Annotated in this window: 52 protein-coding genes, 2 tRNA genes and 3 rRNA genes (1 of these 57 running past the window's edge); 1 reads left to right on the top strand and 56 read right to left on the bottom strand. The window is 45.1% G+C overall.

What is annotated here, in order from left to right; all coding sequences use genetic code 11:
* The 36 genes from PHV77_01725 to recG form a co-directional block, all read right to left on the bottom strand.
* Nucleotides 1-1,038, bottom strand: partial view of an FAD-dependent oxidoreductase gene (locus PHV77_01725; GenBank protein ID MDD5504014.1) — the 5' portion only. 240 nt of this gene lie to the left of the window's left edge; the window shows 1,038 of its 1,278 coding nt (coding positions 1-1,038); the start codon lies at nt 1,036-1,038; the stop codon falls past the left edge of the window.
* A gap of 3 nt (nt 1,039-1,041) precedes the next feature.
* Complete coding sequence (locus PHV77_01720) at nt 1,042-2,235, bottom strand: hydroxymethylglutaryl-CoA reductase (protein MDD5504013.1); 1,194 nt, start codon at nt 2,233-2,235, stop codon at nt 1,042-1,044.
* A gap of 93 nt (nt 2,236-2,328) precedes the next feature.
* On the bottom strand, nt 2,329-2,592 hold the full coding sequence (locus PHV77_01715) for a phosphopantetheine-binding protein (protein MDD5504012.1): 264 nt from the start codon (nt 2,590-2,592) through the stop codon (nt 2,329-2,331).
* A gap of 20 nt (nt 2,593-2,612) precedes the next feature.
* Nucleotides 2,613-3,845 carry a beta-ketoacyl-ACP synthase II gene (fabF, locus tag PHV77_01710; protein ID MDD5504011.1) on the bottom strand — a complete coding sequence of 411 codons (1,233 nt, stop codon included), beginning with the start codon at nt 3,843-3,845 and terminating at the stop codon, nt 2,613-2,615.
* A 3-nt stretch (nt 3,846-3,848) separates the two neighbouring features.
* Nucleotides 3,849-4,556 carry an ABC transporter ATP-binding protein gene (locus PHV77_01705; GenBank protein MDD5504010.1) on the bottom strand — a complete coding sequence of 236 codons (708 nt, stop codon included), beginning with the start codon at nt 4,554-4,556 and terminating at the stop codon, nt 3,849-3,851.
* Nucleotides 4,556-5,779, bottom strand: a complete 1,224-nt coding sequence (locus PHV77_01700; GenBank protein MDD5504009.1) for a hypothetical protein — start codon at nt 5,777-5,779, stop codon at nt 4,556-4,558. The genes PHV77_01705 and PHV77_01700 overlap by 1 nt, the downstream gene beginning before the upstream one ends.
* A 166-nt stretch (nt 5,780-5,945) precedes the next feature.
* Nucleotides 5,946-6,530 (bottom strand): nicotinate-nucleotide adenylyltransferase, encoded by a 585-nt coding sequence (gene nadD, locus PHV77_01695; protein ID MDD5504008.1) that lies wholly within the window; start codon nt 6,528-6,530, stop codon nt 5,946-5,948.
* Between the two features lie 6 nt (nt 6,531-6,536).
* Nucleotides 6,537-7,793 (bottom strand): glutamate-5-semialdehyde dehydrogenase, encoded by a 1,257-nt coding sequence (locus PHV77_01690; GenBank protein MDD5504007.1) that lies wholly within the window; start codon nt 7,791-7,793, stop codon nt 6,537-6,539.
* Nucleotides 7,794-7,804: 11 nt separating this feature from the next.
* A complete protein-coding gene (gene proB / locus PHV77_01685) occupies nt 7,805-8,593 on the bottom strand; it encodes a glutamate 5-kinase (protein ID MDD5504006.1) in 789 nt (262 codons plus the stop codon).
* Nucleotides 8,590-9,612 (bottom strand): GTPase ObgE, encoded by a 1,023-nt coding sequence (gene obgE, locus PHV77_01680; GenBank protein ID MDD5504005.1) that lies wholly within the window; start codon nt 9,610-9,612, stop codon nt 8,590-8,592. Before obgE ends, proB begins: the two co-directional genes overlap by 4 nt.
* A gap of 11 nt (nt 9,613-9,623) precedes the next feature.
* Nucleotides 9,624-9,863, bottom strand: coding sequence for a 50S ribosomal protein L27 (gene rpmA / locus PHV77_01675; GenBank protein MDD5504004.1), 240 nt, complete (start codon nt 9,861-9,863; stop codon nt 9,624-9,626).
* 22 nt (nt 9,864-9,885) lie between these two features.
* Nucleotides 9,886-10,194: a 50S ribosomal protein L21 gene (gene rplU, locus PHV77_01670; protein ID MDD5504003.1), complete on the bottom strand. Its 309-nt coding sequence runs from the start codon at nt 10,192-10,194 to the stop codon at nt 9,886-9,888.
* 180 nt (nt 10,195-10,374) lie between these two features.
* Complete coding sequence (locus tag PHV77_01665) at nt 10,375-11,865, bottom strand: Rne/Rng family ribonuclease (GenBank protein ID MDD5504002.1); 1,491 nt, start codon at nt 11,863-11,865, stop codon at nt 10,375-10,377.
* A 131-nt stretch (nt 11,866-11,996) separates the two neighbouring features.
* Nucleotides 11,997-12,293: a TIGR03936 family radical SAM-associated protein gene (locus PHV77_01660; GenBank protein MDD5504001.1), complete on the bottom strand. Its 297-nt coding sequence runs from the start codon at nt 12,291-12,293 to the stop codon at nt 11,997-11,999.
* 271 nt (nt 12,294-12,564) lie between these two features.
* Entirely contained in the window at nt 12,565-13,020 is a 456-nt protein-coding gene (locus PHV77_01655; GenBank protein MDD5504000.1) for a hypothetical protein, read from the bottom strand.
* 214 nt (nt 13,021-13,234) lie between these two features.
* Nucleotides 13,235-14,896 carry a TIGR03960 family B12-binding radical SAM protein gene (locus tag PHV77_01650; GenBank protein ID MDD5503999.1) on the bottom strand — a complete coding sequence of 554 codons (1,662 nt, stop codon included), beginning with the start codon at nt 14,894-14,896 and terminating at the stop codon, nt 13,235-13,237.
* A 46-nt stretch (nt 14,897-14,942) separates the two neighbouring features.
* Nucleotides 14,943-16,031, bottom strand: coding sequence for a rod shape-determining protein RodA (gene rodA, locus PHV77_01645; GenBank protein MDD5503998.1), 1,089 nt, complete (start codon nt 16,029-16,031; stop codon nt 14,943-14,945).
* A gap of 13 nt (nt 16,032-16,044) precedes the next feature.
* Nucleotides 16,045-17,778, bottom strand: coding sequence for a penicillin-binding protein 2 (mrdA, locus tag PHV77_01640; GenBank protein MDD5503997.1), 1,734 nt, complete (start codon nt 17,776-17,778; stop codon nt 16,045-16,047).
* Between the two features lie 33 nt (nt 17,779-17,811).
* On the bottom strand, nt 17,812-18,315 hold the full coding sequence (gene mreD / locus PHV77_01635; GenBank protein MDD5503996.1) for a rod shape-determining protein MreD: 504 nt from the start codon (nt 18,313-18,315) through the stop codon (nt 17,812-17,814).
* A complete protein-coding gene (gene mreC / locus PHV77_01630; GenBank protein ID MDD5503995.1) occupies nt 18,303-19,076 on the bottom strand; it encodes a rod shape-determining protein MreC in 774 nt (257 codons plus the stop codon). The genes mreD and mreC overlap by 13 nt, the downstream gene beginning before the upstream one ends.
* A 16-nt stretch (nt 19,077-19,092) precedes the next feature.
* Nucleotides 19,093-20,115, bottom strand: a complete 1,023-nt coding sequence (locus PHV77_01625) for a rod shape-determining protein (GenBank protein ID MDD5503994.1) — start codon at nt 20,113-20,115, stop codon at nt 19,093-19,095.
* 213 nt (nt 20,116-20,328) lie between these two features.
* Entirely contained in the window at nt 20,329-21,615 is a 1,287-nt protein-coding gene (aroA, locus tag PHV77_01620; GenBank protein MDD5503993.1) for a 3-phosphoshikimate 1-carboxyvinyltransferase, read from the bottom strand.
* Nucleotides 21,616-21,638: 23 nt separating this feature from the next.
* Nucleotides 21,639-22,403, bottom strand: coding sequence for a hypothetical protein (locus tag PHV77_01615; GenBank protein MDD5503992.1), 765 nt, complete (start codon nt 22,401-22,403; stop codon nt 21,639-21,641).
* A gap of 2 nt (nt 22,404-22,405) precedes the next feature.
* Complete coding sequence (locus tag PHV77_01610; protein ID MDD5503991.1) at nt 22,406-23,206, bottom strand: hypothetical protein; 801 nt, start codon at nt 23,204-23,206, stop codon at nt 22,406-22,408.
* A 182-nt stretch (nt 23,207-23,388) separates the two neighbouring features.
* Entirely contained in the window at nt 23,389-24,282 is an 894-nt protein-coding gene (locus PHV77_01605; GenBank protein ID MDD5503990.1) for an RluA family pseudouridine synthase, read from the bottom strand.
* Nucleotides 24,263-25,009: a prolipoprotein diacylglyceryl transferase gene (locus PHV77_01600; GenBank protein MDD5503989.1), complete on the bottom strand. Its 747-nt coding sequence runs from the start codon at nt 25,007-25,009 to the stop codon at nt 24,263-24,265. Before PHV77_01600 ends, PHV77_01605 begins: the two co-directional genes overlap by 20 nt.
* A 9-nt stretch (nt 25,010-25,018) precedes the next feature.
* Nucleotides 25,019-25,468: a signal peptidase II gene (gene lspA / locus PHV77_01595; protein MDD5503988.1), complete on the bottom strand. Its 450-nt coding sequence runs from the start codon at nt 25,466-25,468 to the stop codon at nt 25,019-25,021.
* 4 nt (nt 25,469-25,472) lie between these two features.
* Nucleotides 25,473-25,856 carry a TraR/DksA family transcriptional regulator gene (locus tag PHV77_01590; GenBank protein ID MDD5503987.1) on the bottom strand — a complete coding sequence of 128 codons (384 nt, stop codon included), beginning with the start codon at nt 25,854-25,856 and terminating at the stop codon, nt 25,473-25,475.
* Nucleotides 25,828-28,668 carry an isoleucine--tRNA ligase gene (ileS, locus tag PHV77_01585; protein MDD5503986.1) on the bottom strand — a complete coding sequence of 947 codons (2,841 nt, stop codon included), beginning with the start codon at nt 28,666-28,668 and terminating at the stop codon, nt 25,828-25,830. Before ileS ends, PHV77_01590 begins: the two co-directional genes overlap by 29 nt.
* 58 nt (nt 28,669-28,726) lie before the next feature.
* Nucleotides 28,727-29,581, bottom strand: a complete 855-nt coding sequence (gene mtnP, locus PHV77_01580) for an S-methyl-5'-thioadenosine phosphorylase (GenBank protein ID MDD5503985.1) — start codon at nt 29,579-29,581, stop codon at nt 28,727-28,729.
* Nucleotides 29,582-29,591: 10 nt separating this feature from the next.
* Nucleotides 29,592-30,002 carry a DUF177 domain-containing protein gene (locus PHV77_01575; protein MDD5503984.1) on the bottom strand — a complete coding sequence of 137 codons (411 nt, stop codon included), beginning with the start codon at nt 30,000-30,002 and terminating at the stop codon, nt 29,592-29,594.
* Nucleotides 29,999-31,147: an acetate kinase gene (locus tag PHV77_01570; GenBank protein MDD5503983.1), complete on the bottom strand. Its 1,149-nt coding sequence runs from the start codon at nt 31,145-31,147 to the stop codon at nt 29,999-30,001. Before PHV77_01570 ends, PHV77_01575 begins: the two co-directional genes overlap by 4 nt.
* A 14-nt stretch (nt 31,148-31,161) precedes the next feature.
* Nucleotides 31,162-32,166: a phosphate acetyltransferase gene (pta, locus tag PHV77_01565; protein MDD5503982.1), complete on the bottom strand. Its 1,005-nt coding sequence runs from the start codon at nt 32,164-32,166 to the stop codon at nt 31,162-31,164.
* Nucleotides 32,159-32,656, bottom strand: coding sequence for a pantetheine-phosphate adenylyltransferase (coaD, locus tag PHV77_01560; protein MDD5503981.1), 498 nt, complete (start codon nt 32,654-32,656; stop codon nt 32,159-32,161). The genes pta and coaD overlap by 8 nt, the downstream gene beginning before the upstream one ends.
* Entirely contained in the window at nt 32,653-33,243 is a 591-nt protein-coding gene (rsmD, locus tag PHV77_01555; protein ID MDD5503980.1) for a 16S rRNA (guanine(966)-N(2))-methyltransferase RsmD, read from the bottom strand. Before rsmD ends, coaD begins: the two co-directional genes overlap by 4 nt.
* Before the next feature lies 1 nt (nt 33,244).
* On the bottom strand, nt 33,245-35,314 hold the full coding sequence (gene recG / locus PHV77_01550) for an ATP-dependent DNA helicase RecG (GenBank protein ID MDD5503979.1): 2,070 nt from the start codon (nt 35,312-35,314) through the stop codon (nt 33,245-33,247).
* A 185-nt stretch (nt 35,315-35,499) separates the two neighbouring features.
* Here recG and rpmB point away from each other — a divergent pair, with 185 nt between their 5' ends.
* A complete protein-coding gene (rpmB, locus tag PHV77_01545; protein MDD5503978.1) occupies nt 35,500-35,730 on the top strand; it encodes a 50S ribosomal protein L28 in 231 nt (76 codons plus the stop codon).
* On the opposite strand, the gene otsB is transcribed toward rpmB, so the two are convergent.
* From otsB to PHV77_01445, 20 genes are all read right to left on the bottom strand, one after another.
* On the bottom strand, nt 35,727-36,524 hold the full coding sequence (gene otsB / locus PHV77_01540) for a trehalose-phosphatase (GenBank protein MDD5503977.1): 798 nt from the start codon (nt 36,522-36,524) through the stop codon (nt 35,727-35,729). The two genes, rpmB and otsB, sit on opposite strands and share 4 nt — an antisense overlap.
* A 1-nt stretch (nt 36,525) precedes the next feature.
* On the bottom strand, nt 36,526-38,031 hold the full coding sequence (locus PHV77_01535; protein ID MDD5503976.1) for a trehalose-6-phosphate synthase: 1,506 nt from the start codon (nt 38,029-38,031) through the stop codon (nt 36,526-36,528).
* A 168-nt stretch (nt 38,032-38,199) separates the two neighbouring features.
* Nucleotides 38,200-39,945 (bottom strand): single-stranded-DNA-specific exonuclease RecJ, encoded by a 1,746-nt coding sequence (gene recJ, locus PHV77_01530; protein MDD5503975.1) that lies wholly within the window; start codon nt 39,943-39,945, stop codon nt 38,200-38,202.
* Nucleotides 39,946-39,996: 51 nt separating this feature from the next.
* Complete coding sequence (locus PHV77_01525) at nt 39,997-40,857, bottom strand: cation diffusion facilitator family transporter (protein ID MDD5503974.1); 861 nt, start codon at nt 40,855-40,857, stop codon at nt 39,997-39,999.
* 50 nt (nt 40,858-40,907) lie between these two features.
* A complete protein-coding gene (gene secD / locus PHV77_01520; GenBank protein ID MDD5503973.1) occupies nt 40,908-43,121 on the bottom strand; it encodes a protein translocase subunit SecD in 2,214 nt (737 codons plus the stop codon).
* 69 nt (nt 43,122-43,190) lie between these two features.
* Nucleotides 43,191-43,523: a preprotein translocase subunit YajC gene (yajC, locus tag PHV77_01515; protein MDD5503972.1), complete on the bottom strand. Its 333-nt coding sequence runs from the start codon at nt 43,521-43,523 to the stop codon at nt 43,191-43,193.
* Nucleotides 43,524-43,636: 113 nt separating this feature from the next.
* Nucleotides 43,637-44,767, bottom strand: a complete 1,131-nt coding sequence (gene tgt, locus PHV77_01510) for a tRNA guanosine(34) transglycosylase Tgt (protein MDD5503971.1) — start codon at nt 44,765-44,767, stop codon at nt 43,637-43,639.
* Nucleotides 44,768-44,793: 26 nt separating this feature from the next.
* Nucleotides 44,794-45,846 (bottom strand): tRNA preQ1(34) S-adenosylmethionine ribosyltransferase-isomerase QueA, encoded by a 1,053-nt coding sequence (queA, locus tag PHV77_01505; protein MDD5503970.1) that lies wholly within the window; start codon nt 45,844-45,846, stop codon nt 44,794-44,796.
* A 1-nt stretch (nt 45,847) separates the two neighbouring features.
* Nucleotides 45,848-46,912: a SpoIID/LytB domain-containing protein gene (locus PHV77_01500; protein ID MDD5503969.1), complete on the bottom strand. Its 1,065-nt coding sequence runs from the start codon at nt 46,910-46,912 to the stop codon at nt 45,848-45,850.
* Nucleotides 46,913-47,129: 217 nt separating this feature from the next.
* Nucleotides 47,130-47,672, bottom strand: a complete 543-nt coding sequence (locus tag PHV77_01495; GenBank protein MDD5503968.1) for an epoxyqueuosine reductase QueH — start codon at nt 47,670-47,672, stop codon at nt 47,130-47,132.
* A 31-nt stretch (nt 47,673-47,703) separates the two neighbouring features.
* Nucleotides 47,704-48,756: a Holliday junction branch migration DNA helicase RuvB gene (ruvB, locus tag PHV77_01490; GenBank protein ID MDD5503967.1), complete on the bottom strand. Its 1,053-nt coding sequence runs from the start codon at nt 48,754-48,756 to the stop codon at nt 47,704-47,706.
* Entirely contained in the window at nt 48,756-49,379 is a 624-nt protein-coding gene (locus PHV77_01485; protein ID MDD5503966.1) for a helix-hairpin-helix domain-containing protein, read from the bottom strand. The genes ruvB and PHV77_01485 overlap by 1 nt, the downstream gene beginning before the upstream one ends.
* The gene (gene ruvC, locus PHV77_01480) at nt 49,376-49,978 is read right to left on the bottom strand and encodes a crossover junction endodeoxyribonuclease RuvC (GenBank protein ID MDD5503965.1); all 603 of its coding nucleotides are present in this window, start codon (nt 49,976-49,978) and stop codon (nt 49,376-49,378) included. Before ruvC ends, PHV77_01485 begins: the two co-directional genes overlap by 4 nt.
* 4 nt (nt 49,979-49,982) lie before the next feature.
* Nucleotides 49,983-50,723, bottom strand: coding sequence for a YebC/PmpR family DNA-binding transcriptional regulator (locus tag PHV77_01475; GenBank protein MDD5503964.1), 741 nt, complete (start codon nt 50,721-50,723; stop codon nt 49,983-49,985).
* A 95-nt stretch (nt 50,724-50,818) separates the two neighbouring features.
* On the bottom strand, nt 50,819-52,873 hold the full coding sequence (gene fusA, locus PHV77_01470; GenBank protein ID MDD5503963.1) for an elongation factor G: 2,055 nt from the start codon (nt 52,871-52,873) through the stop codon (nt 50,819-50,821).
* 160 nt (nt 52,874-53,033) lie between these two features.
* Nucleotides 53,034-53,150 (bottom strand): 5S ribosomal RNA (gene rrf / locus PHV77_01465).
* Nucleotides 53,151-53,315: 165 nt separating this feature from the next.
* A 23S ribosomal RNA gene (locus PHV77_01460) occupies nt 53,316-56,285 on the bottom strand.
* Nucleotides 56,286-56,540: 255 nt separating this feature from the next.
* A tRNA-Ala gene (locus tag PHV77_01455) sits at nt 56,541-56,616 on the bottom strand.
* Nucleotides 56,617-56,676: 60 nt separating this feature from the next.
* Nucleotides 56,677-56,752, bottom strand: a tRNA-Ile gene (locus PHV77_01450).
* A 285-nt stretch (nt 56,753-57,037) separates the two neighbouring features.
* Nucleotides 57,038-57,671 (bottom strand): 16S ribosomal RNA (locus tag PHV77_01445); the annotation flags it as partial.

Below are 57,671 nucleotides of genomic sequence, written 5' to 3'. Positions count from 1 at the left end.
TTCTACACCCTTACTAATTTTTTTTGAATCATCGGCAGTAACTATTTTTTGGATTCGCCCATCCGATGAAACCGATCCAATCATATCATCCTTAATCTTAACTTCTATGCCAACAACATTTTTATACTTCAATAAATAAAATGGCAAAAACTTATTAAAAATGATAAGAAATAAAATAATAGGATCCATAAATGGAGATATTATAAAACCATCATTTTTAAAAAATTCCATATCAACTAAAGACATACTTAAATCACGAAACATTCCATCTTTCAATGACACAGCATATGTTACATTGAACAAATCACAAAACAATTTCTTACCAGCAGATAAGCCAGACTTTTGTAGTATCACGGGTGAATTAAGCCCTCCTGCCGCAAGCACGATTTTATCAGCATAAATAGTTACCTGTTTTTTTCCCTGTTTAGCTAAAACACCAATGGCTTTATTATTTTTTATAATAACCTTTTCTACAACGGCGTGCTCAACAAGAGCACCTTTCCCAATAGCAAAATCAACATAATCAACAGCAGTCCATCTAGCATTATTTGGACACCCTAGCACGCATTTGCCACACAGAGAACACATCCCTTTTTTCATAAATTTCGGCATATAATCAATCTTATAACCCAAATTAATAGCTGCATCATAAAAATCTTTGGTACCTTTCTGGCCAATTAATTTTTTATCTACAGGCATTACCGATAATTCCTCTTCAGTCTCCGCAAGCTCGCGACGTAAATCTATACCAAACCGTAAAAATATATCTAGTGAACCTCTAACAGCATTTCCACAACTAAAAACTGTGCTACCACCAAGATTTTTTGTATAATGGAACATCACACCGCTCTTAGACCTAACGAGCAAAGGAGAACCTTCGTAGTACGCGCTGGCCCTAATCTCGTTGCCAAGATAACCTGCAAATTTACCTTTTTCAATTATAATAATTTTTCTACCGCGACCGGCCAGTTCCTTAGCAATAGTTGAGCCGGCTGCTCCAGAACCAACAATTATAACTTCAGCACTAGATTTAATCACGTCTTATTTTCCCTTTTTTAACCTAGCATTGATATGTGCCGAAGCAAAATTTCCAGTCGCAATTGCTGAAACAATAGAAATCTCTCCTGCAACTAAAGTAGCTGATATAATCTCAGCCAAACGATTAGTTTTTCCGTTACCAAAACAATCCATAATTTGCAAACATTCTTTTTGTGTGCCTAAATCGGTAGCACCACCTACAGTACCTATAGGTAATGACGATATGCGCCCAGAAATATACAAATCTCCATTATCTTCAATTTCAATAGTTCCAATGCCTAAGCAAGCATTAACAACACTGGCAATGTCTTGTCCGCAAGCTAAAAAAATAGCAGATAGACCATTAGCAAAATGAGCGTTCAAACCCATCAATCCAGATTGAATACCGCAGATAACACTTGTAATCCAAAAATCATAAAGTTCTTTTGCGGATGTCTGTAGATAACCTTCTATAATTTGTTTTGCTATAGTAGCTTCGACAACAACTGTTTTTCCATAACCTTCAATAAAATTCAAATATGACGGTTTCTTGTCGGCTGAATAATTTGAACGTAAATAATACTTTCTGACTTGTATATTTTTAGAAATATAGCGGCACAACTTATCCGCTGCTATAACAATCATATTCAACCCCATAGCATCCTGCGTTGAAAAATATAACGTTAATATAACCTTTCTTCCTAATATTACAGGTTTTATACGTAATAACTTGCCATGGGTAGTAACACTTTCCGCTTCTTTTTTAAGCAGTTCAAAATTCTCAATTGACCAATTATAGAAATTTTTTGCTTCTTTCAGATTCGAAAAGCAGAAAACTGGTGAAATGTGAATTTCATCTTTAATGATCTTTGTATTGACTCCACCTGATGCAGTAAGAACCTTCATACCTCTATCATAAGAACGTATTAGAGTTGATTGTGTAGTTGCAAATGGAACATAGAATTTACCATTAGCAAAATCTCCATTTATTTGTATCGGACCCGCTACTCCTAAAGGAACATTGCATACACCTATCATGTTTTCAATATAATTGCTAACATGTGATAAATCAAAATGTGTTTTTGTAATCTCTGATAAAACCATATTTGTATTTTTCTGTAGCTGGTCACGTCTTACTTGAATTTTTTTCAATTCAGAAAAATTACTCAACATATTATCATTACAACTTTTTTTATTATTATCTATTGCAGCGTTCATTGGTACCTCCAATATAAATTAAAAACAAAATACCAGGGCCTCACCCTGGCATCTTATGGTTGCCTCACATTGACTAATAATATTCTATACCCCTCAACCATTTAAAATCTTATCCAACGTTTCTACAAGACTATTAAAAGTATCTACTTTAAGTATATCTTCTTGAGCTATGGTGACTCCGAATTTTTCTTGGATTAAAAACATAGTCTCGGCTACAGCAAAAGAATCCATTCCAAGATCTTCCAACAATTTTGTTGTAAAATCAATCGCTTCTTTTTCTACATTTACTATATCTGCAATAATTTTTTTTAATTCTTCGGCTATTTCGCATTTTGAAAATTTCTTACTATTATCCATTAAAAATAGTGTCCTTTCTCTTATACTTTTGAAAAAAGCAGGCACGCGTTATTGTTGCCAAACCCAAATGAATTTGAAAGAGCAATGCTTACATCGTGCTTAAAATGTTTCTTCGTAACATGATTAAGCTTGCAATCCTCGTCGGGTGTTTCAAGATTCACCGTAGGGTGTATTTTACCAGACGATATCGTCAACGCGCACACGGCCGCTTCAATAGCCCCTGCCGCCCCTAAGGTATGGCCTATCATGGATTTGGTAGAACTTACCGGTATGCGCTGGGCATGTTCTCCAAAGATCTTGGCTATCGCTTTGGCTTCCGCCTTGTCATTGGCAATAGTAGCCGTGCCGTGGGCGTTTATATAATCAACGTCTTTTGGCATAACAAGCGACTCATTTAAGCATATTCTCATGGCCCTTGCTATATCGCTGGCATCAGGACGCGGCATAACAATATGATAGGCGCCTGACGTCATGGAATAACCTTTGATCTCGGCATATATATCGGCCTTTCGTGCGAGCGCATGGTCTAAAGATTCAAGTATCAGGACAGCGGCCCCTTCTCCCATGACAAAACCGTCTCTGTCTTTATCAAAAGGCCTTGAGGCGGATTCCGGGCTGTCATTTCTTCTGCTCATAACGCTTAATTTATCAAAACCTAAAAAATTATATCTCATCACAGGCGAATCCGCTCCTCCTGAAATCATAATCTTGGCTCTGCCCTGACGGATAATATCAAACGCCTGGCCTATGCTATGCGTGCCTGACGAACATGCTGTGCAAACAGTAAGATTCGGGCCCTGGGCATTATGAACAATGGCAATCTGGTTTGCCACAGAGTTAGGCATAATCTTAGGGATAGAAACAGGATTGACCGCGCCATTTCCGTCTTTTATGATATTAACAATCTGCGTTTCCGCGAACACCATGCCCCCCAGCCCTGTGCCTATGCAAACACCTGTGTATTTTGGGTCCGGATTGCTTAAACGGCTGTCTTCCATGGCCATAGAAGCGGCGGCAATGGCGAACTGCGCGAATTTATCGGAGCGCCTTGCGATTATTTTATCCATATATCGGGCAGGGTCAAAACTATCTATCGTGGAGGCTATCTTGCAGTTATATTCGCTGACATCAAAAGCGGTTATTTTTTTAACATTGGATTTTCCGGACAAGCAATTTTCCCAAAAAATATCCTTGCCTATGCCAATTGGGGTAACTAATCCGATTCCGGTAATTACAACCCTCTTATCATCCAAAGCCTATTCCCCTTTTTGCACCATCCCGTCGGCGATGTGTATCACCTTATCACCGTATTTGAGCTGGCGGTCATCGTGAGTAACAAGAAATACGGTAGCAGAACTTTCTTTGTTTATCTTTGCCAAAAGGTCAAGTATCACCCTCCCGTTATCAGCGTCAAGGCTGGCGGTAGGCTCATCGCAGAGAAGTATGGCGGGGCTGTTAATGAGGCTTCTGGCAACCGCTACCCTCTGTTTTTCGCCTTCTGAAAGATAGGCGGGCCTGTGCCTCATCCTTTCCTTCAATCCGACAAGTTCAAGCATGCTCTTTGCCTTTGCCAAAAGCTGGGATGAATACCCTTCCTTGGCAATAGCGGGCAAAAATACATTTTCAAGCGCCGTGAGTTCATCAAGGAGATAATATTTCTGAAAAATAAAGCCTATATTATTCAGCCTGAATTCCGCCCGCCGGATACGATTAAGCGAAACGGTGTCGTGGCCGTCCAGCACAATCGTGCCGCAGGTAGGCACATCTATAAGGCCTAACAAGTTTAAAAGCGTGGTTTTGCCGCTGCCCGAGGGGCCGAATAATATTGAAAACTCGCCGCTTTTTATCTCAAGATTAACGTCTTTTAACGCCTGGACAACGGTATTACCGAGATGATAGTCTTTCTTCAGATTCTTTATGCTTATTATAACCTTGTTTTTGGAATTGGGCCCTTTTTTAACCATTAATCGCCTCTTATTACTTTTATTATATTTTCTTTACCGCTTTTTACCGCGTAATAAACGCTGGCCATAAAAGACACAACTAAAAAAAGCGCGGTAGCATAAATATAGCTGTTTATCTCAAACATAGGATACAGATCTCCAAAAGGCATTATTATGGGATGCGCCTTAAGATACGTTTGCAGTAAATAATAAAGGGCCGTCCCCGTGACAACTCCTATCACAGCGAAAAGAACGCCTTCTATAATAAAGAACGTTAAAAATATCCTTCCCTTTATGCCTATGGCCCGGAGTATGCCTGTTGTCCTTCGTTTTTTTTGCGTATTATAGAAAACTATAAACGCGACTAATATAGCCGCGCAAATGATACTCACGCCAAAGGTTATAATGCTTATAAGGTTAAAGCCGTAGACAAGGTCGTCAGTTCCGTAGTCATCACGGTCTTTCCAGTGTTTTAACTCCACGTCAAGATTATAAGGCTTATACTGTTTGACCCCTGCTTCGTCAATTTTCATATCATCTTTGAGCCGTATGAACACGCTTGATGAACGGTTTTGAAGCGTAGTAACGTTTCTTAAAGTCTGCAAGGGTATGAAAATGCTGTTATTGGCTATATAATCTCTGAAATCGGCAACTCCTGTTATCTTCACGTACTTATCTTTATAGACCTCTTTATTGAATTTATCTATATTATATTCCTTGATAAATATACCTTTGGCGGAATCTCCAAGCGTTATTTCTTCAGTAACGGGTATTTTTAATTTGAAACGCCTTTTCAGTATCTTACCCAATATTATCTCTTCTGAATCAGGGCCTGAAAAATAACTGCCTTCAACGATATGTTTTTGTAAATCCATGACCTGCTCGCCGAATTCAAGCCCCCAGGCCATGGTAACTATCCTGGAACCCTTATATTCCAAAACACAAGGCATCTCAAGCACAGGGCTCATCTCGCCTATCGTAGTATTTAAGCCTATTGAAGACAGGACCCTCTGCGTGTCAAATATATAGGATTGCCCTCTCAAGGGCGTGGCATACATATTACCGCTAACCTTCGGTATAAGGCTTCCTATGCTCTTTTCAAAGCCATAGAGCATAAACCTTGAAAATAATACATTGGCAAATAAGAAACCCAGCGCCGCTGATACAAATACAAGCGAGCCAAGATTATTGAGCATGTCTTTGGCCGCGAGAAATATACTTAATTTTAAATTACGCAATGTCATGCGGTCTCCAGCGTTATAATGTTATATTTTATCATTATTAATAAATATGATAAAGAGTAATTGTTGTTTTTTTAAAAAAAGTTAATAAACCGCGCGAAATCTTAAAACTTAAAAAAGTTGATAATATTGGGCAGGCAACGATAAAATGGGAGTTATTATAATACGTTTACAGGGCGGAGGCCTTCCTATATAAACCTTTACGAATAATATAATCCTCCACAAGCCTTGGAACAAGGCCTGTGACAGGCTTGTTTTCTTGAAGCAGGCCGCGAACCATAGTTGATGACACATCCAATGTTTTAGCATCCAACATCTTAAACCCCGCCCCTTTTGCTTCAAGCCCGAATCCGCTCCTGCTAAGAATAATAAAATCACAAAGCGCGAATAGTTTTTTAGATTCCTTCCAGGATGTAACATTATTGATAATGTCAGCTCCGGCTAAAAAATATAGCCTGGTTTTTTTAGGCAATATTTTCCTGAAATGCCTGACTGTATCAACTGAATACGCTTTGCCTTTCTTGCCAAGCTCGTAACGAGAAATCTTGAATCCGCTTTTGCCGACGATGGCAAGTTTTATCATATGGAATCTCTTTGCGGAATCTATTATACCTGCAGAGGCCTTGTGGGGCGGGACACGCGCGGGAACGAAGATCACCTTATCCAGTTTCAGTATCTTTTTTGCCTGTTGGGCCAAAAGAATATGGCCTTTATGCACAGGGTTGAATGTGCCTCCGAATATTCCTACGCGCATTATCGGCTATTTCCTTATCTGGCCGTCGCCTATTATAATGTATTTATATATGGTCAGTTCCTGCAATGCCATCGGGCCGCGGGCGTGTATCCTATCAGTGCTGATACCGATCTCGGAGCCAAACCCGAACTGGAAGCCGTCCGTAAAACGCGTGGACGCGTTTGAATAAACGCAGGCGGAATCAACATGTTTCAGGAATTCAAGCGATACCGCGTAATTACTGGTGACAATCGCGTCAGAATGGCCGGAACCGTATTTGGCAATATGGGCCATGGCCTGCCGGGCGCTGTCAACTATTCTTACGGCAAGGACAAGCCCAAGATATTCTTTATACCAATCAGCTTCTGATGCCTTTTTTATGCGCGGGGAATATCCCATGGCCCTAAGGCATCCTCTGATCTCAACGCCTTGTTTGAGCAAGGCTTCAACAGCCCTGGGCATAAACTTGCCCGCTATGTCCTTATGAACAAGCATTGTCTCCATGGCATTACAAACACCAGGACGTTGGGTTTTAGCGTTTAAGCATATTTTAAGCGCTTTTTTTATATCAGCATCTTTATCAACATACACATGGCAGACACCTTTATAATGCTTGATAACGGGGATACGCGATATTTCGGCTATTGCTTTTATAAGGCCCTCTCCTCCCCGCGGAATTACAAGGTCAATATATTTATCTTGTTTAAGCAGTAATGGCACGGCCTTTCTGTCCGTAGATTCTATCAGACTGATACAGCCCGCGGGCAAACCTGCTTTTATAACAGCTTTCTTAAGCACCTCGCATATAGCCATGTTTGAACGGATAGATTCCTTGCCGCCTTTTAATATTACGGAATTACCGCTTTTAAGGCACAGGCTGGCGCAGTCCGAAGTTACATTAGGCCTTGACTCATATACAATAGCTATCACACCTATTGGGATTCTCATCTTCCCGATGATAAGCCTGCTGGGAGTTTTCCACATCCTGTCAATAGACCCGCAGGGGTCGGACAGCCTGGCAACCGCCCTTATAGATACCGCCATATCATTAAGCCGGCGGGCGTCTAACATAAGCCTGTCTATCATTGCCTTTGAGAGGCCTTCTCTTCTCGCGGCCGAAACATCTTTCCTGTTTTCCGACAGGATAAAATCACGCTCCTTGCCAAGGCCGTCCGCCATGCGCATAAGGGCTTTATTTTTATCGGCTGACGAGGCATTGGCAAGCTCTTTTGATGCTATTCTCGCGTTTTGGGTTTTTTCTATAATATCGCGGGCTGTATCCATATCATACTCTCTTAAGTTTTCAATGGGACAAAAACCGTGCCGCTAATCCTATTATTGGCAATGCCGATAAGCACATCCCTGGCCCTGCCATTAGCGATTACGGTTGTTATGCCTGAAGATACCGCTATATTCGCGGCCTGGATCTTACTTGCCATACCGCCCCTGCCCAGACAGCTGACAGAAGGCTGGGCCATTCTTTCAATTCTTTTATCTATCCTTTTAACAATACGTATCAGCTTATGACTGCCGGATTCATATAAACCATCCACATTGGTAAGCATTATAAGCGCGTAAGCTGATATTGCTTTTGCCACAAAAGCCGAAAGCCTGTCATTATCGCCAAATTTAATCTCCTCAACCGCTATCGTATCATTTTCATTTATGACAGGTACCGCGTTATAATCATCCAACAGGCTCATTATGGTCTTCTTCGCGTTTGAAATCCGCTTAACACTTGAAAAATCTTCACGCGTAAGGAGTATCTGCGCGGCGTGCTTTTTATGAAAACGAAAATTCTCCTCATAAAGCTTCATAAGCTTGCCCTGGCCAATGGCCGCGCAGGCCTGAAGCTTGTTTAAATCCTGGGGCCGCTTGTCAAGGCCAAGGGCCTCCATGCCGGCACCTATAGCCCCTGACGAAACTATTATTACCCGAAAACCCATATCTTTGAGAACGCATGTCTGACGGGCAAGCTCCCTAATAAAAGCGGAGTCAAGCTTGCCCGGCCTCGCGCGCCTGTTTAGTAACTGTCTTCCCAGGACAGCGGTTCCAACCTTTACGACAATAATATTTCTCTTCATATCGCGCCTTCGGTATATGCCTGTTTCGCCATGCCAATATCCGTTTCAAGGCTATCAGCAATCCGTAATTGTCTGATTATAACCTTTATCAGCCTATCAATGCCGGTTGATTCCTTTGCGGATATAGGAATAATATTTTTGCCAATGGACTTTTTGACAGAATTAAAATTATGCTTCGCCTGGCAGGTATCCATTTTATTCCCAACTATAATCTGGGTTTTTGAAGCAAGATTTTGGCTGTAAAGCCTGAGTTCTTTATTGATATTGTTATAATCAGCCACAACCTCTTCAGGGGCCGGCTTTGAAAAGTCAACCAGGTGCACAAAAAGTTTAGTCCTTTCGGCATGACGCAGAAATTTGTCCCCGAGCCCGCGGCCTTTATGAGAATCTTCTATAAGTCCCGGTATCTCCGCGATCTTGAAGGCCTTGCCGTCATCGTATCGGACAACACCAAGAACAGGGTTCTTTGTCGTAAAAGCAAAGGCCGCTATCTTAGGATGCGCGTTTGACATCTTTGACATAAGGGTTGATTTGCCTGCGTTTGGAAGGCCCACTATGCCGATATCCGCTATAAGCTTAAGCTCCAGGAAAAGTTTTTTTTCCTCGCCCTTTTCTCCGGGTATCGCATTTTTATGGCTCCTATTGCCCTTCCCGCCGCGGCCGCCTTTGGCAACAATTATCTCATCGCCTTTTTTCAGCATATCCCTTATAAGGCAGTTCTTTCCCGCGTCATAGACCAATGTGCCTTCAGGTACATCTATTACCAGCCTTGGGCCGTTTTTACCGTGTTGTTGCTGGGGGCCGCCCCGGAGGCCGTCTTTGGCCTGAAAAAGCTGACGGTACCTAAAATCAATAAGGGTGTGCACATTAGTGCTCACCCTTAATACAATATCCCCGCCGTCTCCGCCATCACCGCCGTCAGGAAAGCCCTTCATATTAAACTTATCCCGATAGAAAGTGTCTACACCGCGTCCGCCTGAACCGGCTTTGACCGTTATATTAGCAGTGTCTATAAACATAGCAAACCGCCTTAAGCGGCAGTAATGTCTACTTTCCTGCCTCTAAAACTCACCTTGCCGTCAATCTTGGCAAAAAGCGTGTCGTCCTTGCCAATACCTGTATTGAGCCCAGGCAGGAACCTTGTGCCGCGCTGGCGTACAATTATAGAGCCTGCGCTGACAAGCTGTCCGCCGTATCTCTTTATGCCAAGGCGTTGAGACGCGCTGTCTCTGCCGTTCCTTGAACTACCTTGCGATTTTGTATGTGCCATTGTTTCACCTCTTATACACCGGCTATGCCGTTTTGATCTCCTTGACCTTAACGCGAGTTAAAAGGTCTCTGTGGCCTACCTTTCTGTGGTAGCTTTTCCTTCTTTTGTATTTGTATGCTATCTTCTTTTCTCCCTTTATATCTCCGATAATATCACATACGACCTTGGCGCCTTTGATATAAGGAGAACCCACTTCAATATCATTGCCTGATATTACCATAAGTACCTTGTCAAGGATAACTTCTTTTTTATTCTGTGTACGCGGGATATCCAGAATATCGCCCGCGCTGACCTTCTCCTGGCCAGGGCCTATCTCTACTATCGCTAACATTACAATACTCCTCCGCTTTATTTTTTGTAAATCAGATTAGTGAGTATAACATATAATATTATAAATGGCAAGCAAAATTAACCCTTCGGCTATGCCCCCCGCGCTCTCCCTGGCCTGATACTGGAATGGTGTCAGGATGCCCATGGCCCGGTTTACACCGCACGTGAAAACAATGTATCGTTACCTGATATTTATTTCTTCAATATGCAAAGCTTCATCAGAGACTACCGATACGCGCCTTCTGAAAAGGCGTTTTAAGTTGTCTATGGCCGGCGCGTCCTGGTTTACAAGCCTGCGGGCAATATTCGGATGAACGCATATCTCTATGTCTTTTTTTCTGCTGTTGGTTTTGATAAAACTCTTCAATTTTCTAAGCACCAGCGTGGCCATCGCCTCATCGGATTTTACCATGCCCTTTCCCCGGCAATAAGGGCAATTTTCATAAGAGACGCTTTCTAAGCTTTTCCTGACTCTTTGACGCGTCATTTCAACAACGTTTAATTCCGAAAAGGATATAATATTAGTCCTTGCTTTGTCTTTTTTTAGCGCGTCCTGCAGTATAGAAAGGATCTCTTTGCGTTGGGCGGCTGACTCCATATCAATAAAATCTATTATAACAATACCTCCTATGTCCCTTAAGCGCAATTGGCGCGCAACTTCGTCGGCAGCCTCGCGGTTAACTTTAAATATGGTATCACCCAAATTTTTTTTACCTGTAAAGCGGCCGCTGTTTACATCTATGGCTATCATGCCTTCGGTCTGTTCAATCGTGATATAGCCGCCGCATTTTAAAAATATCTTCCTTTCAAAGAGCCTGTCAATTTCGGACTCAATATTGAATTTTTCAAAGAGCGGCAAATTGGCGTTATGAAAACCAACCCTGTTCCGGTATTTAGGGGCTATGCGCTGGGTAAAAGCCTTTAAGCGCTTAAACTCCTGCTTCTCATCAACTATCACTGATGCTGTATCCTTATTCAGAAAATCCCTTATCATCTTAAGGCCGATATCATACTCTTCAAACAAGAGCGCCGGGGCCTTCTGTTCTTTAAAGGCCTTGTTTATCTTATGATACGTATCAAGCAGATAATTAATGTCACGCAGGATATCTCTTTTGTCACAGCCTTCCGCCGCTGTCCTTGCCACAAGTCCTATGCCTTCGGGAAGTTTTATCTCATTAAGTATGGATTTTATCCTCAACCGTTCCTTGTCGTCTTTGATTCTGCGAGAGACGCCGTTACGGCCTAACGCGGGCATTAATACAAGATATCTGCCCGGCAGAGAAAGATGCGTCGTAAGCCTTGCCCCTTTCGTGCCCAATGATTCTTTTTCCGCCTGGACAATGACCTCCTGGCCCTTTTGAACTATATCGCTGATACGCGTGCTGTGCTTATGCCGATTGTTCTTTTTCTTTGGCATAGGCTCGGCATCGTCCTCATCAATATCCTGCGGTATGATATCATCAACATATAAAAACCCATTTTTCCCCAGGCCAAAATCCACAAACGCCGCGCCCATACCGTTTAATACGGATGTAACTATACCCTTATAAATATTACCCACTATCCGTTTTTCAGAAACGCGTTCAACGAAATACCATTCAAGCTTTTTATCCCTTAATATGGCTACACGCCTTTCCCCTGCCTCAATGTTTATCAATATATCCTGTTGCATATTCTTATCTTTCCCTTTCTAAAAAATAGTTTAAAAAATAAATACCGCCTATATAAAAAATTAAAAACATTCTGGAAAGAGCGCGGGAGGCGGCAAATCTCATCGCCAGCCCGGACACTTGATTCCGGAAATCAACTTAACCGTATGCCGTCAGGAAGCAGGCTGTTCATCCTGGCAATAAATACGTCCCTGTTAACACATTCCGCTAAGACAAACTCCGCCTCTTGATCGTGGGCTTCAATTCCAAGCTTCAGGGCGTTCTTTAGCCTGATAATGGGCCTTGGATTAAAACCTTTGGTAAGATACAGCTTAAACCCCGCCCTCCTTAAAGCCCTGTGGAATAACCTCATCAGGTCTAGATGGGAGATATAACGCATAAAAGCTGTTTTACTAAATAGCACAACTACGGTATTTTTTACTTCATCCATCACGGTAATTGTTCCACCTTATTTACAGACATTTTGATTTCTGTCCGCGATACTGTCTTTTCTCAAGAAGCGCAGTATATCGTTTGAGAGATAAAATGATACTTAAGCTTCAAAACTGGTGCGATATTCCAATGCTCTCTATTCAAGGCGCTGTTTTTATCTCTAAAATTCTTATTACGCCATCAGGGTATGCTGCCACGCTTGGATCGGGTAAAGCGCGGCGCTTAAAACTCAAAAAAGTCTCTAATGTTGTATATGGGCAGTTCGCCTACTATTTAATAATCTCACCTTGGCCTTTTTTAAGCCAATCGGACTGCTGCCTGGCCCTTAGCAGGCCTGTCTCATCAAGGACAAAAGACCTGCCGCCCGTAACCCTTGGCATGACAGGCCTTGCCTGGATAGTATAAGCATAAGCCGTAACATCGGCTAAACGAAAATTATATCCCTGTTTTGTCCCGCTACCAAGCGCGGTACCAATATAGGGTGGATTGGCTGTTGACAAAACGTTTAGATTAACGGCATTTGTATATAGCCGGGGTGTCTGCCCGGCGCGAAAACTCTCCATGGCTGAACGTATCAGCGCTAATGACGCTATGGCATTTTTTTCATTAATACTCTGCTTTGACTTCATAATACCCAAAAGAACTGCGGCTGACAACAGGGCCGCAATACCGGCAATTACCATAATTTTAACAAACCTAAAACCTTTTTTACCGGATACTGCCATGGCTTACCTCCCTAATACGGGCTAAGGTATTATCTACGCGGATTTTTATTTAAAGCATAACATAGAGAAATTCTTGTGTCAATATAAACAACAAGGTATAGAAATTTCAGCCCGTGTCAGCAGGAATTCAAGGCTTTGGAAAATAGCAGGCCCTCCTGCAGTGTTCAATGGGCACTGTCCGCGGCAGGCCAAAAGCGATATTTCGCCTGAACGTTCAGTGCCCGGTTACAATGTGAGACCACGGCAGTGCTTCATCATTATCTTTTCGCCCAAGATAGCGTTTCTTATCAATGCCGCATATCTCAAATGCCTTATCCCATATAGCGGGATTAAAGGTTTCAGACCACGCGTCAAACCGTGCCCCCTGTTCCCAGGCAGACCGGATAATCCGCCCAAGGCCCTTATCACCCCTTGAAAATACCGCTTCTAAAACGCTGGTATTAACATCGGAAAATTTAAGCTTAAGGCACTTTGTCTTTTTGGAAGCGGACAGAAGCATGGCCTGCTTTCTCAATAATTCAGACGGATCGGCCATCGCCTGCCTCTGGAAAAAGGTATGGGGTTTCGGTATAAACGATGAAACGCTTACCACGATATCAACAGGCCTTGGCGAGACTTCCCTTCTTAGAGAATCAATTGCCCTTGCAAAATCAATGATGCCCCGCACGTCTTCATCCGTCTCATCAGGAAGGCCGATCATGAAATAGAGCTTGACTCTGCGCCAGCCTCTGGAAAATGCCTGCTTCAAAACGGCAAAGAGCTTTTCTTTTTCTATATTCTTATTTATCTTTTTAAGCATCCTGTCGGTAGCCGCTTCCGGCGCGAAAGTAAGCCCGCTTTTTTTTACGGCGCTAACAAGAGACGGTATATTTAACGTGGATTCCTCTATCCTAAGGGATGGCAAAGAGATGCCCACGCCCAACGGCAAAAACATGCTTGTAAGTTCGGTTATAAGGCCTTCAATACCCGGATAGCTCGCGCTTGAAAGTGATAAAAGCGAGACTTCGTCAAGACCTGTATTCCTGTACGACTCTTTGGCAAGGTCGCGTATCTGGCCCTTGTCACGGAGCCTCACGGGCCCATAAACCGACCTCGCCTGGCAGAAATAACAATTATTGGGGCATCCTCTCATAATCTCAACCGTTATCCTGTCGTGAACAGGTTCTATGTAAGCGACTATTGGTTTTGTAGGAAAATCCGCTTTTTCCAATGTTCGCGTGACTCTCTTTACCACCTTGGCTGCGGGTGAACGGACAGCCGGAACATATACGCCTTCTATTTGTGACAAATGGCGCAGTATAAGGCTCTTATCGGAATTATATTTATCATAAGCATTCGCTATTTCAACCGCGGCGTCTTCACCGTCTCCGATAACAAAAATATCCACGAATTCAGACAGAGGTTCGGGATTTACGACACAAGAGCCCCCCGCAATTATAAGCGGGTAAGCGCCGTTTTTTCTTTGAGCGGATAAAAAAGGTATGCCGGACAGATCAAGCATGGTAAGCATATTAGTGTAAGATAATTCATATGAAAAAGAAAAACCCAGGATGTCAAAATACTTCAGAGGCATTTTATTCTCCAGCGAGAATAACGGGATACTGTTATCCCTCAAGACTTTTTCCATGTCAATCCAGGGAGTAAAACAACGTTCGCACAATATACTCTCTTGCCTGTTTAGAATATGATAAAGGATCTTTATACCGAGATTACTCATCCCTATTTCATACAAGTCAGGAAAACACAGGCAGAACCTCACCCTTGCCTTATCCCAATCCTTTGTTATGGAATTAATTTCACAACCTATATAACGGGCAGGCTTTCTGACGCTTAGCAATAATTCTTCCGGAATCCGGACCTCATTTATGTTTGCCATGTCAAAATTATGTTAATACCCTTTCCCTCTAATAAACATCTCCGCGTTAAAACATCTTATGCTTCATATTAATACTTACTGCCAGGCCAACCATAATCATGGTCGTAAGCAGATTTGAGCCGCCGTAGCTGATAAAAGGCAGAGGCAGGCCCACAACGGGCATAAGCCCTATGGTCATTGCTATATTAATAAATACCTGCATCCATATCAGGACAGCGATGCCCGATAAAAGCGTTTTAGCCCTGATATCGTTAGCGGCATCGGCAATAGAAAGAAACCTGCTTATTAAAAACAAAAAAAGGCTTAATAAGATCGCGGCCCCTAAAAAACCCCATTCTTCGCCTATAACTGAAAATATAAAATCCGTGTGCCTTTCAGGAAGAAAATTCAACTGGTTCTGGGTGCCTGACAGCCACCCCTTACCGAACAAGCCTCCTGAACCAACGGCTATGCGTGATTGTATAATAGTATAACCGGCCCCGAGAGGATCAATGTTCGGGTTCATGAATACAAGCAGACGCTTTTTTTGATAAAGCTTAAGCATACTCCACAAGACGGGCGAACCTGCGGCTGCCAGGAATACAATCATCATAAGGTGTTTTATTCTCACTCCGGCTACCAGCAGGATGGTAAAAAATACGGGCAAAAAGATAAGCGCGGTTCCCAGGTCAGGCTGTTTCATTATCAACCCCATAGGAAGCAGGCAAAGAATCACAGCGCCCAATATTGTCTTAGGGTCTGTAATGTTTTCATTATTGTCCGAAACGTATTTGGTCAGGGCAAGCAAAAAACTTATCTTGCAAAATTCGGAAGGCTGAAGGCTGAATACGCCCAGCCCTATCCATCTCCTGGCTCCGTAACGAACGTCTCCAAGAACAAAAACAGACACAAGCATTAAAAGGTTGGCGGCAAAAATAATATAACCAAAGTCAATACAGCGCTCGTAACCAAACTTCACGCATAATAACAAGGCAATAACGGCAATCCCCATCCACATCAACTGCTGTGTTGAATAATCCCTGACCGCGGCGCCTTCGGGTCCATATGAGGCGCTATACAATGCCAGGAAAGCGATAAAAAGTATCACGCCTATTATTAACAAGAAACTGTCCGCTTTTTTAAAAATATTATCCATTTTTCAAACCCTTTCAGGGGCCGATTATCCCGTTTTCTTTTATATATGTGGTTATAAGCCTGGCTATAGAGGCGGCGTCTTCTCCGCCTTTGCCTCCATGCTCAACACAAACAACCATGCTTACTATGGGCTCTTCCGACGGGCAATAACCGACAAACCACGCGTGGCAGGGCCTCAAAGGCCCGGACTGGGCTGTCCCGGTTTTACCCGAGACAGCCATTGCCTCTACCGCGGCATTCTGGCCTGTTCCTGTCCGGTCGTTTATGCATTTATAAAGCCCGCGCCTGATCATCTGCAAGGACTCCGGCTTAAATATAGTATTATGCTCTTTTCTGCGCGTAACCTTGATCCCGCCTATGCTGTCCACAATAAAAGGCTGGTGGTAAAAACCGTTATTGGCGACTATTGTTATGGCCTTCAACATCTGTATGGGTGTCACTTCAAGATAGCCCTGGCCTATAGAATAATTAATCGTGTCTCCTTCATACCATGGCGCCTTGACATGCAGGCGTTTCCATAAAGCATTCGGCAAAGTGCCTTTTGCTTCCTGCGGCAGGTCTATACCGGTCAGACTGCCGAGCCCAAAATATAAACCGTATTTATATATCTGTTCCACGCCAAGCGCTTTGCCAAGATTATAAAAAAATACATTGCAGGAATGTGACAAGGCCTCCACCACATTCTGGTATCCATGCCCTGCCTCTTTCCAGCAACGGAAACTGGTATTGCCGAGTTCAAAAATGCCGTCGCAAAAAAAACTTGTCTTTTCTTTTACAGCGCCCGTAACAATACCCGCGGCGGCTACAATTATCTTAAAAGTAGACCCCGGGGGATAACTGCCTGTTATCGCGCGGTTTAATAAGGGGTGCCCTTTGTCGTTTAAGACCCTGACCCTGTCATGGCTTTTCCCTGAAACAAAAATATTAGGGTCAAATTCCGGACTGCTGACAAGGCCTAATATAGCGCCTGTCTTTGCCTCCATAACAATACAGGCCCCTTTTTTTTCTTCAAAAACCGAATTCATAAATCTCTGCAAACCTAAATCCAGGCTTAAAACAATATCCTTGCCCTTTATGGGTTCCTTAAAACCTATTCTTGACACCTCTCTGGAACGCGAATCCACTTCTATCTGCATGCCGCCGTCATCGCCTTTCAGATACGCGTCATAATACTGCTCCACTCCGCTTTTACCTACAAGATCGCGGGTGGTATAACCGTAATCTTTAAGCCTTTTAAACTCCGTATCCCCTATCTTGCCGATATACCCGATCACATGAGAACCTATCTTGCCGTTAGGATACCATCTTTTGGGCACAGCCCATATAAAAGCGCCGGGCACATCAATAAGCCTTTCCTCTATCGCAAATGCCCTCTCCGGCGGAATATCGGTTATAATATCAGAAGGCACGAACGGCAGTTTATAATTCTTCTTATACCTTGCCTTTAATTCCGGGGCGGGTTTTCCGGTGATAACAGCGAGCCTGCCTATTACGTTATCCAGGTTGGGTATTTCCTGCGGGATAAGCACCAGGTTAAACGATATATCGTCCTTTGCCAGTATCAAGCCTTTTCTGTCACAGATAGAACCCCTTGACGCCTTAAGGGGTATTGTGCGCACGGAATTTTTCAGGCTCAACGACTTAAAGTGGCTATACCTTATTATCTGGAAATAAAAAAGCGCCGCTAATAAAGACGCGAACGATAAGAAAACAAAGATTTTTATCAGTCTGATTCTGTTATTTAACATCGGATTACTCCGCCGATATCTCCGACAGGGCCGTCAATAGGCCCTGGAGAGGTCAATTCGCAGGACCTTTGAGGCAACAACAAATACTACAGGCGATACAATACAGGTATACGCCGCCGCCTTCAAAATAGGCATAACCGGAAAACAAAGAACGCCTGAACGCCTATACGCTATGGCGTTTAGGATAAAAACACAGGTATCCATGAAAATATACGATACAAAACTTAAGCCTATCTGCACCAGGGGTTTTTGACTGTAAAACTTTTTTTTCTGGGTGTTTAAAACCAGCGCGAGAAGAATAAACGCGGCCACATGACTGCCGGCAATTAATGATGAGCTCATATCCTTAAATATGCCCGCTATTACGGCGCATTTTATAACATCACGGCCTTCAAGCAATAATGAGGCAAATATGATTAAAATAAGCAGGATATCAGGCTTCGCCCCGGAAAATATTATATAATCAAAAGACGACGCCTGTGCCAGCCCTGCCGCTATAATCATAAAAATCAGCGGCTTATATCCTATTCTATGCATAGGACCTCTTCAAGCCTGTTAAAATCCGTTGCCGGTTTTACAACAGCCGAAAGGCTTAAACCCCTGGGCTCTCTAACCACCTTCAATACCGTGCCTATCATAAGGCCCTTGGGATAGACATCACTGAAGCCTGATGTCAGGACTTCATCCCCTTCTTTTATATCAGCGTCAAGCGGTATATACCGCATTATGCACATGCCCGAATGCCCGCCGTAAATAATACCTATCTGCCGGGACCTTGATATAATACAACCGGCGCGAAAAACAGGGTCAACTATAAGGCTTACCCTGCTCATATTAGAAGAACTGTCTATGACCCGGCCGGCCAAACCGGCCTGTGATATCACCACCGTGTCCCTCTTAACACCGCTGGACGCGCCCTTGTCTATAACTATCGTCCTGGAAAGGTTGGAAGAATCGGCGGCGGTTACTGCGGCGGGGACAAGTTTAAATCCGGTTTTCTGCTTAAACTCCAGCATGGACCTAAGCCGCGCGTTTTCAGCCTCTGTATCCCTGTAAAAACTCAACCGGGATGTCAGCTTGGAGACGGCATCATAAAGCGAAGCATTCTCTCTGATAATATCGCGGGATTTAACGATAAACCTGGCCTCTTTAATGAGGCTTCTGGTAAGATTAAGGGGCAGGCTTGAAATTTTCAGAAATAGAAATTTAGGCCTGTCCGTGTATAAGGGCGGGGATAAATAGATTACCGTCAAGTATAAACCGATAATCAAAAAGATTAGGGGTGTTTTTATTTTCACTCAATGTTTTTGTCTGCTAAGTGCGGTATTCGGGTTTTTGAGAAACAACAACACGTTTAAGATATTTTAATTCATTCAAAACATTACCGGTACCAAGCGCTACTGCCGTCAAAGGGTCTTCAGCTATATGGACAGGCAGTCCTGTCTCATCGCCGATCATCTTATCAAGGCCTTTCAGTAAAGCTCCGCCTCCGGCAAGCATTATACCCCGTTCTATAAGGTCCGCTGAAAGTTCCGGAGGAGTTCTCTCAAGGGCTATTCTGGCGGATTCAACTATCTGGTGTATCGGTTCTGAAAGCGCTTCCCGTATCTCTTCGGAAGTAACCGTTATCATTTTCGGAAGGCCTGCTATAAGATCGCGGCCTTTGACATCCATTTTCAATTCTTCGTCAATAGGATAAGCCGAACCTATCTTTATCTTGATGTCTTCCGCGGTCCTTTCACCGATCATCAAATTATAGGTCTTCTTAAGATATTCTATAATAGCCTGGTCCATCTCATCGCCGCCTATCCTTATAGACCTGGAAAACACTATACCGGCAAGAGATACAACGGCGATCTCTGTCGTTCCGCCGCCAATATCAATTATCATGTTTCCGCCCGGTTCGGCAATAGGCATGCCTACGCCTATGGCCGCGGCCATAGGCTCTTCAACCATATACACTTCTCTTGCTCCGGCGCGTTCTGCCGAATCCCTCACCGCCCTCTTTTCCACCTCGGTTATGCCAGACGGTATACCTATAACTATACGGGGCCTTACAAAGACACGCCTATTATGGACCCTCTTAATGAAATAACGTATCATTGACTCGGTCATTTCAAAATCCGCGATAACACCGTCTTTCATCGGCCGAACAGCCACTATATTGCCCGGTGTTCTTCCAAGCATGCGTTTGGCTTCTGCCCCGACAGCCAATACCCTGGATGTCCCTTTCTGTATTGCCACAACAGAAGGCTCGCAGAGAACTATACCCTGGCCTTTGACATATACCAATGTATTGGCGGTCCCAAGGTCTATGCCTATATCATTGGAAAACATGCCTAAAAAACGGTCAAACAATTTTATCAGTAGATCCAAAACCCTTTTAACTCCGCTGGAATGCGAACTGACCATGTTATTCTCCTTAACCGTCTTTAATAACAGACCGGTACTCTCCTTGCCTGCCGCAAACAGATATCTGCCGGGCCAATTATAAGAGTGAAAAAATTATAACAGAACAGCTTAACCTTGTCAAATATAAATATAATATAACTACTTGGCCAGGCCTGACAGGGCCTGCATAAAGCCGGGAAAAGAAACGCTAATACAGTCTGCATGCGAAACATAGCTTTCGCCTCGCGATATTGCGCCGGCAATAACAGCCATCATGGCCATACGATGATCATTATAACTTTGGACAGAAGCGCCTTTAAGAACTGTGGGGCCTTTTATTACCAGATTATCGCCGGCCATTTTCAGGTCAGCCCCAAAACTTTTCAGAATTGTAATAACAGCTTGCACCCTGTCCGTCTCCTTTACCCGCAATTCGGATACATCCTCTATAACGCTTTCGCCTTTTGCCTGTGTCGCGCACAAGGCAATAAGCGGTATCTCATCTATCATTAAGGGTAAGTCGTGTTTATTTATATGAACGCGATTAAGCTGTGAATAATGTATAATAACACTGCCGCGAGGCTCAAAGCCGTTCGGGCCATGGATAATCTCCAAATCAGCTCCCATGGCCTTCAAAACATTTATCATGCCAATACGGGTAGGATTGAGCCCGCAATTATCTATCCTTATACAAGCTCCTTCGGACAAGGCCCCTAACGCAATGAAAAATGCCGCCGAGGATATATCGCCCGGAATATCAATATCACGCGGGCTAAGTTCTTTATCCCGCGCGCCTCTTACGGAAACGGAAAGGCCTTCTTTTTCCACATCAATACCGAAAAACTCAAACATTCTCTCCGTATGGTCTCTTGACGCGAAAGGCTCTGTGATAGTCGTCCTGCCTTCAGCATATAGGGCGGCGAACATTATGGCGGACTTGACCTGGGCGCTGGCTACTTCGGTGCAGTAATTAATAGATTTTAGAGCATCGCGGCCTTTTATCGTTAGGGGGGCATAATCCCCGCCGGCGGCGCCTTTGATATCAACGCCCATCAGCGTTAAAGGTTTGATTACCCTCTTCATCGGCCTTCGCGACAAAGAGGGATCTCCTGTCAAAATAGTTTCAAACCTCTGGCCCGCTAAAATACCCGGCAACAACCTCATGGTAGTGCCGGAATTACCCAGATACAATTCACCGGCAGGACAAGACAACCCCCTCAACCCCCTGCCTTCAATATATACGGTGTTGCCTTCTATGGTAATGGGAACACCCATCTGCCTGAAGGCATCAATCGTTGACATGCAGTCCTGGCCCAATAATACATTATTGAGCCTGCTGGCGCCCCGGGCAATAGATGCCATCATAACAGCCCTATGGGATATGGATTTGTCCCCCGGAACAACAATAGCGCCCTTGGCGGAAACAACTCTTTCAATCTTAATCATATGTTAAAAATACGGGGTTAAAATCAGACTTTATGAAGTTTTACCGCATCACCTGTATATATGCTCACACCGCGCCATTGGTCTAATACGATTATGCTTGACATGTCATCATAAACGTTTTCAACAAGCGCCTTGGCGATGAAACGGTTATCGCGGTATATTTCCAGGGTATCGCCGCTGTTGACCCCCTGTCCACTGCCTAAATCTATCACACAAAAATTGTATTTTTCGCTTACTTCCACAACTTCACCGTTTAACGGCCTGGCGACTTTGACAATTATCTTGGGCAGTTGAACGCCTTGGGACTGTTGAATACAGACCTTCAGGCTTTCTTCAAGTTCCAATTTCTCACTGCCGGCAAACTCAAGAGCGTCCTGCAAGTCTCTATGCGTCAATCCGGCATTCTCCAGCTCATCCCTTAAGGCCGCTTCTTGTGAAATTGTTTCTTCAAGGGCACGATTCAATTCCGCTAACTCATTTTCCACATCGCTAAGCATGGCCAGAGCCTTGTCCCTTTCCTGCGTAACAGAAGGTATCTCATTCTCAAGGGCTTTGATTTTTTCTCCGTAATCCTGGACATCCTGCACGAGCCTTTCCCGCTGGCCATTGAGAATATCTATATTTCCCGTTATGCGCGCGCGCTCTTCAACTACGGCATCAATACGCAATTTAATAGAATTGGCGCAGGCTAATTCTTTTTTTGAACCTGAAAACAAGAATAAACCCAGCGCCGTAATCAGCGCGGCCAGAAGCAAAAGGCCTGCCGCTAATCCTTTATTTTTATCCATTGCTATATCTCCTGCTCTACAAAGACCTTGTCCCCGGCCCTTATCTGCGAAAGGTTGTCTTTATCAACAAGGGCGGCGGCCGATATGTTCTCCCTTACCGTCTCAACGCGGCAACGGCCAAGGCTTTTATTATCGCGCCTGATATCCAAGACCAAGCCTTCTTCTATCCCTGATGATTTGCCAAGGTTTGTCACCAAAAACGCGAATTCCCTGTTAACGGTCAGGACTTCTCCTGAAGGAAGCGCCGGATTGTCTATGACAGTCTCTGTCACGGTATCAAGGTCCCGCTCGCGGATATTCTGCTCTTCATACTGCTGGCTTACGGGCTGCTGGCGGGCGGCAGACTTATAGGACTCCAACTGGTCTGCCAAAGCCTCTTTTGTTTTCATAAGGATCATAAGCTTTTGATCGGCATCCAGGGTTTGTTTAACAAGAACGGCTATTCTGTTTTTCAGGTCGGCAATATTGGTATTTATTCTATCCGTCTCCTGCCTGGCCGTAAGCATCCGGCCCCTGCACTGCCTGATATCTCTTTCGGCTGATTCCAGCTGGCGTTTGGCGGAAAGAAGTTCGGACTCAAGCGAAGCGGACCTGTTCATCAGATTATCAATACTCTTCTGCAGTCCGTCCACGTCATCCTGCAATCTTGTCAATTGTTCCTGGTCTTTTTCCTTCAGCGCCTCTTCCTTTGAAAGCATTTCTTCATGCAAAAGACGCTGGCGCGTATTATTACCTTTGTCAAGAAAACACCAGAACGCAAAAACAAGAGCAAACACGAGAACAATAATTAAAATGATATTCAATAAATTATTAATTGGCCGCTCCTATACTTGATATAACAAATATAGTATATTTGCAAAGAAGCTTAAAGTCAAATTAAAAAAAGCGTTGAAGCATTTTGAACGCGCCAGAAAACCTGACCGCGGCAAAGTCCGCGTCCGGGAAACAACATTACAATATCCCGTAAAGCATTATACTAAAATACCTATTTATCAAACACGGACATTTCAGGCGGCATTTTTAAACAAAAGGAAAGCTCTTTATCGGAAACCGGATGCCTGAATTTAAGGCCGGCGGCATAAAGCGCTATCCTGCCAAATTGCCTTCCGCCGTATTTTTTATCGCCGATAATCGGATGGCCTATATGCGACATATGGACCCTTATCTGATGCGTCCTGCCTGTGGATATTTGTATGCGCAGTTTAGTATAGCCTATATATCTTTTTAAGACCTGAAAATTTGTCAAGGCGTTTTTGGAATGGGTAAATTTAACCGCCATCTTTTTCCTGTCTCTCAAAGACCTGCCGATAGGCAATTCTACGCGGCCCGTATCCGGGGCGACATTTCCTTCAACAAAAGCGATGTATGTCTTATCTACCGTTCTGTTTTTAAAAGCGCCTGTCAATAGGCGGTGCGCGGTATCGGTCTTTGCCGCGACGAGCAGGCCCGACACGTCCTTGTCCAGCCTGTGCACGATACCCGGCCTGGGGCTGGTCCCGATATGGGCAAGCAGGCCCTTGGTATGAAAAGCTAACGCGTTAACGAGAGTGCCGTCATTATTGCCTGCCGCGGGATGGACAACCATGCCGGCAGGTTTATTCAGCACGAGAATATCACAGTCTTCATAAATGATTTCAAGCGGTATGTTTTCCGCGCGAACGCGCGTGGATTCGTCAACAGGGAAAACAATATCTATAATGTCTCCGGGCCTGATCCGGTAATTAGGCTTTTTGGCAAGGCCCGAAATAGTAACAGCCCCCCGCAGTATGAGCCTTTTAAGGCCGCTCCTGGAGCATGACTTGTTTAATTTTTCAAAAAGACAAACGTCAAGCCTCTTGCCGCTGTCACTGGGCTCTGTCTTAAGTGATTGATTGTTCATGGCCGCGGGAAAAATAAATTATCAAAAGACCGGTCAAGACAAATGCTATACTGATTATCCGGGTAAGACTTAATCCGAAAAACAGTTGCGGCAGATCGCCGCGAAAAAACTCTATGGCAAATCTGAATAACCCATAGAGTATAAGATACCACGCTATGACCTGGCCCTTGAAGGCGCGATTTTGCTGTATACGCGAAAGGGCAATAAAAATAAAGAAGAGCCCGATTGATGAAAATATCTGAACAGGATATACCTTGACATGGCTTGATGGGAAACAAACGCCTATCATCAAATCCGTCGGCCTGCCATAACAACAGCCGTTTAAAAAACAACCTATCCTTCCTATGGAGTGGCCCAAGGCTATAAAAGGGGCCAGGAGGTCAGCGGCATCCGCCACAGATATGCGCGACTTTTTGGCATAGAGAATACCGAATAAAGGAGCGAATATGAACGCTCCGTAAAAAACAAGCCCTCCCCTGTTTATCATAAATATCTCCACAGGGTTTTGGGAAAAAAAATCAATTTCTGAAAAGACATAAAGGAGCCTTGCGCCGATAATTCCGGAAAAGAGCAATACGAGCACAAGATTGCTGAAGATATCCTGCCTGATACCGAACAAACCACAGCGCTTCAAAGCCAAAAAAAGGCAAACAGAGAAAGCCAAAGCGAGCATAACGCCATAAGAGTATATTCTTACAGGCCCTATTCTCAATAGTATTGGGTACATGCGGTCCCCTCACACGCGTTTAAGGCGGCTTTGCTTAAAAAGATACAGCGATATCAATGATACACCCAGTGTAATTGCCGAATCCGCTATATTAAAAACAGGCCATAATCTGAAATCTATGAAGTCTAATACGCGGCCGTAAGCCAGACGGTCAATAAGATTACTAAGAGCGCCGGAAAACACAAAACACATTCCGGAGATCAGCAAAAACGACTTGGGCTTTTTAAAAATTAGAAAATATGCGATAAATAAAAGAATAAGGCATGATATAACAGCAAAAAAGGAACTACCCCAATTCGGAAAAAGCCCGAACGCCATTCCTTTATTATAGATAGGGCTGATATGCAATATATTGTCAATGACAGGATACGATGTCCCGGCAGTCAGGCTTGAAAAAACCAAAGCCTTGGTAATCCTGTCTGAAAACACCACGATAAATACCACAAAAAAAAACCACACAATATCAGGCCTGACCCTTGTTCTTTTCAGCGTGTTCCTGGCATGCCACGCACATTACGGCATAGGGAACGGCGCTTAATCGTTTAATGCCTATCGGCTTGCCGCAGGCCTGGCATTGCCCGAAATCCCTTTCATTTAACCTCTTTAACGCGTCGTCAATATTGTAAAGCAGTTCACGCTCATTGGCAGCCAGGCCGAGCGAAAGCTCACGCTCAAAATTATCACTTGCCACATCCGCCATATGTATGCCATAACCCGACAGGTCTCCGGCAGCGTCTTTTTGCAGGCGGTTCAGGTTCTCTTTTTCTATATTCCTAACCTTGGCAATGATGCCTTCTCTCATCTGCAGAAGGATCTTTTTAAGTTTTGATTTTTCTAATTTCTCCATTACCAATTTCTCCTTTTATACCGGCCAATACGTCATGACACCTGCCGCACACATTGGCGTATTTTGAGCCCTTGCCCGTAGTCAGGCTGAAATTCCAGCACCTGTCGCATTTTTTGCCTTTGGCCTTTGTAACAGATATCCGCACCGACGGCAGTTCATCGTCTTCAAAGGCCCCCTCGGAGCCGGGCCCTTTTTCAACGCCGGCTTGAGAAACTATAAAAAGCGCGGCAAGGTCTTTCTCGTTGGACTTCAAAAAATCCCATATTTCATCCGTTTTGGCATGCAACATTACGCAAGCCTCCAGCGAACTGCCTATCATGCCGGCGCCGCGGCTGGATTCAAGCGCCTTAAGCACAGCGTCCCTTACCCGTTTAAGCCGCGCGTATTTATCCTCAAGGTTGTCGTCTACGCTGAAACTGTCTTTATCGTCAATAAGGCTTAAATGCACGCTTTCCGGCATACCTTCTCTGCCGGGCATGCACCGCCAGATCTCTTCCGATGTAAATACGAGAACAGGCGCTATGACCCTTGCGAGAACATCAAGAATGATATATAAACCGCTCTGGCATGAACGCCTCTCTACGGAATCATTTTTAAAAGTATAAAGCACATCTTTTACAATATCAAGATAAAAATTAGACATATCAACAATACAAAACGAGTAAAGGTTGTGATAAACTTTATGGAACTGAAAGCTCTCATAATAGGCGCTTGTATCGTGTAAAAGCCGGCGCGCCCTTGATACAGCCCACTTGTCTATCTGGCGCATACTATCATCCGGCACAAGGTCTTTGCGCGGATTGAAATCATACAAGTTGCTAAGCATAAACCTCGCCGTATTGCGGATCTTGCGGTATGCCTCAACGAGCCTGGCCATTATCTCGTCGGATATCCTGATATCGTCGTTATAATCTGAAAATGCCGCCCACAACCTTAATATGTCCGCGCCGTAATCTTTTATAATATCCTGGGGCGAAACAACATTGCCAAGCGACTTTGACATTTTTCTGCCTGTGCCGTCCACAACAAAACCATGGGTAAGAACGGATTTGAAAGCGGATTTATTGTCTATGGCCATAGATGTTATTATGGATGACTGGAACCATCCCCTGTGCTGGTCGCTTCCCTCAAGATATAAACTGCAGGGATATTCCAGCCCTTTCCTGTTTTTTAAAACAGCCTGATGGCTTACGCCTGATTCAAACCACACGTCAATTATATCCTTGCCCTTCTCAAAATCAAACCCCCCGCAGGCGCACTTATAACCTTTAGGCAAAAGATCCTTCATGTCCGCCTCAAACCATATTCCACTGCCATGCTTTTCAACAATAGCGGCAAAATGGTCAATGGCCGCGCCGTCCGCTATCCATTTTTTACACCGTAGACAACGAAAAACAGGTATGGGAACCCCCCAATATCTCTGCCTGGACAAACACCAGTCCGGCCGCGTATCTATCATGGATTTTATACGCTCATAACCCTGGGCAGGCACCCAGTTGACCTCTTTTATCGCGGATTGGATGGCAGGCCTTAGCCCGTTATGGTCAATGGACATAAACCATTGTTCTGTCGCCCTGAATATAATGGGGCTTTTGCATCTCCAGCAGTGAGGATAGGAATGATTTATCTGGCCGCTGAAAACCAGAAGGCCTAAGCGCTTGAGCTTGTCAATAATAGCGTCATTGGCCTGATGGACATTGGCGCCTTTAAATTCCCCTGCCTGTTCGGTGAATACGCCTCTTTCATCAACAGGCATTATGACCTCAAGGCCGTAAGACCGGCCCGTGGCATAATCGTCCTGGCCGTGACCCGGAGCGGTATGCACGCAACCTGTCCCATCTTCCATGGACACATAATCGGCAAGCACCACACTTCCGCGGCGGTATCCGAATGGATGCTCATAAGACAACCCTTCCAAATCCTTTCCCTTCACAGAGGCGGCTATCGGGCCTTTTTTAAGCCCTGTCTTTGCGTAAACCTGCTCAAGCAAGGCAGAGGCCATGATAATTCTTTCCCCGCCTGTCTCAACGATAACGTATTCGCTGTCAGGATGAACGGCCACGGCAACATTGGCTACCAGTGTCCAGGGCGTTGTTGTCCATATAAGTATATAATCGTTTTTGCCGATAACACAGGATGGAAGCTTGGTTTGTTTGTCTAAATCGGATATTTTAAATTTGACATAGATAGACGCGGATACGCGATTTTCATATTCCACTTCGGCCTCGGCTAAAGCGGTCTCGCACTTACAGCACCAGTTAACAGGCTTTCGCCCTTGATATATATAACCTTTTCGGACAAGGCAAGCCAATGATCTTATTATAGATGCCTCATAGGATTTGTCCGTGGTAAGATAGGGTTCATCCCATTGCCCGAATATACCCAGCCTTTTGAATTCCTGCCTCTGCACATCAACAAAACCCATGGCGTAATCGTGGGCTTTTTTTCTGAATTCTATCTGGCTGATATCGGCTTTCTTTTTGTTCATTTTTTTGAAAAGTTCATGCTCAACAGGCAGTCCATGGCAATCCCATCCGGGTATATATTCACAATAATAACCCTTCATCGTCTTGTGCCTGATAACTATATCCTTTAATATCTTATTCATGGCATGGCCTATATGTATATGGCCGTTCGCGTAAGGAGGCCCGTCATGCAAGACGTATTTGGGCATGTGCTGATGCGCTGATTTTATCTTGGAGCATATGTCCGCATCGCGCCAGAAGTTCAGTATATCCGGCTCCTTTTGAGGCAGGCTGGCCTTCATTTTGAAATCCGTGCGCGGAAGATTTAATGTGTCTTTATAATCCATTTTTTCTATCTGCCTTTTTAAAAGCCTTGATTTTTAAAAAACGCCATTGGCGGCGGTGTCATAAATATTTTCCGATTATGATATCAAGCCTTTTTCTTACATCTGCCAAAATAGCTGCGGGCTTTGTAATAATAGCGCCTTTTAAGGCGCCGGCGCAAAGACAGTCTCTTTTTTGGGGCAATCGGCTTGATACGGTTTCTAATATTTTTTTAGCGTTATCTATATTGCGCGAGAGGTTCTGTATTATAATATCAACGCTGGCATTGTCCGACTCATGCCAACAGTCATAGTCCGTGACCATGGCCAATGTGGCATAACATATCTCCGCTTCCCTGGCGCATCTGGCTTCATGAAGATTCGTCATGCCGATAATATCCATGCCCCAGCTCCTATAGAGATTTGATTCCGCCCTGGTAGAAAATGAAGGCCCTTCCATGTTAAGATATACGCCTTTTGCGTGAGCAGGCAGGCCCAGCGCCGAGGCCGCGTCAAAGAGCAGTTTTGACAATACCGGGCAGACAGGGTCGGAAAACGTTATGTGTGCCGCGAGGCCGTTACCGAACAATGTGCCTGACCTGGCCTGGTTCGTCCTGTCAACATACTGGTCCGGTATGACTATATCCATAGGCTTAATCTCCTGCCTAAGGCTGCCTACGGTAGAAACGGATATTATTGTATCAACGCCGAGTTTTTTCATAGCGTAAATATTCGCCGCATTGTTAATTTCTCCGGGTAAAAGATGGTGCCCCCTGCCGTGCCTTGGTAAGAATATGACATCCCTGCCGGACAGTTCGGCGCGGAGGAATTTATCCGACGGCTTACCAAACGGCGTTCGTATGCCTATCCATTCCACGGCACGCAGGTTGGGCATGTCGTATAAACCACTGCCGCCTATGATACCAAGTTTTGACATATATTCTCCATTATCGCGTAACGCATCCGCAGGAATCCTGGTTAAGGTTAGCGCCGCACTTATGGCACAGGCCCTTGCAATCGGGGCGGCATAACTGCCTCATAGGATACCCCAGCATTATAGAATCTTTTATGTCGTCGCTCAAATCAATGAAATGCCCGTTGCCCGTATCATAGATAAAATCCCCTTTTTGCGATATGTTGAAATCAAACTGCTCAAGGCATCTGCTGCATATCATGCGGGCTTTTGCCGATATTGATACAGACGCGCGGACCGTATCGGCATCTCTTTCCAAATGCGCGCGGACAGTGACCGGACAAGGATACGTTATCTGTGAGGTCTCTATGCCGAGTGAGCTCGCCTCTATATGCCTTTCTATGTCCAGCCCGTCTTTCAATATCTCGTTAACGCAGACTTTCACCGATTCTTTGCTCCGACCATTTCCGACGTCTCTTTGGCTATCATCCACTCTTCATCTGTGGGTATCACAATAAGCCTGGCTCGGAATTTGGATAAAAACCCTTTTACCCTACGGCCAATCATTGACTTGATAACAGCGCTGTTTTCTCCTATGCCGCCCGTAAGGACTACGGCGTCAATCCTGTTCATAACGGCGGTATAAGCGCCGATATATTTTATGATACGGTAGGCGAATATGTCCAGGATAAGAGCGGCCATTTTATCGCCTTCGCGTAGTCGTTTTAATATGTCCCTCATATCGTTACTTACGCCGGAGAGGCCGAGTATGCCGCTTTTTTTATTGAGCATATGATCGGCATCCTTAATGGAGAGGCCTTCCTTTTCCATAATAAATAATACCGCGGCAGGATCTATATCGCCTGACCTTGTACCCATAAGCAAGCCTTCAAGCGGGGTAAAACCCATGCTCGTATCAATAGACCGGCCTGATTTTACGGCAGTTATACTGCAACCGTTACCCAAATGGCAGGTGACCAGGTTCAGTCTGGAAAGCGGTTTTTTCAATATCTTTGCCGCCTGCTGTGACACATACTTGTGGCTTGTTCCGTGAAAACCGTATCTGCGTATCCCGTATTTTTTATAAAAACCATAAGGTATGCCGTAGGTATAGGCATAAGGAGGTATAGTCTGATGAAAAGCCGTGTCAAAAACAGCCGCCTGCGGTATGCCCTTGGCAAACTCAATGCATGCCTTTATGCCAAGAACTGCCGGTGGATTATGCAGCGGGGCCAATTCATTAAAGCCCTCTATTGCTTTTATAACGGCCTTATTTATAAGCACAGGCCCTTTAAACATCTCGGCTCCGTGGACAACGCGGTGGCCTATGGCAGAGATGTCGGCCCATGAATTCATAACGCCCGATTTGGGAGAGACCAAAATATCAAATATATGTCTAATGGCCTTATAATGGTCACAGGCTTCAACCTTACCGGTAAAACACCTTCCGCGCCCGGCATCATGGCTTATAAGCGCCTTATCAGAACCTATACGCTCTACTATGCCTTTGCACAAAAGCCTGTCTTTTTTAAGGTCAAACAACCGGTATTTTATGCTGGATGAACCGCTGTTAATTATAAGTATTTTCATGGCAGGACCGTTTTTTAAGTGTGCGCGCATCTTAGGGATGTGACACAAACTATATCTATGATGTCGTCGGCAGAGCACCCCCTGGAAAGATCACTGCATGGGGCCATAACCCCGTGCAATAACGGGCCAAGGGCCCTGGCCTTGGCAAGCCTTTCCGTCAGCTTATAGGCGATATTGCCTGACTCAAGGTTAGGAAATATCAGGACATTCGCCTTGCCTCCTACAGGGCTGTCCGGCGCTTTTCTTTTTGCTATATCAGGCACTAAAGCGGCATCAGCCTGGAGCTCGCCGTCAATTAAAAGATTCGGGTATTTTTCTCTTGTTATTTCAACGGCCCTCACCAGGTTTTCGGTTGCCTCTGTTTTGCCGCTTCCTTTTGTAGAAAAACTCAATACCGCTATACGCGGCTGAACGTTAAATATATTCTGCATAAGGCGCGCGGCGGACATGGCAATATTGGCAAGCTGTCTCGGAGAGGGCTCGGGGACAATGCCGCAATCGGCAAATACCAGAACTCCCCCTTCGCCAAAAGATTCGTCCTGTAACACCATTATAAACGAGCTTGACATTGTTTTAACTTCAGGGTTAACTCCTATACACCACAAGGCCGACCTGGCCACATCTCTCGTAGTGTGGACCGCGCCGGCAACAAAACCATCGGCTTTTTTTTCTCCTACAAGCATGGCCGCGAAGTATACGGGCTTTTGAACAAGCATGGCCCTTACGTCATCCCTGGTCATGTCCTTGTTCTTTCTCTTCCCGTAAAGGCCGTCCGTATAAACGTCAAGTTTGTCCGACGCGGCAGGATCTATTATCTCTGTATTGCCAAGGGCGAAACCCTTGGCCTTGCAGATAGAAGCTATCTTACCTTTATCTCCCAGGAGTGTAATATCCGCGAGTTTTTCGCGGACAATATAATGAAGCGCCTGAAGCGTGCGCTCGTCCTCGCCTTCGGGCAGGCATATCCTGCGCCTGGAATGTTTGGCCCTTTCTCTTAATTCCGATATCACCCTAAGCATTTTTTCTCCCCTGTTTTATTTTTTTAGAGAGCGCCCTGGCAACAAATTGAGGCACAAAACAACTGATATCCGCTCCGAGCAGGGCCGTTTCTTTGATAAGTTTTGACGATAGATAGGAATAAGATTCGCTCGGCATCAAAAATATGGTCTCAACGTCACTGCTTAAACGCCTATTGGTAAGCGCCATCTGAAATTCATACTCAAAATCCGACACCATTCTTATGCCTCTTATGATAACGTATGAATTTTTTTTCTTCACATAATCCACTGACAGGCCGTTGAAGCTGTCCACGTACACGCCCTTAATACGGCGCGTAGCCTGCCTGACCATATCCATCCTTTCGGTTATTGTAAATAGATGCTGTTTCGCGCTGTTATCGGTCACCGCTATTATAACTTTTTTAAATATTTTGGACGCGCGCCTGATAAGGTCTATATGGCCGTGCGTTACGGGGTCAAAACTTCCGGGGTATACGGCTGTCTTAGTCATTTAGTTTCCACTTTTGTATAAAGGCTTACTGTGGTATCCCCGTAATTTAGCTGACGGGACAGATTCAGGCATCCGGAATTTCCGGGGACAATGTCTTTTTTAAAATGCTCAACAAACACCAAACCTGAATTGCCAAGTATATCATACATACTAATATACTTCAAGCATTTTCTTATACGGTTTTTATGATAAGACCCGCTTGCCCTGTCCTTATAGTAAGGCGGATCCGCGAATATTATATCAAACTTTTTACCCTCGCCGCCTAAAAGCCTGATGCCCGCGAACGCGTCTTTGGTAAATATACGTATACTGGCGGAAAAACCGGCGGCGGATAATTTAGTTATATTATCATATATTATATCCGTGCACGCTTTTGAGTTATCAATAAAAACCGTCTCTTTTGCCGACCTGCTAAGGGCCTCTATGCCCAGCGCGCCGCTTCCGGCAAATAGATCAAGCACGCGCTTATCGCGCACGGAAGAAGCCAAGACATTGAACAATGCCTCTTTTACATTGTCCCTTGTAGGCCTGATGCCCATAGGCATTGATATCAAACGCCCTTTATATATACCGGAAATAACTCTCATATTAACCTGTCATGCCTAAATAAAATTTATCTTTAAACCGCTCCATAAGTTTGTCCTTCATCTTTTTATGGCGCGCGTCTTTCAGGGCCGGGTCAGAGTCTATGATACCAAAGGCCTCGTGCCTTGCCTGTTCCAATATATCCACATCGGATACGATATTGCCCAATGTCAGGGCCGGCGTTCCGTGCTGTTGTTTACCAAACAGGGCGCCGGGGCCCCTTATATTTAAATCCTCGCGGGCTATTTCAAAACCGTCTTCAATCCTGGATATGGCCTCAAGCCTTTGGCGGGCCTCATCCGTATCCGTATCCGACACGAGCAGGCAGAAAGAAGCATTCCTGCCTCTGCCCACCCTGCCCCTTAATTGATGGAGTTGGCTAAGCCCAAAACGATGGGCGCTTTCAATGACCATGACCGAGGCGTTTGGAACGTCTATTCCGACCTCCACGATAGTCGTCGCTATAAGCACGTCTATTTTTTTTTGTTTGAAATCAGACATCACGGCCGACTTCTGCGCTTCGTTCTGCCTGCCATGCATAAGCCCCAAACGTAAAGACTTAAATACCGTTTGGCTTAATTTTTCAAACATGACCAGGGCCCCTTCTGATTTGATGCAATCAGATGCTTCTATAACAGGGTATACTATATACGCCTGGCAACCGCTGGCAATCTGGTTTTTTACAAAATCATAGACCTCTGCCCGGCGCGAACTCTCAACCCACATCGTTTTTACATTCCTCTTTCCGTGCGGCATGGTATCTATAACAGATATGTCCATGTCCCCGTAGAGAGTCATTGCCATGGTCCTGGGTATGGGCGTTGCCGTCATAATAAGGACATCGGGGTTATCATTTTTTATCTTCAATGCCGCTCTCTGTTCCACGCCAAACTTGTGCTGCTCATCAACAACCACCATCCCAAGATTATTAAACTCAACGCCTCTTTGTATCAAAGCGTGAGTGCCGATTATTATATCTATGCTCCCCTTTTTTACAGCTGTCAGCACGTCCTCTTTTTTCTGCCTGCCCATATCGTTCATAAGCAAGGCCGTATTTATACCAAGCCTGGAAAATATCCTGTTTAATGTTATATAATGCTGACGGGCCAATATTTCCGTAGGCGCCATAATGGCCGCCTGATGACCGCCGGCACAGGCCAAAAACATGGCATAGGCGGCTACCAGAGTCTTGCCTGAACCAACCTCGCCCTGGATTAACCGGTGCATAGGCCTTGGGCTTAAGACATCGGTTTTTATCTCTTCCATCACGCGCTCTTGCGAAGCAGTCGGTTTAAAATCAAGTGAGGCAAAAAACTCTTTTTCTCTTAACGGGTCTATAGAACGCCGGCCGGGTACAGCCGCGCTCTTTATCTGATGCCTTCTTAAGGCAAGCGCGAGCTGAAGAATAAGAAATTCCTCAAATATTATACGCCTCCTTGCCAAAAGCCTTTTTTCATCATCAGAGGGAAAGTGTATATTGTTTACAGCCGGCCTTATGTCAAACAGCTTATGCCGCGTAACAATATATTGCGGCAAAATATCATCAACCTGATCCAGGTATTGATCAATACAATTTTTTATTATCCTCCTTAAACTTCTCTGGTGCACACCTGAAGCTAGCGGGTAAACCGGCACAATGCGTCCGGTATGTATGGGCTCTTCCTGGGCTTGAGGCTCTCTTATGATTTCATATTCAGGGTGTATAAGCTGAAACCTTGTCGTTTTTTGCACGCGCCCGTAAAGAATCAAAATATCGTCAGGCTGAAAACACTTTTTCATATAAGGCTGGCGAAACCACAGGCAATACATGTTAGCGGTCCCGTCTGATACCACAAGCTGGAAAATGCTTATACCTTTTTTAGTTCTAAATACCGAGGAAGAAACAATCTTAGCCTTTACAGTCTGGTATGTATCGGGGACAATGTCCTTTATGGATTTTATATTGCTCCTGTCCTCATACCTTCTGGGAAAATACTCAAAGGCATCCTGAACGGTATTTATGCCCAAACGTTTCAAAAGCCTGGCCCTGTCAGGGCCTACGCCTTTTATATAACGCGCGGATATGTCTTTCAAATCGCTATGCATGGCAAAAAGTTATAAGTTTTTTAAAACCGTTTGCGCCGGTATACGCTTATATTTTTAGCAATCAGTTTTTGTAGTGGCGCTATGGCAGGCGTTAAAAATAAGCCTTGCCTTAACATTAATAGTATGATATTATATCACACTATTAAAGGAATTCTCAAGGAGGTATCTAAAAAATGTCAAAGGTATGTTCAATATGCGGAAAAGGGCCGAGTTCGGGCAGGACTATAACCCGGCGCGGTATGGCAAAGAGAAAAGGCGGGGTCGGCAGAAAGATCGTAAGGACAAATAAACGCCGTTTTCTCCCCAATCTTCAGAGAGTTAAGGCGATTGTGGGGAAAAGCAGAAAAACTATTCTCGTCTGCGTAGAATGCCTTAAATCCGGTAAAGTAAAAAAAGCCGTCTAAGATCTTGCGCGGGCTATAAGACGCAAAAAATCTATCACCTCGTTCGTTGAATGAAGATAAAATTCAGCGGACGAGGTTTTTCTTTCTCCCTTGACAAATACCGTAATGCCAGCGCGCTTTAAGGCCTTAAATGCCGACTCGTCCGTCTTGTCATCGCCTATATAAATAGGCAGTGCTTTTTTTCTGTATCCCTTTAGCGCGTCCAGGCAATACGAACCTTTATCCCGTCCTACCAGAGGCCTTAATTCAAATACTTTTTTATTATTCAGGACACGCATCTGCCCGGAAAGGACATAAGGCTTTGAAACAGCTAAAAATACTTCTCTTAGTTTTTTAAGGCAGGCGGGTTTTAGCCTCCTGTAATGAAGGCTTAGTACCAGGCCCTTGTCTTCAATATCAATGGAGGCCATGTTGATAATGCCTGTCAATGCCTTTGTCAACGATTGTCTTATAGAACCAATACAGGCCCTTACCCCGGACCGGTTGGCGGTGGGAAAAACCTGCTTGCCGATAGGCCGCGTTTCAAGGCCGTGACAGCCGGCATAGCTTATGCCCTTTATGCCAACTAAGCTGATAACACGATTTAAGGCGCGGCCGCTTACAATGGATATCCTTACACCTTTAGCCTTTACTAATGTTTTCAAAATATCGCGCGCGGCATCAGGCATGACAGCCTGTTCCGGCCTTTGGGTTATCGGGGCCAGCGTTCCGTCAAAATCCAGAAAAATATGCAGATAAGACGGGTCTGATATGCGGTAAATCAGCTCTGTCTGATTCTTTAATAGGTATTTCAATTTATATTATCTTATGTCCGGCCGGAAAAGCGGCGGTATTCTGTATTTTGACGAATTCCGATACCATGTCTCCGGCCCATTTGTAAATATTTTTTTCAGAAACTATCTCGCGCAAAGACGACATCCTGCGCCTTCTTTCATTTTCAGGCATCTCCAGAGCATATTTTATATTATCAACAAAAGACTCGGCGTCAAAGGGGTTAAAGGTGACCGCATCCGTAAGCTCTCTGGCGGCTCCGGTAAACTGGCTCAAGAGCAATATACCGTCTCCATCCGGCCTTGACGCTATATATTCTTTTGCAACAATGTTCATACCGTCATGCAGAGAACTGACAACGCATATATTGGCAAGCCGGTAAAAGGCCATGATCTCGTCTGATGAGAGATGGCGCCTCACCAATACTATCGGCGCCCAATCTTCGCTGGCATGTTTCCAGTTCACGCGTTCAACAACGGCATTTATCTTGTCGTTTAAATCTTTATACGCCTGAAGATGTATTCTGCTCAAATCTCCTACCTGAACAAAGGCCAGCCTGCCCTTGAAAGAAGGATTTTTATCAAGAAAATTATCCACCGCCTCTATCCGTTCAATGATTCCTTTCGTGTAATCTATACGGTCAAGCCCGAACATTATGAATTCTATGCCGCTTAAATTATATTCTTCCACAAGCGGCCTGGCGTGTCTCTTGATATCGGAAGTCCCGCATCTATCGGATATGGCGTTGAAATCAACGCTTATAGGAAACGCCCTGACAAGGGTCTCGTGGCCCCTGTATACCACGGAATAGCGTTCACGGTCTATTCTTGCCTCAAGCATTTTGTCTACAGTATCAAAGAAATTTTCGCAGTGGTAACGTATATGAAAACCCAGCAGGTCATTGGCCAAAAGGCCTTCCAGTATCTGCCTCTGTTTTGGGCAGATACGAAATACCTCGGAATTGGGCCATGGTATATGCCAAAAATGCGACACGAGCAGTTCCGGCCGGGCCTGCTTGAGCATAAGAGGTAAAAGTGTCAAGTGATAATCTTGTATCCATACAAACGCCTTTTTATCACCGATCTCTTCCAGTACGGCATCGCAAAATTTTTTGTTGACGTCAACATATACCCGCCATTCGTCTTCGTTGAATTCAGGCCTTGTATAGGCTATGTGGCATAAAGGCCACAATCCCTTGTTAGAAAAACCGTAATAATAACCCGCCTCTTCCTCTCTGCTTAACCATACCCTTCTTAGTATATACGAAGGCTTGCCCGGCGGAACTGCCACATGGTCTTTTTTGTCAACCGTTTTTTTATCGCCTGAACCGGAACCATATGCCACCCATGTGCCGCCGCAAGCGCTCATAACAGGTTCAAGGGCGGCGACGGCTCCTCCGGTAGGCTGGCCGCAGATTATCTTCCCGTCGCGCACCTTGTGCACATAAGGCTCGCGGTTTGAAACTACAATAAGCATATTATCCGCAAATATCTGTTTTACGGCATTTTGCAGATCATTCTTTGTATACATAGAACATATCCCTTTTATTCATATAATAGCTTAACAGGCGGCTTTTGTCAAAAGCTATAAAAATTATAATAAAAAATAAATGCCTTAAAGCCGTAAAAACGGCAGGCCTTATGTGAATCGTTAAGACGCGCCTTTAAAAAACTTCAAATCCGGCTTTAAGCCATAATTTTAAGCGGAAAGTACCGTATCTGTGACAAGATTCCGGGCTTCTTCAATCAGGGGCAAGGGGAGAGCGCGTATATCTTTGAGCTGGAGCTTGATGGATGTTATGCCTTTATAAGTGTCTAATTCGCAGGTATACACAATATCTATCTTGCTTTGGCGCAAAAGATCCGGAACCCGCTGGGCCATATTAAAGCCAATGGCTTCGGCTGTAACCTTACCGTCGGTGACCCACATCTTTATCGTTGACTTGCGTAAGGCCTGCGGCATATTACGTATCATAAGCTGTCTGGAAACAAATACAGGCTTAGGATTGCCGACACCAAAAGGATTAAGCCTGTCAAGTTCTTCAAGCGTCTTACGGTTTAAGTCCGATATAGGTATCTCGGCATCCACCTTTATGCTGGGCACGAGATCCTGGGGCATAAGCATCTTATCTGCCATATCATTTATGCTCCGCCTGAATTCGCCAAGCTTGTCTTTTGCTATCGTAAAACCGGCGGCATAACCGTGCCCGCCAAAGTTTTTCAGATGCCCGGCGCAACCGCTCAAAGCATCAAAAAGATTAAAGCCTCTTATGGAACGGCACGAGCCCCGGCCTTCATCGCCGTCAATAGAAATAATAACAGCAGGCCGGTAAAACCTGTCAACCAGCCGTGAGGCAACTATACCTATGACCCCTCTATGCCAGGAAGCATCATCCAATACAATAACCCGCTGGCGTTTAAAATCCATGCTGTTCTCAACCCTGGTTACCGCCTGTCTTAAAACAGACTCTTCCATCCTCTGCCTGTTCCTGTTTTCGGCACAGAGGGCTTTTGCAAGCGCTTCTGCCCGGTTAGCGTCTTCGGCGAGAAAAAGGTCCAATGACGCGCCGGGGTCCGAGACCCTGCCCGAGGCGTTTATCCTTGGCCCCAAAATAAAACCTACATGATAAGATGTTATGGCCCTTGCCTTTAGCCCGGACTGTTCAATAAGCGCTTTTAATCCGCATTTTTTTGTGTTGGCCAACTGGTCCAGGCCGTTTTTTACCAGTATCCTGTTCTCTCCTGTAAGAGGCACCACATCGGCAATAGTACCCAGGCAGACAAGATCAAGCTGTTGATGCAACCAATCATCTCCGGCGCCTAATAATGCCGACGCCAATTTAAAAACAATGCCGACGCCCGACAAGTTTTTTTCAGGATAGGCGCACCCATTTTGGAGCGGGTTTATTATAGCATCGGCGGCAGGAAGCCTTTCATCGGGCGTATGGTGGTCCGTAACTATTACGTCTATGCCCAAACCCTTCAATTCCTCTATCTGCTCCAGGGCGCCGATACCGCAATCAACAGTTATTAAAAGCTTAGGTTTCTTGTCACGAATAACGCGTACCGACTTTTCATTTAAACCGTATCCTATATTAATCCTGCTTGGAAGATAGGAATCTACATCAGCTCCGATATGCTTAAGAACAAGGACCATGAGGGCCGCGGCGGATATGCCGTCAACGTCATAATCGCCGTAAACAAGTATCTTTTCCTTGCGGCGGAGGGCTTCTCTTATCCTAAAAACACATCTATCCATGCCTTTCATCAGCATAGGATCATGCAGGTTAAGCAGGCTCGGATTGAGAAACAGTTCGGCCTGGCGCGGCGAACTTATGCCGCGGTTTATAAGTATCCGTGCCATAAGAGAAGATATAGGCATATCTCTTGTAAGGGATTGCTGGAGAGCGGTATCCTGATAAGTGATGTTCCAGTTTTTTTTCATAGCAACAGATGGCTCCTTGCGCATATCCGCGTGCCTATTTCGTAAGGCACGTCATATAAACGGCTCAATGTGTATGACAATATCGGTAACATTTTTAATATCGGCCTTAATCTTTTCTTCTATCCTGTGATTAAGGTCATGCGCTTTTCCTATCGGCATATCCGCGTCAACGGCAATATGCAGGTCAATGTGAACATCATCCCTGCGGCCCCTTGTCCTTATCTTATGGCAGCCCTTAACATCATCAAATCCCAGGACAAGGCTTCTTATCGGATCCTCATCCATAACCGACTTATCGCAAAGAACGCCGGACGACTCTTTCAGTATGATAACCGCGCTATACGCTATCATTAAAGCTATGCATACCGAAACAACGGGTTCTATTACCGGAAAACCGATTTTAACGGCAATGAGAGCGCATATGACCGATATGGAAACAAGTATGTCGCTTTTAGTGTGCTCGGCATCGGCCAATAATATATCGCTTGAGAGGGCCGCCGCCCGGGACTTTTCATATAGATATACGGCCGCGTTTACGGCAACAGTGACAAGCATAACAATAAAACTTGCTATGTCAATATTAGAGACTGCGGGATGGAGAAATCTGTCTATTCCGTTTCTTATAATATTATAAGAAATAAGGAACAGAATAATGGCAATAATAATAGCGGCGAATGTTTCGTATTTCTTATGCCCGTAGGGATGGTCTTTGTCTTTGGGACGTGAAGCCACCCATATTCCGGTAAGGCCTACCAGGTTGGAAGCGCCGTCTGAAAATGAGTGTAACCCATCGGCGCATATGGCTATTGACTGCACCGCGTGGCCGTAGATAATTTTTATAAACGCCACAATCCAATTGAGCAGTAATATGGCCAAAAGTATGCTGCGTATTTTTCTAAAACGGATATCCATATAAAAGCCCGTAAATAGATCTAACGCTTCTTAAAAATAACGGGCAAGGCCTAAAAAGACTGCCTGTTCCTGCGCCATAGCAGTATCATCGGACTTGCTATAAAAATTGTTGAATATATGCCGGATATAAAACCGACTATCAGGCAAAAAGCGAAATTATTAAGCACTATTCCGCCCCATAAAAATACGGCAATAACCGTAAACAGGGTTGTAAGGGTTGTAAATACGGTCCTGCTCAATGTCTGGTTTATGCTTAAATTTATAAGCTCACTAAATTTGATCCTGCGCATAAGCCTCATATTTTCCCGAATACGGTCAAATATAACTACGGTATCGTTGATAGAATAACCCGCTACAGTTAAAATAGCGGCGACCACGGTAATATCAAATTCCCTGCCGGTAAGCGCCATGGCCCCTATAACAATAAAAACATCATGGAAAAGCGCTACTATGCCGGCGAGGCCGTATTCCCAATGCTTAAACCGCAGGCCTACGTATATCATAATACCCAGCATGCCGAACAAAAGCGCTTTAATGGCATTTTTTCGTAAAAGCCTGCCTATGGAAGGGCCTACTTTTTCTATCCTCATAAATTCAAATTGATTATCTTTCATCGGCTCTTTCAAAGCAGATTCAACAGCATCGCTGGAATCCTGCGCCGTGCGTATCAATATCTCCCGGTCGCCGGCAAGGCCCTGTATATTCACGCCCCCTATGCCTGCCTTGTTGACCGATTCTCTTATCCGGGCTATATCAACAGGTTTCTCAAACTTCAACTGCTGTAATGTGCCTCCGGAAAAATCCACGCCGTAATTTTTCTCGCCTCTGAAGGTAAAAATACCGAAGCTTATTACAATAAGTAAAATTGACGCCCCGTAGCAAATCCTTCTCTTGCCGGTAAAATCTATTTTGGTATCGTGTATCAAATTCATCATATGGAGCTTCTTAAAACCGGGAGAAAGCAGAAGCAGGTCAAAGATAACGCGCGTAACAACAAGCGCGGTAAATAAGCTGGCAAATATACCTATGGTAAGGGTCATAGCAAATCCCCTGATGGGCCCTGTGCCGAATTGGAATAAAAGCGCCGCGGCTATCAATGTCGTAAGGTTTGAATCAATAATAGCGCTGAAGGCCTTGCTATATCCCGTTGATATAGCGGCCCGTATGGTCTTCCCTGTCTTTAATTCCTCGCGCATTCTCTCATAGATCAATACATTGGCGTCAACAGCCATGCCCAAAGTCAATATAAGACCTGCTATACCGGGTAAAGTAAGAGTAAAATGAAAGTATCCCATAACCCCCAGTATAATAAATAAATTACAGATAAGAGCGGTCACAGCAATCGTGCCTGCCAGCATATAATATAATATCATAAAAATACAAACTAAAAGGGCTCCAATACCTACGGCCTTTATACCTGACCGGACTGAATCTTTTCCCAATAACGGGCCTACGGTCCTTTCTTCTTCTATGGAAACAGGGGCGGGTAGAGCTCCGGCGCGAAGAATTATCGCAAGGTCATTGGCCTCTTCCGGCGTAAACCTGCCCTGTATAACACCATCTCCGCTCGGTATCCTCTCCCTTATAACAGGTGCTGATTTAATATTGCCGTCAAGGACAATGGCAAGCCTTTTGCCGACATTCTCGCCTGTTACATTGGCAAACTTGGAAGCGCCGTCTTTTGTAAAATTTATGGAAACAACGGGTTGGTTGAAAGCGGACTGGTCAAAATTCACGATCGCGTTGGCGAGGTCTGAACCGATGACAGAGGCATGTTTTTCTACAAGCACATTCTCGCCGTCTTCCGTGGCCAAAAGTTCATACCCGTCAGGAACATTGCCTGCGAGCGCTGACTTAATCTTTTCGGTATCAGAAGAAACAAGCCTGAATTCCAAAAGGGCGGTCTTACCGATAAGTTCCAGAGCGCGCTGTCTGTCGGTAATGCCGGGCAATTGAATAACTATCTCATCCTTGCCCTGCCGCTGTATTGATACCTCTTTAACCCCAAACTGGTCTATTCTGTTCCTTATTATCTCCAACGCTCTTTCGGGCGCGCCTTCAGCATCTTTGGCGGAAAGTTTTGATATATCCACTTTCAGGACAAGATGCATGCCTCCCTGCAAGTCAAGACCCAGATTTATCCTGCCCTCACGCGCAATACGGCCATCGGCGCCCTTGATACTTAACGGCGGCCACAGGCTCCATAACGCCAAACCCATTACGGCTACAACCAGTAATAATCTCCATTTCAAGTTTTTCTGCATGTCAAACAACTCCCGTTATTTTTGCCTTAAGAATCCGGGCGCAATAGGCCGGATCCGGGCGGCGGTAAATTATTCCACGCTGACTTTTTTCTTGACAGTTGAGACCGCGGACTTTGATACCTCAAGTTTCACATTATCGTCAACCCTGATTGAATATGTTTTTTCCTTAATATTAATCACGGTCCCGTGTATGCCTCCGGTGGTAATTACCTCGTCATTTTTTTTAATGGAATCAAGCATCTGCAGATGTTCTTTTTGTTTCTTCTGCTGCGGCCTAATAAGCAAAAAATAAAATACCACAAACATAAGGATAAGCGGCATAAGGCTTATTAACGGATTTGGGGCGTCTGCCCCGGCAGTCTGCTGCGACTGGCCCATAGCATATGCTGTCTGAATAAACATTATTTTTTCTCCTTCTGCCCTTTTCTGCGGGCATATTGTTACGCGCCATGACAAGGGTTTTGCCTATTACGCGTGTCCGGCCTTGGCTTTCCGGGTTAAATAGACATAAAAAATCACCTTATATACAAGTGCAGGAATTCTTTTTTAAATTCACAAAACCTGTCCTCTTGTATGGATTCCCGGATATTTTTCATTAGTGTAGCATAGAAAGCCACATTATGCAACGATAATAGTTTAAGCCCAAGTATTTCATTTATATTAAAAAGATGGTGTATATATGAACGCGTATAATGCCGGCAGCAATCGCACTTGCAGTAAGGATCAACAGGGCTATGATCATTTTTATACCCGGCATTCCTTATATGAATCTTGCCGGCACAGGTAAAAGCAAGGCCGTTCCTGGCATTTCTGGTAGGAACCACGCAATCAAATATGTCAATACCCAAAGAAACAGCCTCAAACATGTCTTCAACGGCGCCGACACCCATAAGATACCTTATCTTATCGTCAGGCATAAGGACTGCTGTCTTATCAAGGACATCATACATTAATTCTTTCGGTTCACCGACGCTCAAACCGCCTAAGGCATAACCGTCAAAACCCATGCCGGCGATTTGCTCCGCCGCCTGCCTGCGTAAATCCGGATACATGCCGCCTTGTATAATACCGAACAGTAATGATCCCGGGGTGGGGAAATTACCGCTACTGGGCTTTTGCGCGGTAAAATTACTCATACTTCGTTTGGCCCAGCCGGCAGTCAACTCCATAGAACGCATGACTTTCTCGCGCGGACAAGGATACGGCAGGCACTCGTCAAGGACCATCATAATATCACTACCCAGCAATAACTGGAAATCCACTACGGATTCAGGCGTCATAAAAAAACTCGCGCCGTCAATATGCGACCTGAATTCAACTCCGTCATCTTCTATCCTGCATAAACGGGCCAAAGAGAATATCTGAAAACCGCCGCTATCGGTAAGTATCGGCCCGGGCCAGTTGATCCATCTGTGTAGGCCACCCGCGCTTTTGATCGTGTCAGGGCCGGGCCTTAAAAAAAGATGGTAGGCATTTGAGAGCATTATCTGCGTGCCCGCATCTTTTACCTCATATGGTGATAAGGTTTTTACAGCCCCTATAGTCCCTACGGGCATAAAATTCGGCGTATCTATACTGCCATGGGGCGTTAGAAATACGCCCAAGCGCGCCTTAGTTTTATTGTCTTTTTTTATTAAGGAATACATATGCCGCGATTTTTCGTTTAAAAATATCACACAATAAGCATGGCATCGCCATAACTAAAAAAACGATATCCAAGCTTTATTGCCTCATTATACGCCTTCATAATCATTTCCCTGCCGGCAAAAGCGCATACAAGCATTAGAAGCGTTGTCCTGGGCAGGTGAAAATTGGTCAAAAGCATATCAATAGCTTTAAATCCATACCCCGGGTATATAAAAATGTCCGTAGAGCCACTGCTTGCCGGCAAAGAAAATCCCGAAGCGCTTTGTCCGGCTTTCCGCCCGGCACATGCCGATTCCAAAGCCCGGCAGGCAGTTGTTCCTGCGGCTATCACTCTGCCGCGGCAGACCTTGGCATTATTTATCATACGGGCAGTCTCTTCGCTTATTTCGTAATATTCATGGTGCATATGATGCCTCGTTATATCTTCCTCGGTAACCGGCCTGAATGTGCCGTAACCTACGTGAAGAGTAAGATACGCTATGTTTACTCCGGACTGCCTGATGCAATCTATAAGCTCATTAGTGAAATGAAGCCCTGCCGTAGGGGCCGCTATGGCTCCGGGTTTTTTGGCGTACACAGTCTGGTATCTGGACTCATCAATTAATTCGGCGTTTCTTTTTATATAAGGCGGAAGCGGCATACTGCCTATTTTATCAAGCGCGCTATAAATACCCTCTTCCGGCTCAAAACGCATTTGTATATAACCTGCGCTTCTTCCAATCACTTCGGCGCTGATATCTGTTTTATCAAAAACAATCCTCGTTCCCTTAGAAAGTTTCCTTGACGGCCTTGCCAGCACATTATATAAACCGCCTTCCAGCCTGCCTGCCACAAGAAACTCTATCTTTCCGGTATGTCCCCGGCGCCTGCCTATAACGCGCGCTTTGTAGACCTTGGTATCGTTAAGAGCGAGGATGTCTCCCTTCTTAAAAAAACGAACGATGTCCCTGAATAACAGATGTTCAATAGCGCCTGTGTCTTTATGCAGCAGCAGTAATCTGGATTCATCGCGTTTTTGGCACGGGTATTGCGCTATCAGGCCTGGCGGCAGATTATACTCAAAATCTGAAAGTCTCACGCTATTCAAGGGCCTCTATTTTAGCGCCGGGATAATAATAAGACAATATATCGCGAAAAGGCTTCTTCTTTTTTGCCATGGAAAAAGCGCCCCACTGGCACATACCGACTCCATGCCCCCAGCCTTTTCCTTTTACGCGCAGTTTGTCCCCGTCAATAAAAATATTAAAATTCGTGCTCTTAATAAGCGCCGGGCCTATTAAGCTTCGCAAGTCTTTTGCCGTAACAGTTGTAGTAATATCGTTTGCCTCAATTACAATACTGCCCACCCTGCCGTTATTGTCTTTTCCCGCGGTTGACACGCGCCTTATGCCGTTTACCTTGTATCCTTTGGCTTTCAAAATCTCTTCAAACGCCTGAATATCCGTTTCATAAAGCCATGAATAATACGGAGAGTTTTTACAATACCCGCACTCAACCCCTGCCAGTGGAGCTTCGTCCATTTGCCACAGCCTGGATGCCTTTTCGGTATGCCCGCCGCATGTGGCATGAAAAAATGCGGCCAAAGGCCTATTCTTCCACATCAAAACCATGCCTTTTGTTTCATCAACAGCCTTATTTGTCCTATAGCGCTGGGCATAAACACCGTTATACACCTGCGAACTTATATCAGAATGCAGGTGATAGTGCCTGTGTCGGTTCTCCTCTATCTGATACAACGCGTATGTTCTTGAAACAACCGCCTGGGCCTTAATAGCCTCCATGGGCCAGCGATGCGATACTTCATGATATAAAACACCTTTAATATAATCCTCCAGGCCAACCTCGTTTATCGCCATAAGCCGGCGGGCATCTGCCCTTATTATCTTAAGATTCCCTTTATAAAGACGCCTGTTCAGATAAATAGCGGGTTGTTTTTGAGGCACAAGGCATATTGCCTTGGCGCTGAAAATTCTATCGCCGAATTTTATACCGCCGGCAACGGGCGTTATAATTTTATTGAAAAATGTGCCTGCCTTGTCAATTATCTTTCCGCTGGAGATTTCCATGATCTTATAACCGCCCCTTACAGATAACTCTATTCTGTCAACATCGTTAAGCACACAGACCGATATCCTATCAGGCATACGATATAATCCGGCGCTTAAGGCGTTTAACGGCGCCATAAGGCATAATATTAACAAGAAACATATTTGTTTAGTTTTTATATTCATTTATTGGTTTTAATGCGCCGGGCTTAAAGGCTTATGATTTCTTTTTTTTGGGATTTATTACCGGAAAGTCCGGACATTGATACCGATAAAGCGCCTATCGGCAAACAAATTGCCGGAAACGGCTTAGCGGCTATCGGGAACATGTTTTCATAAACCGTTCCCTTTCACTGTAAATACAGCCGCAATATTTTTGATGATACAGGCCCATATCCCGCGACATGCTGTGGGATTTACGGAAACCGGGCCTGAAATCCTCATAGATAAACGGAACAGAATACCGCTTCTGCGCGTCTTCGGCAATCTGCTTCATCATCTCATGATCCTGATACGGGCTTATAAAAAGCGTGCTGGTAAAACCGTCAAAGGCATTTTTCGCGGCGTATTCGGCAGTCTCTCCAATACGCAATGACCAGCAGAGACCGCACCTTGAGTCTTTTTCATGCAAGGCGGTTTTTCTAAAAAAATCCTCAAACATATAATCCTTATGAAAAACTATATCAATGCCCATATGGCGCGCCAGATCAAGGCATGATGACCTTCTCATATGGTACTCGGACACGGGGTGTATGTTGGGGTTATAGAAGAAGCATTTCACCTGGCCGTATTTTTCTTTTAACTTCATCACGCTATAAACCGCGCAAGGCGCGCAGCAGATATGCAATAATATTTTCATGTAAGCCTCCGGGCTTAAGCGGTAATAAAGGTCAAAAAAGGCCTTTGCTTTCTCCCGAGGCCTGTTTCAAATTTAAATGCCTGTAAGCGGCTTCGGTTGCCTGCCTGCCTCTTGGCGTGCGTTTTAAAAAACCCGCCTTTAGCAGAAAAGGCTCTACAACATCAACGATAGTATCGGGCTCTTCGTTAAGGGTGGCTGCCAGTGATTCAATACCAACAGGGCCTCCCTTGAAATGGTCTATTATAACCCGCAAGACCTTGCGGTCTACATTGTCAAGGCCTTCTGAATCAATGCCCTGCGCCGTTAATGCCTTCTCAACCGTTGACTCTTTTATACCGCCGTCTTCCTTTACCTGGGCATAATCTCTTACCCTGCGAAGGAGCCTATTGGCAACGCGGGGTGTCCCGCGTGAACGCCTTGCTATTTCAAGCGCCGCGGACGGTTCAATATCTACATTCAATATGCCCGCCGACCTTTGGACAATCTTCAACAGGTCTTCCGGCGTGTAAAATTCCAGGTGATGAAAAACTCCGAATCTGCCGCGCAGAGGCGCGGTAAGAAGCCCCGAACGCGTGGTAGCGCCGATAATAGTAAAAGGCTTCAGATTGAATTTTATGGTTTTCGCGTATGGGCCTTTATCAATAACAAAATCTATCTGAAAATTTTCCATGGCAGGATACAAAAACTCCTCAACTATTTTAGAAAGCCTGTGTATCTCGTCAATAAAAAGTATGTCTCCGGAACCGAGGTTTGTCAGTATCCCTATGAAATCTCCCGCCCTTTCTATCGCGGGGCCCGATGTCGCGGTTATTTTTACACCCATCTCATGCGCTACTATATGGGCCAGTGTGGTCTTGCCCAGGCCCGGCGGGCCGGAAAACAATATATGTTCGGCGGGTTCATTGCGCCGCCTGGCGGCTTCTATTGTTATTAGCAGATTATCAATAATGTCCTTCTGGCCTATAAAATCCCTGATCATCTCCGGCCGAAGCGACATATTCAATACTCTGTCTTCTTCCGTGTCGCCGGGGACGATCAGCTTCTGCCGGACTTGAAAATCCTTTTCCTCAATACCTTCAGACATCACTGCCCTCTCTGCCTGTAAACTTCGTTTAAAATCTCTTCGCTCGTAGATGCTTTGGGATTTCTCTTAACCGCCTGCTCCACCATCTCTTGTGCCTGATGCCTTTTATACTGTAATTGCATCAATACCTGCACCGCCTCGGCGGTTATATCCTGTTTTGTGCAAATGCCTTCTCCCGCGCCGGAGACGTCTTTGATAAGAGCAAATTTACCTATCTTGTTCTGAAGTTTGGCTATAATCTCCTTTGCCCTTTGCTCGCCGATACCCGGCAGAGACTTCAGATATGCCAAATCCGACCTGTCAATAGCCTTGGCTATCTCGGATATCGGCTTATTGATAGCCCTGACAGCGGCTTTGGGCCCGACGCCTGATACAGTAATAAACTTTTCAAAAAACTCTCTTTCTATATCATTCATAAAACCTATAAGAACAGGGTAACTCTTTGAGGGCTCACCCATATAATAATGGAATGTCACGAGATGCACTTCGCCGCCGATAGGCACGTCCTTTAACTCCTGGGCAACAGTAAGCGGCACAAGCACTTCATAGGTAAGGGCCCCTGCGTCAACCAAGATACTACCCTGGTCTTTTCGCGCGAGTTTTCCTTTTATAGCTGATATCATGTCCTGATAAAACTCCGTCCGGTTTGTTTAAGTAAACATGCTTCGGCAGGTATTGCCAAATCCGGCATGCGGTTCGGATTACCTCTGCTTTCAGCGCGTAAAAAAGGCATAGACACGGGATTACAGGCTTGGAGATGATGCACATACGTCAGACAAAGGGCCAATGCGTCGCTTACATCAAAAGGGCGCGCCGCATCTTTAATATTAAGCAGTTTATTTACAACGCGCTGGACCTGAAGTTTTGACGCGTTTCCGTTTCCCGTAATGACGCGTTTCGGGGTCTTGGCAGGGTATTCTTTTATGGCAATACCATTCTGACGGCAGCAGCATAATATAATCCCTCTGGCATGGCCCATTAATACAGCCGTCATGCGATGCTTATAATGAGAATAGAGCTGTTCCACGACACATATATCCGGATGATAGTTGCGGGCTATGTCCTGTATTTGAAGATATATGGCCTCAAGCCTGGCCGGAAGGCCGTCTTTATAGAGGGTCCTGATAATGCCTGCCTCAATAACGGAAATATTTCCGTTATTATTCTCTATCAACCCATAGCCTGTCTTATCCAGGCCCGGGTCAATGCCTAATACCTTCATATTGTCACCCTTCTAAAAGATCGTCGGGTATATCAAAATTAGCGTAAACATTTTGAACGTCGTCATTGTCCTCAAGCAGTTCCACAAGAGACAAAACCTGTTTGGCAGCAGGGCCTTCAAGCCTTATAGTGCTTGACGGTATCATAGTCAATTCGGCAGATTCTATTTTTATATTGGATTTTTCTATCGCCTCTTTTACTTTTTCTAAATCAGCAGGCGGGGTCGTGACCTCATGCATATCTTCTTCTGTTTTCATATCATCGGCGCCGGCATTGAGAACAATAGACATAAGGGTATTTTCATCGGCATCAGATACCTTTACCATTATAAACCCTTTTTTGCTGAACATCCAGCTCACACTGCCTTGTCCGGCCATATTGCCGCCTTTTTTGGAAAATATATTCCTAATCTCGGCGCCTGTCCTGTTCTTATTGTCTGTCAGGGCTTCTACGATAATAGCCACTCCCGACGGGCCATAGCCTTCGTATGCTATCTCTTCATACACCACGCCCGGAAGTTCGCCCGTGCCTTTTTTAATGGCCCTGTCAATATTATCCGCGGGCATATTAACAGCCTTCGCCTTGCCTATTGCCACACGCAACCGCGGATTAGCGGATGGGTCGCCGCCGCCCGATTTCGCCGCTACAGTCAGTTCTTTAGAGATCCTGGAAAATGCCTTGCCCCTTTTGGCGTCTGTCGCGGCTTTTTTATGTTTTATACTTGCCCACTTGTTGTGTCCTGACATACTTTATATCTCCTTTTGCTTTGTTATCGCGGACATATTTCCGCGCTCTTTTAGGCGGCAAAGGGCCCTTATAAAGACAAAAACTAAAAAGAGCCTCATTCCTCTTTCTCGTTCTGCTTTGCCTGTTGATATTTAGCGATAATACCCTGGGCTATCTTTGCCGGAGTTTCATCATAATGCGAAAATTCCATATGATAAGAACCTCTGCCTGCCGTTAAAGAGCGTAATTCTGTCGCGTATTTCAGCATCTCCGACAAGGGTATTTTCGCCATAACTATTTCGTTATGCCCTTTGGCCTCCACGCCTATTATCCTGCCGCGCTTTGAATTAATATCGCCCGTAACCGAGCCCATGGCATCTCCGGGCGCCGTTATTGACACATTCATAATCGGCTCCAACAAAACCGGGTTAGCCTCATGGACACCCTTTTTCAGCGCCATACTTCCGGCTATCTTGAACGCCATTTCAGAAGAATCAACGCTGTGATAAGAACCATCATAAATCGTAACCCTTATGTCAACAAGCGGGTACCCTGCTATCGCGCCCTCTTCCATGGCCTGAATAACGCCTTTTTCAACTGCCGGTATATATTGCCTTGGGACCACGCCCCCTACTACTTTATTTAAAAATTCAAAATTTCCGCCTCTGGGAAGAGGCTCTATCTCAAGCCATACGTCTCCATATTGTCCACGGCCCCCGGACTGCTTCTTGTATTTGCCTTGGATCTGCACCTTTTTCTTTACGGTCTCTTTATACGCGACCTTGGGCACGCCAAGTTCCACGTCAACCTTAAAATCATTTTTAAGTTTTCCAACCATGGCCGTCAGGTGCATGTCGCCAAGGCCTGAAACAATCAGCTCTTTCGTCTGCTGGTCTCTGGAAAACTTGAACGTGGGGTCTTCGCTGTTTAATTTAGAAAGGGCCGTCATTATCTTTTCCTCGTCATGCCTGGATACCGGTTTTACAGACAAGGATATGGCAGGCTCGGGCAGTATGACAGGCTCAAACTTAAATTTTACTCCCTCCGAGGCTATTGTATCGCCAAGGCCTGTTTCTTTTAATTTGGCTACAGCCGCTATGTCCCCGCAAGAAACCTCTGAAACAACCTTTTGTTCTTTGCCCTGGAGCATAAAAATCTGGCCAATCCTTTCTTTCACGGACTTGGTAACATTATAAAATGACGTATCGCTTTTCAATGTCCCGGAAAAAACCCGGAATACGGTAAGCTGGCCTATAAAAGGGTCTATCAACGACCTGAATACAAAAGCGGAAAAATCACCCTGCGCATCAGGAACTACTTTAACAGCTTCTGGCATAGTTTCCTGGCCGGCAAATACAGGCCCGGCATCCAGGGGGCTGGGTAACAGGTCTTCAATACAGTCTATCAACTCGGGTATGCCTATATCCTTTAATGCGCATCCGCAAAGCACGGGAAACAGTTTGCCCTGGCATACAGCCTTTTTAAGCGCCTGCCGTATCTCATCGTCGGTGGGCATTTCTCCGGAAATGTATTTTTCAAGGAGCATGTCATCAGTCTCGGCAACAGATTCAAACAAGCTTTCGCGGTATTTCATGGCTGATTCCTTTTCAGGGCCTTGCAATTTTTCAATCTCCGCCTTGTCAAAAAGCGATATAACCCTGCTAAAAGAGGCCTCTTTACCTACAGGAAACTGCAAAGCAATGCAAGCATTACCAAATGCCTCGCGTATTGAAGATAGCGCTTTGTCAAAATCCGAATTTTCTTTGTCCAATTTATTTATAAACAATACGCGGGGCAGGTTCTTTTCCTTGAGCATATCCCAGCATCTTTCGGTACCGGTTTCAACACCGTTTACAGCGCAGACAACACAAACCCCTGAATCAACCACTCTTAAGGAAGTTAAAAGAGAGCCTGAAAAATCCGCGTAACCAGGGGTATCAATAATATAAGAAAGCCCTGTGCCGCGCTGGATAAAAAAAACTTTTGACCGCATAGTGGTCTTACGCTGTATCTCATCGTTATTATAATCGCACATGCTGGTCCCCTGATCAACACTGCCATGACGCGAATTAATACCTGCCTTGAAAAGCATGCTGTCAATACACGATGTCTTGCCTGAACCTGAATGGCCTAAAAATATAAGTGTCCTTTTATTTTTCAAGTCAACCATGGGCCAAACCTCCCTTCATCTATAGTATTAATTATAGTATTAACTTGAATATCATTATATATAAGGGCTGATTAAGAGTCAAGTTCAATAAAAATATCGGCGAGAAAAAGACAAAACAAAAAAACGGCAGGGAATAGACTCCCTGCCGTTTTGAATATTAAGCCAGCAGCTGCTTACTCTCCCACAATCTGGCGAATGCAGTACCATTAGCGATGAAGGGCTTAACTGCCGTATTCGGAATGGGAACGGGTGTTTCCCCTCCTCTATGGCCACTGGCAAAATTAGAGTTTGTCTTATTTTTTAAAGACAAACAATCAATCATTTCCAGGGACAATTAAATCCCCGGCAAAAATTATTGACAACTTGTATAGTCAAAAAACTACATTAATGAATTTATAAGACCAGCTACAGGCAATGCTGGGCATATACCTGTAACAATATAATGGTCAAGCCTCACGAGATATTAGTACTCCTTAGCTTAATCCCTTACGGAACTTACACACGGAGCCTATCAACCTTGTAGTCTACAAGGTCTCTTCAGGTACCATACGGTACGGGATATCAATTCTTGGAGGAGGCTTAGTGCTTAGATGCTTTCAGCTCTTATCCTTTCCGAACATAGCTACCCAGCTTATACGCCTGGCGGCATAACTGGAACACTAGAGGTTCGTCAATCCGGGTCCTCTCGTACTACGGACTGCTCTCCTCAAATATCCTACGCCCACGACAGATAGAGACCGAACTGTCTCACGACGTTCTGAACCCAGCTCGCGTACCACTTTAACCGGCGAACAGCCGGACCCTTGGGAGCTTCTCCACCCCCAGGATGTGATGAGCCGACATCGAGGTGCCAAACCGGGCCGTCGATGTGAACTCTTGGGCCCGATAAGCCTGTTATCCCCAGAGTACCTATTATTCGTTGAGCGATGGCGCTTCCACTTGCAACCACCGGATCACTAAGACCTGCTTTCGCATCTGCTCGACTTGTAGGTCTCGCAGTTAAGCTCTTTTATGTCTTTACACTCAATGCACGATTGCCATACGTGCTGAAAGAACCTTTGTGCTCCTCAGTTACCTTTTATGAGGAAACCGCCCCAGTCAAACTGCCCGCCTGGCATTGTCCCCACGCCTGATTCAAGGCAATGAGTTAGAATTCTAATAAAACAAGGGTGGTATTTCAAGGTTGGCTCCACCTCGGCTAACGCCAAGGCTTCACTGCCTCCCACCTATCCTACACATGTCGGATCAAAATTCAATACCAAGGTACAGTAAAGGTTCCGGGGTCTTTTCGTCTAGTCGCGGGTAGACGGCATCTTCACCGTCGCTACAATTTCGCCGAGCCCCTCGTTGAGACAGCGCCCAGACCGTTACACCATTCGTGCGGGTCAGAACTTACCTGACAAGGAATTTCGCTACCTTAGGACCGTTATAGTTACGGCCGCCGTTTACCGGGGCTTCAGATTGCAGCTTCTTCCCTTGCGGGAATAACCGCGCCACTTAACCTTCCGGCACCGGGCAGGTGTCAGTCCCTATACATCGTCTTACGACTTAGCAGAGACATGTGTTTTTGCTAAACAGTCGCCTGGGCCTCTTTAGTGTCACCCTAATCCCCTCCGACTGTGCGTCTTCAGGGTTTAAGGCACCCCTTCTTCCGAAGTTACGGGGCCAATTTGCCGAGTTCCTTAACGAGGGTTCTCTCGAGCGCCTTAGGATTTTCTCCTCGTCTACCTGTGTCGGGTTGCGGTACGTGCACCCGTCATACTCATTACAGCAGATTTTCTTGGCAGTGTGGTGTGAATCAGTTCGCCCGCTCCGTGGATTGGGCTCCACATAACCCCTCATCCCAGACTCGCGCCTGGAACTACAGGCTTATCCCCAGACATCCAACGCTGGGTAGATCTAACCTACTGCGTCATGCTATAATTGATAACGCATAACAGGTGGTATCTGAATATTAACAGATTGTCCATCACCTACGCCTTTCGGCCTCGGCTTAGGCACGACTAACCCTGGGTGGATTAACCTTCCCCAGGAAACCTTAGACTTACGGCGGATACGTTTCTCGCGTATCTTTTCGCTACTCATTCCGGCATAATCACTTCTATTTCGTCCAGAGCTCCTTACGGTACTCCTTCACTCTAACATAGAACGCTCCCCTACCAAATATACTACCCGAAGGCAGTATAAATCTGCAGTTTCGGCGTCAGGCTTAAGCCCCGATTATTATCGGCGCGAGATCACGTTGACCGGTGAGCTGTTACGCAATCTTTAAATGATGGCTGCCTCTAAGCCAACATCCCGGTTGTCTAAGTAACCTCACATCCTTTACCACTTAGCCTGATCTTAGGGGCCTTAACTGGCAGTCTGGGCTGAATCCCTCTTGACTATGAAGCTTATCCCTCACAGTCTCACTCCTATGATACGGTTGATAGTATTCGGAGTTTAATTGGGTTCGGCAGACGGGTAAGTCCCCTAGCCCATTTAGTGCTCTACCCCTATCAACTATTACATAAGGCTGTCCCTAAAGACATTTCGGGGAGAACCAGCTATTTCCGAGTTTGATTAGCCTTTCACTCCGATCCACAGCTCATCACCTGCCTTTTCAACGACAGTGCGTTCGGGCCTCCACATGGTTTTACCCATGCTTCACCCTGGCCATGGATAGATCACTCGGTTTCGGGTCAGCTTAGTATAACTTGTCGCCCTTTTAAGACTCGCTTTCGCTGCGGCTCCTCTCTGCAAAGAGATTAACCTTGCTACACTAAGCAACTCGCCGGATCATTATTCAATAGGCACGCGGTCAGCCATTATCCTCTATGAGGATCATAGGCCTTCCACAGCTTGTAAGCTCATGGTTTCAGGTACTATTTCACTCCCCTCAACGGGGTACTTTTCAGCTTTCATTCACATTACTTGTGCACTATCGGTCATCAATTAGTATTTAGCCTTGGCCTGTGGTCAGGCCTGATTCCTACGGGGTTTCACGTGTCCCGTAGTACTTGGGATACTGTTAGGCCGGTTAAAGGATTTCACTTACAAGACTATCACTCTCTTTGGTTGGGCTTTCCAGCCCATTCAGTTATCCATAACCGTACCACATTACAGTCCCGCAACCCCTCTGGCACATGTGCCAAAGGTTTAGGCTGTTCCTCGTTCGCTCGCCGCTACTTAAGGAATCAATGTCTTTTTCTTTTCCTCAGGGTACTAAGATGTTTCAATTCCCCTGGTATCGCTTCTTAAACCTATTTTATTTAGTTTAAGATACCCTGATATTACTCAAGGTGGGTTCACCCATTGGGAAATCTCCGGATCAAGGGCTGTTTGCGCCTCCCCGAAGCATATCGCTGCTTACCACGTCCTTCATCGCCTATTGACGCCAAGCCATTCACCATAAGCTCTTTGTAGCTTGACCAAAAACTCGATAAACAATATACCCATCTGCTCTTACGAGCCAATGGGCATAGAATTACGGTTCTCGTTTGAAATTGTAGTTTTCGACTATACAAGTTGTCAAAGAACAAATCTATTATATTAATAAAGCGTCCATATTACCGCTTTACCATAGGATAGTTCTCATATTAATAACGCATGGCCGGTCTTTTCATAATGCAGTTTCTGCCTGTTAAAACCCAGTCCTAAGAACTGCTTAATAAAAATTAATGCAAGATGGTGGAGATGAGGGGGATTGAACCCCTGACCCCCTGCTTGCAAAGCAGGTGCTCTCCCAGCTGAGCTACATCCCCATTTAGTTTACAGTTAAACATAGCCGTTAATTATGATACACAGTTTTTATACGGACTAAATGGTGGGCCCAACTGGAATTGAACCAGTGACCACCGCGTTATCAGCACGGTGCTCTACCAACTGAGCTATAGGCCCACAATATGTTTGAAATAAACTTAACCCCGGAACTTTTTCAAGAAATACGACCCATTGTATGCGTTTAGCATTTGAGGGGAATCTATTACTGATTCGCGTTACTTTTTTTCGGGGCAGTTTAAGTAAAACTGCAGGCCCTCTGGAGAAATCAGGTCACTAAATTCATTGAAATCCCGAGCCAATACTGTAAAAGAGCTGATGAAAAAGGATGCCAAAAACCAGCGAAAGAAACCACCTGTTGTTTTATACGGCGGCCAAAGGCCGTCGTATAAAAATACTCCTTAGAAAGGAGGTGATCCAGCCACACCTTCCGGTACGGCTGCCTTGTTACGACTTAGTCCCCCTTACCAACCACACCTTAGACGCCTCCTCCCTTGCGGTTAGGTCAGCGGTTTTGGGTGCAATCGACTCAGGTGGCTTGACGGGCGGTGTGTACAAGACCCGGGAACGTATTCAGCGCATCGTGGCTGATACGCGCTTACTAGCGATTCCGGCTTCATGGAGGCGAATTGCAGCCTCCAATCTGAACTGGCCCTGCTTTTTTGCGATTAGCTCCACCTCGCGGTTTGGCAACGCTTTGTAGCAGGGATTGTAGCACGTGTGTCGCCCAGGGCGTAAGGGCCGTACTGACTTGACGTCATCCCCACCTTCCTCCGTTTTATCAACGGCGGTCCTCTTAGAGATCCCAAAATGGGCAACTAAGAGCAGGGGTTGCGCTCGTTGCGGGACTTAACCCAACACCTCACGGCACGAGCTGACGACAGCCATGCAACACCTGTGTATCTGTCTTTAAGGGAAGGCCCTACTTTCATAGGGCTGTCAAATACATGTCAAGCCCTGGTAAGGTTCCAGGCGTAGCGTCCTATTAAACCACATGCTCCACCGCTTGTGCGGGTCCCCGTCAATTCCTTTGAGTTTC

The organism is Candidatus Omnitrophota bacterium, from assembly GCA_028716165.1.
GTDB lineage: Bacteria > Omnitrophota > Gorgyraeia > JABMRG01 > JABMRG01 > JAQUQI01.
The sequence above is the reverse complement of the archived record's forward strand: the minus strand, read 5'-3'. Positions and strand labels throughout refer to the sequence as shown.

Coding starts and splice junctions, on each gene's coding strand:
- PHV77_01720 (MDD5504013.1), bottom strand. CDS start 2,235: ATGAACGCTGCAATAGATAATAATAAAAAAAGTTGTAATGATAATATG.
- rpmB (MDD5503978.1), top strand. CDS start 35,500: ATGTCAAAGGTATGTTCAATATGCGGAAAAGGGCCGAGTTCGGGCAGG.
- mtnP (MDD5503985.1), bottom strand. CDS start 29,581: ATGTCAAAACTTGGTATCATAGGCGGCAGTGGTTTATACGACATGCCC.
- ileS (MDD5503986.1), bottom strand. CDS start 28,668: ATGGATTATAAAGACACATTAAATCTTCCGCGCACGGATTTCAAAATG.
- ruvB (MDD5503967.1), bottom strand. CDS start 48,756: ATGTCTGAAGGTATTGAGGAAAAGGATTTTCAAGTCCGGCAGAAGCTG.
- PHV77_01570 (MDD5503983.1), bottom strand. CDS start 31,147: ATGAAAATACTTATAATTAACAGCGGTTCATCCAGCATAAAATACCGG.
- obgE (MDD5504005.1), bottom strand. CDS start 9,612: ATGTTTATAGACACTGCTAATATAACGGTCAAAGCCGGTTCAGGCGGA.
- PHV77_01525 (MDD5503974.1), bottom strand. CDS start 40,857: ATGGATATCCGTTTTAGAAAAATACGCAGCATACTTTTGGCCATATTA.
- PHV77_01690 (MDD5504007.1), bottom strand. CDS start 7,793: ATGGATACAGCCCGCGATATTATAGAAAAAACCCAAAACGCGAGAATA.
- recJ (MDD5503975.1), bottom strand. CDS start 39,945: ATGAAAAAAAACTGGAACATCACTTATCAGGATACCGCTCTCCAGCAA.
- PHV77_01590 (MDD5503987.1), bottom strand. CDS start 25,856: ATGGAGAAATTAGAAAAATCAAAACTTAAAAAGATCCTTCTGCAGATG.
- PHV77_01535 (MDD5503976.1), bottom strand. CDS start 38,031: ATGTATACAAAGAATGATCTGCAAAATGCCGTAAAACAGATATTTGCG.
- PHV77_01475 (MDD5503964.1), bottom strand. CDS start 50,723: ATGTCAGGACACAACAAGTGGGCAAGTATAAAACATAAAAAAGCCGCG.
- rsmD (MDD5503980.1), bottom strand. CDS start 33,243: ATGAGAGTTATTTCCGGTATATATAAAGGGCGTTTGATATCAATGCCT.
- secD (MDD5503973.1), bottom strand. CDS start 43,121: ATGCAGAAAAACTTGAAATGGAGATTATTACTGGTTGTAGCCGTAATG.
- aroA (MDD5503993.1), bottom strand. CDS start 21,615: ATGATTAAGATTGAAAGAGTTGTTTCCGCCAAGGGCGCTATTGTTGTT.
- yajC (MDD5503972.1), bottom strand. CDS start 43,523: ATGTTTATTCAGACAGCATATGCTATGGGCCAGTCGCAGCAGACTGCC.
- PHV77_01715 (MDD5504012.1), bottom strand. CDS start 2,592: ATGGATAATAGTAAGAAATTTTCAAAATGCGAAATAGCCGAAGAATTA.
- PHV77_01665 (MDD5504002.1), bottom strand. CDS start 11,865: ATGCAACAGGATATATTGATAAACATTGAGGCAGGGGAAAGGCGTGTA.
- PHV77_01700 (MDD5504009.1), bottom strand. CDS start 5,779: ATGACATTGCGTAATTTAAAATTAAGTATATTTCTCGCGGCCAAAGAC.
- PHV77_01485 (MDD5503966.1), bottom strand. CDS start 49,379: ATGATATCAGCTATAAAAGGAAAACTCGCGCGAAAAGACCAGGGTAGT.
- proB (MDD5504006.1), bottom strand. CDS start 8,593: ATGAAGAGAAATATTATTGTCGTAAAGGTTGGAACCGCTGTCCTGGGA.
- PHV77_01705 (MDD5504010.1), bottom strand. CDS start 4,556: ATGGTTAAAAAAGGGCCCAATTCCAAAAACAAGGTTATAATAAGCATA.
- PHV77_01605 (MDD5503990.1), bottom strand. CDS start 24,282: ATGAACAATCAATCACTTAAGACAGAGCCCAGTGACAGCGGCAAGAGG.
- PHV77_01615 (MDD5503992.1), bottom strand. CDS start 22,403: ATGGATAAAAATAAAGGATTAGCGGCAGGCCTTTTGCTTCTGGCCGCG.
- tgt (MDD5503971.1), bottom strand. CDS start 44,767: ATGTATTCCTTAATAAAAAAAGACAATAAAACTAAGGCGCGCTTGGGC.
- PHV77_01495 (MDD5503968.1), bottom strand. CDS start 47,672: ATGAAAATATTATTGCATATCTGCTGCGCGCCTTGCGCGGTTTATAGC.
- pta (MDD5503982.1), bottom strand. CDS start 32,166: ATGCTTAGGGTGATATCGGAATTAAGAGAAAGGGCCAAACATTCCAGG.
- PHV77_01660 (MDD5504001.1), bottom strand. CDS start 12,293: ATGGATGAAGTAAAAAATACCGTAGTTGTGCTATTTAGTAAAACAGCT.
- PHV77_01600 (MDD5503989.1), bottom strand. CDS start 25,009: ATGTACCCAATACTATTGAGAATAGGGCCTGTAAGAATATACTCTTAT.
- rodA (MDD5503998.1), bottom strand. CDS start 16,031: ATGGATAATATTTTTAAAAAAGCGGACAGTTTCTTGTTAATAATAGGC.
- fusA (MDD5503963.1), bottom strand. CDS start 52,873: ATGGTTGACTTGAAAAATAAAAGGACACTTATATTTTTAGGCCATTCA.
- rplU (MDD5504003.1), bottom strand. CDS start 10,194: ATGTTAGCGATAGTAGAGATAGGCCCTGGCCAGGAGAAGGTCAGCGCG.
- PHV77_01650 (MDD5503999.1), bottom strand. CDS start 14,896: ATGGCAAACATAAATGAGGTCCGGATTCCGGAAGAATTATTGCTAAGC.
- PHV77_01625 (MDD5503994.1), bottom strand. CDS start 20,115: ATGTTTTCCAATGATATAGGCATAGACCTTGGGACCGCCAATACATTG.
- coaD (MDD5503981.1), bottom strand. CDS start 32,656: ATGACTAAGACAGCCGTATACCCCGGAAGTTTTGACCCCGTAACGCAC.
- rpmA (MDD5504004.1), bottom strand. CDS start 9,863: ATGGCACATACAAAATCGCAAGGTAGTTCAAGGAACGGCAGAGACAGC.
- PHV77_01655 (MDD5504000.1), bottom strand. CDS start 13,020: ATGGCAGTATCCGGTAAAAAAGGTTTTAGGTTTGTTAAAATTATGGTA.
- mrdA (MDD5503997.1), bottom strand. CDS start 17,778: ATGTTAAATAACAGAATCAGACTGATAAAAATCTTTGTTTTCTTATCG.
- PHV77_01500 (MDD5503969.1), bottom strand. CDS start 46,912: ATGCCTGATAGGATATCGGTCTGTGTGCTTAACGATGTTGACAGAATA.
- mreD (MDD5503996.1), bottom strand. CDS start 18,315: ATGCATAGAATAGGATATAAGCCGCTGATTTTTATGATTATAGCGGCA.
- nadD (MDD5504008.1), bottom strand. CDS start 6,530: ATGCGCGTAGGAATATTCGGAGGCACATTCAACCCTGTGCATAAAGGC.
- ruvC (MDD5503965.1), bottom strand. CDS start 49,978: ATGAAGGTATTAGGCATTGACCCGGGCCTGGATAAGACAGGCTATGGG.